Origin of the sequence: Mycobacterium sp. ACS4054 (genome assembly GCF_001667275.1) — a bacterium.
GTDB lineage: Bacteria > Actinomycetota > Actinomycetes > Mycobacteriales > Mycobacteriaceae > Mycobacterium.
Genome location: NZ_LZHV01000077.1, coordinates 1 through 57367, shown reverse-complemented (window position 1 = coordinate 57367; position 57367 = coordinate 1). Strand labels below are relative to the sequence as shown.

The 57367-nt window shown below is 70.0% G+C and carries 52 protein-coding genes and 1 riboswitch (1 of these 53 cut by a window edge); of the genes, 24 read left to right on the top strand and 28 right to left on the bottom strand.

Translation table 11 applies throughout. From position 1 onward, the window contains the following. The 11 genes from secA2 to gcvP all read left to right on the top strand — a co-directional run. A protein-coding gene (gene secA2 / locus A5730_RS23680; RefSeq protein ID WP_067905870.1) for an accessory Sec system translocase SecA2 crosses the window boundary here: on the top strand, window positions 1-617 show its end. 1708 nt of this gene lie to the left of the window's left edge; 617 of the gene's 2325 nt are visible here — the last part of the coding sequence; the start codon falls outside the window, past its left edge; its stop codon occupies window positions 615-617. A 61-nt stretch (window positions 618-678) separates the two neighbouring features. Continuing rightward, window positions 679-1299, top strand: coding sequence for a CDP-alcohol phosphatidyltransferase family protein (locus A5730_RS23675; RefSeq protein WP_067905869.1), 621 nt, complete (start codon window positions 679-681; stop codon window positions 1297-1299). Then, the gene (locus A5730_RS23670) at window positions 1292-2215 is read left to right on the top strand and encodes a DUF881 domain-containing protein (RefSeq protein WP_067905868.1); all 924 of its coding nucleotides are present in this window, start codon (window positions 1292-1294) and stop codon (window positions 2213-2215) included. Before A5730_RS23675 ends, A5730_RS23670 begins: the two co-directional genes overlap by 8 nt. Before the next feature lie 52 nt (window positions 2216-2267). Next, window positions 2268-2600, top strand: coding sequence for a small basic family protein (locus A5730_RS23665; RefSeq protein ID WP_007170008.1), 333 nt, complete (start codon window positions 2268-2270; stop codon window positions 2598-2600). Between the two features lie 2 nt (window positions 2601-2602). After that, a complete protein-coding gene (locus A5730_RS23660; protein WP_067905892.1) occupies window positions 2603-3442 on the top strand; it encodes a DUF881 domain-containing protein in 840 nt (279 codons plus the stop codon). A 29-nt stretch (window positions 3443-3471) separates the two neighbouring features. After that, window positions 3472-3870, top strand: a complete 399-nt coding sequence (gene gcvH / locus A5730_RS23655; protein ID WP_067905866.1) for a glycine cleavage system protein GcvH — start codon at window positions 3472-3474, stop codon at window positions 3868-3870. Between the two features lie 250 nt (window positions 3871-4120). Further along, window positions 4121-4582, top strand: a complete 462-nt coding sequence (garA, locus tag A5730_RS23650) for a glycogen accumulation regulator GarA (RefSeq protein WP_369817909.1) — start codon at window positions 4121-4123, stop codon at window positions 4580-4582. After that, the gene (locus tag A5730_RS23645) at window positions 4582-5343 is read left to right on the top strand and encodes a MerR family transcriptional regulator (protein ID WP_067905864.1); all 762 of its coding nucleotides are present in this window, start codon (window positions 4582-4584) and stop codon (window positions 5341-5343) included. Before garA ends, A5730_RS23645 begins: the two co-directional genes overlap by 1 nt. Window positions 5344-5445: 102 nt before the next feature. Next, complete coding sequence (locus A5730_RS23640) at window positions 5446-5940, top strand: bifunctional nuclease family protein (RefSeq protein ID WP_007170013.1); 495 nt, start codon at window positions 5446-5448, stop codon at window positions 5938-5940. 249 nt (window positions 5941-6189) lie between these two features. Beyond that, a complete protein-coding gene (locus tag A5730_RS23635) occupies window positions 6190-6795 on the top strand; it encodes a MerR family transcriptional regulator (RefSeq protein WP_067821146.1) in 606 nt (201 codons plus the stop codon). A 41-nt stretch (window positions 6796-6836) separates the two neighbouring features. Further along, a riboswitch (glycine riboswitch) is annotated at window positions 6837-6934 on the top strand. Window positions 6935-7095: 161 nt separating this feature from the next. Continuing rightward, window positions 7096-9921, top strand: coding sequence for an aminomethyl-transferring glycine dehydrogenase (gene gcvP / locus A5730_RS23630; RefSeq protein WP_067905862.1), 2826 nt, complete (start codon window positions 7096-7098; stop codon window positions 9919-9921). Between the two features lie 4 nt (window positions 9922-9925). Here gcvP and A5730_RS23625 read toward each other — a convergent pair whose 3' ends face one another. The 5 genes from A5730_RS23625 to A5730_RS23605 form a co-directional block, all read right to left on the bottom strand. Then, on the bottom strand, window positions 9926-10786 hold the full coding sequence (locus tag A5730_RS23625; RefSeq protein ID WP_067905860.1) for a haloalkane dehalogenase: 861 nt from the start codon (window positions 10784-10786) through the stop codon (window positions 9926-9928). Window positions 10787-10804: 18 nt separating this feature from the next. After that, window positions 10805-12850, bottom strand: coding sequence for a substrate-binding domain-containing protein (locus A5730_RS23620; protein ID WP_067905858.1), 2046 nt, complete (start codon window positions 12848-12850; stop codon window positions 10805-10807). A 114-nt stretch (window positions 12851-12964) separates the two neighbouring features. Next, entirely contained in the window at window positions 12965-15166 is a 2202-nt protein-coding gene (locus A5730_RS23615) for a malate synthase G (protein ID WP_067905856.1), read from the bottom strand. Window positions 15167-15447: 281 nt separating this feature from the next. Then, complete coding sequence (locus A5730_RS23610) at window positions 15448-16488, bottom strand: hemolysin family protein (protein WP_067905854.1); 1041 nt, start codon at window positions 16486-16488, stop codon at window positions 15448-15450. Further along, complete coding sequence (locus A5730_RS23605; protein ID WP_067905852.1) at window positions 16485-17855, bottom strand: hemolysin family protein; 1371 nt, start codon at window positions 17853-17855, stop codon at window positions 16485-16487. Before A5730_RS23605 ends, A5730_RS23610 begins: the two co-directional genes overlap by 4 nt. Before the next feature lie 296 nt (window positions 17856-18151). Between A5730_RS23605 and A5730_RS23600 the strand changes: the two genes are divergently transcribed. Beyond that, window positions 18152-18772 carry a GNAT family N-acetyltransferase gene (locus A5730_RS23600; protein WP_067905850.1) on the top strand — a complete coding sequence of 207 codons (621 nt, stop codon included), beginning with the start codon at window positions 18152-18154 and terminating at the stop codon, window positions 18770-18772. Between the two features lie 10 nt (window positions 18773-18782). Here the strand turns inward: A5730_RS23600 and A5730_RS23595 are convergent, their stop codons facing one another. From A5730_RS23595 to A5730_RS23580, 4 genes are all read right to left on the bottom strand, one after another. Beyond that, window positions 18783-20219 carry a GuaB1 family IMP dehydrogenase-related protein gene (locus A5730_RS23595; RefSeq protein ID WP_067905849.1) on the bottom strand — a complete coding sequence of 479 codons (1437 nt, stop codon included), beginning with the start codon at window positions 20217-20219 and terminating at the stop codon, window positions 18783-18785. A gap of 41 nt (window positions 20220-20260) precedes the next feature. After that, window positions 20261-21718: an NADP-dependent phosphogluconate dehydrogenase gene (gndA, locus tag A5730_RS23590; RefSeq protein WP_067905847.1), complete on the bottom strand. Its 1458-nt coding sequence runs from the start codon at window positions 21716-21718 to the stop codon at window positions 20261-20263. 100 nt (window positions 21719-21818) lie between these two features. Then, complete coding sequence (locus A5730_RS23585) at window positions 21819-22769, bottom strand: M56 family metallopeptidase (protein ID WP_067905845.1); 951 nt, start codon at window positions 22767-22769, stop codon at window positions 21819-21821. A 14-nt stretch (window positions 22770-22783) separates the two neighbouring features. Then, on the bottom strand, window positions 22784-23203 hold the full coding sequence (locus A5730_RS23580; RefSeq protein ID WP_055403615.1) for a BlaI/MecI/CopY family transcriptional regulator: 420 nt from the start codon (window positions 23201-23203) through the stop codon (window positions 22784-22786). 274 nt (window positions 23204-23477) lie between these two features. Between A5730_RS23580 and A5730_RS23575 the strand changes: the two genes are divergently transcribed. Then, window positions 23478-23867 carry a PaaI family thioesterase gene (locus tag A5730_RS23575; protein WP_067905843.1) on the top strand — a complete coding sequence of 130 codons (390 nt, stop codon included), beginning with the start codon at window positions 23478-23480 and terminating at the stop codon, window positions 23865-23867. Between the two features lie 13 nt (window positions 23868-23880). On the opposite strand, the gene A5730_RS23570 is transcribed toward A5730_RS23575, so the two are convergent. The 4 genes from A5730_RS23570 to A5730_RS23555 all read right to left on the bottom strand — a co-directional run bounded on the left by A5730_RS23570 (window position 23881) and on the right by A5730_RS23555 (window position 27593). Beyond that, entirely contained in the window at window positions 23881-25269 is a 1389-nt protein-coding gene (locus A5730_RS23570) for an NAD(P)/FAD-dependent oxidoreductase (RefSeq protein ID WP_055403617.1), read from the bottom strand. 180 nt (window positions 25270-25449) lie between these two features. Further along, on the bottom strand, window positions 25450-25830 hold the full coding sequence (locus tag A5730_RS23565) for a DUF4189 domain-containing protein (protein ID WP_055403618.1): 381 nt from the start codon (window positions 25828-25830) through the stop codon (window positions 25450-25452). A 108-nt stretch (window positions 25831-25938) separates the two neighbouring features. Continuing rightward, the gene (locus tag A5730_RS23560) at window positions 25939-26856 is read right to left on the bottom strand and encodes an LLM class F420-dependent oxidoreductase (RefSeq protein WP_067905841.1); all 918 of its coding nucleotides are present in this window, start codon (window positions 26854-26856) and stop codon (window positions 25939-25941) included. A gap of 59 nt (window positions 26857-26915) precedes the next feature. Beyond that, entirely contained in the window at window positions 26916-27593 is a 678-nt protein-coding gene (locus A5730_RS23555) for an SDR family oxidoreductase (RefSeq protein WP_067905891.1), read from the bottom strand. Between the two features lie 254 nt (window positions 27594-27847). Between A5730_RS23555 and modA the strand changes: the two genes are divergently transcribed. Beyond that, window positions 27848-28618 (top strand): molybdate ABC transporter substrate-binding protein, encoded by a 771-nt coding sequence (modA, locus tag A5730_RS23550; protein ID WP_067905839.1) that lies wholly within the window; start codon window positions 27848-27850, stop codon window positions 28616-28618. On the opposite strand, the gene A5730_RS23545 is transcribed toward modA, so the two are convergent. Next, window positions 28619-31288 carry an NB-ARC domain-containing protein gene (locus A5730_RS23545; protein ID WP_231994787.1) on the bottom strand — a complete coding sequence of 890 codons (2670 nt, stop codon included), beginning with the start codon at window positions 31286-31288 and terminating at the stop codon, window positions 28619-28621. Between the two features lie 113 nt (window positions 31289-31401). Here A5730_RS23545 and A5730_RS23540 point away from each other — a divergent pair, with 113 nt between their 5' ends. From A5730_RS23540 to A5730_RS23520, 5 genes are all read left to right on the top strand, one after another. Then, window positions 31402-32199: an ABC transporter permease gene (locus A5730_RS23540; RefSeq protein ID WP_156745910.1), complete on the top strand. Its 798-nt coding sequence runs from the start codon at window positions 31402-31404 to the stop codon at window positions 32197-32199. Then, window positions 32196-33302, top strand: a complete 1107-nt coding sequence (locus A5730_RS23535; RefSeq protein ID WP_067905837.1) for a sulfate/molybdate ABC transporter ATP-binding protein — start codon at window positions 32196-32198, stop codon at window positions 33300-33302. The genes A5730_RS23540 and A5730_RS23535 overlap by 4 nt, the downstream gene beginning before the upstream one ends. 107 nt (window positions 33303-33409) lie before the next feature. Further along, window positions 33410-34459, top strand: a complete 1050-nt coding sequence (locus A5730_RS23530; RefSeq protein WP_067905835.1) for an alanine and proline-rich secreted protein Apa — start codon at window positions 33410-33412, stop codon at window positions 34457-34459. 129 nt (window positions 34460-34588) lie between these two features. After that, complete coding sequence (locus tag A5730_RS23525; protein WP_055403625.1) at window positions 34589-34888, top strand: GlsB/YeaQ/YmgE family stress response membrane protein; 300 nt, start codon at window positions 34589-34591, stop codon at window positions 34886-34888. Window positions 34889-34936: 48 nt separating this feature from the next. Then, on the top strand, window positions 34937-35965 hold the full coding sequence (locus A5730_RS23520; protein WP_067905833.1) for a zinc-binding alcohol dehydrogenase family protein: 1029 nt from the start codon (window positions 34937-34939) through the stop codon (window positions 35963-35965). Window positions 35966-35971: 6 nt separating this feature from the next. On the opposite strand, the gene A5730_RS23515 is transcribed toward A5730_RS23520, so the two are convergent. From A5730_RS23515 to A5730_RS23505, 3 genes are all read right to left on the bottom strand, one after another. Further along, the gene (locus A5730_RS23515) at window positions 35972-36709 is read right to left on the bottom strand and encodes a CPBP family intramembrane glutamic endopeptidase (RefSeq protein ID WP_067905831.1); all 738 of its coding nucleotides are present in this window, start codon (window positions 36707-36709) and stop codon (window positions 35972-35974) included. A gap of 110 nt (window positions 36710-36819) precedes the next feature. After that, on the bottom strand, window positions 36820-39189 hold the full coding sequence (locus A5730_RS23510; RefSeq protein ID WP_067905829.1) for a phosphoketolase: 2370 nt from the start codon (window positions 39187-39189) through the stop codon (window positions 36820-36822). A 76-nt stretch (window positions 39190-39265) separates the two neighbouring features. After that, window positions 39266-40114 carry an SDR family oxidoreductase gene (locus tag A5730_RS23505; RefSeq protein WP_067905827.1) on the bottom strand — a complete coding sequence of 283 codons (849 nt, stop codon included), beginning with the start codon at window positions 40112-40114 and terminating at the stop codon, window positions 39266-39268. A gap of 102 nt (window positions 40115-40216) precedes the next feature. Between A5730_RS23505 and A5730_RS23500 the strand changes: the two genes are divergently transcribed. After that, window positions 40217-40717, top strand: coding sequence for an N-acetyltransferase (locus tag A5730_RS23500; RefSeq protein WP_067905825.1), 501 nt, complete (start codon window positions 40217-40219; stop codon window positions 40715-40717). 7 nt (window positions 40718-40724) lie between these two features. Here the strand turns inward: A5730_RS23500 and A5730_RS23495 are convergent, their stop codons facing one another. Both A5730_RS23495 and A5730_RS23490 read right to left on the bottom strand, forming a co-directional pair. Beyond that, the gene (locus A5730_RS23495) at window positions 40725-41222 is read right to left on the bottom strand and encodes a DUF427 domain-containing protein (RefSeq protein WP_067905822.1); all 498 of its coding nucleotides are present in this window, start codon (window positions 41220-41222) and stop codon (window positions 40725-40727) included. Between the two features lie 116 nt (window positions 41223-41338). After that, entirely contained in the window at window positions 41339-42247 is a 909-nt protein-coding gene (locus tag A5730_RS23490; protein WP_067905820.1) for an undecaprenyl-diphosphate phosphatase, read from the bottom strand. A 121-nt stretch (window positions 42248-42368) separates the two neighbouring features. On the opposite strand from A5730_RS23490, the gene A5730_RS23485 reads away from it, so the two are divergent. From A5730_RS23485 to A5730_RS23475, 3 genes are all read left to right on the top strand, one after another. Further along, complete coding sequence (locus A5730_RS23485) at window positions 42369-44762, top strand: CaiB/BaiF CoA transferase family protein (RefSeq protein WP_369829911.1); 2394 nt, start codon at window positions 42369-42371, stop codon at window positions 44760-44762. 58 nt (window positions 44763-44820) lie between these two features. Continuing rightward, window positions 44821-46305: an acetyl-CoA acetyltransferase gene (locus A5730_RS23480; protein WP_067905816.1), complete on the top strand. Its 1485-nt coding sequence runs from the start codon at window positions 44821-44823 to the stop codon at window positions 46303-46305. Window positions 46306-46414: 109 nt separating this feature from the next. Then, window positions 46415-48526 (top strand): NAD-dependent epimerase/dehydratase family protein, encoded by a 2112-nt coding sequence (locus A5730_RS23475; protein WP_067905814.1) that lies wholly within the window; start codon window positions 46415-46417, stop codon window positions 48524-48526. Here the strand turns inward: A5730_RS23475 and A5730_RS23470 are convergent. The 8 genes from A5730_RS23470 to A5730_RS23435 all read right to left on the bottom strand — a co-directional run bounded on the left by A5730_RS23470 (window position 48523) and on the right by A5730_RS23435 (window position 55671). Next, on the bottom strand, window positions 48523-49248 hold the full coding sequence (locus A5730_RS23470; RefSeq protein ID WP_067905812.1) for a DUF72 domain-containing protein: 726 nt from the start codon (window positions 49246-49248) through the stop codon (window positions 48523-48525). The two genes, A5730_RS23475 and A5730_RS23470, sit on opposite strands and share 4 nt — an antisense overlap. Beyond that, window positions 49245-49880, bottom strand: coding sequence for an endonuclease (locus A5730_RS23465; protein ID WP_067905810.1), 636 nt, complete (start codon window positions 49878-49880; stop codon window positions 49245-49247). Before A5730_RS23465 ends, A5730_RS23470 begins: the two co-directional genes overlap by 4 nt. 43 nt (window positions 49881-49923) lie before the next feature. Next, the gene (locus A5730_RS23460; RefSeq protein WP_067905808.1) at window positions 49924-50256 is read right to left on the bottom strand and encodes a TfoX/Sxy family protein; all 333 of its coding nucleotides are present in this window, start codon (window positions 50254-50256) and stop codon (window positions 49924-49926) included. Between the two features lie 11 nt (window positions 50257-50267). Then, complete coding sequence (locus A5730_RS23455; RefSeq protein ID WP_067821216.1) at window positions 50268-50645, bottom strand: nitroreductase family deazaflavin-dependent oxidoreductase; 378 nt, start codon at window positions 50643-50645, stop codon at window positions 50268-50270. Window positions 50646-50737: 92 nt separating this feature from the next. Continuing rightward, a complete protein-coding gene (locus tag A5730_RS25285) occupies window positions 50738-51223 on the bottom strand; it encodes a hypothetical protein (RefSeq protein ID WP_067905806.1) in 486 nt (161 codons plus the stop codon). 149 nt (window positions 51224-51372) lie between these two features. Then, window positions 51373-51861 carry a hypothetical protein gene (locus tag A5730_RS23445; protein WP_067905804.1) on the bottom strand — a complete coding sequence of 163 codons (489 nt, stop codon included), beginning with the start codon at window positions 51859-51861 and terminating at the stop codon, window positions 51373-51375. 66 nt (window positions 51862-51927) lie between these two features. Beyond that, window positions 51928-54249 carry an endopeptidase La gene (gene lon / locus A5730_RS23440; RefSeq protein WP_067905802.1) on the bottom strand — a complete coding sequence of 774 codons (2322 nt, stop codon included), beginning with the start codon at window positions 54247-54249 and terminating at the stop codon, window positions 51928-51930. Window positions 54250-54426: 177 nt separating this feature from the next. Further along, window positions 54427-55671: an alpha-hydroxy acid oxidase gene (locus tag A5730_RS23435; RefSeq protein ID WP_067905800.1), complete on the bottom strand. Its 1245-nt coding sequence runs from the start codon at window positions 55669-55671 to the stop codon at window positions 54427-54429. 18 nt (window positions 55672-55689) lie between these two features. Here A5730_RS23435 and A5730_RS23430 point away from each other — a divergent pair, with 18 nt between their 5' ends. Beyond that, the gene (locus A5730_RS23430; RefSeq protein WP_067905798.1) at window positions 55690-56127 is read left to right on the top strand and encodes a DUF1810 domain-containing protein; all 438 of its coding nucleotides are present in this window, start codon (window positions 55690-55692) and stop codon (window positions 56125-56127) included. Here A5730_RS23430 and A5730_RS23425 read toward each other — a convergent pair. Further along, complete coding sequence (locus tag A5730_RS23425; protein WP_231994785.1) at window positions 56113-57366, bottom strand: alpha-amylase family glycosyl hydrolase; 1254 nt, start codon at window positions 57364-57366, stop codon at window positions 56113-56115. The genes A5730_RS23430 and A5730_RS23425 overlap by 15 nt on opposite strands. Window position 57367: the final 1 nt, after the last annotated feature.

Sequence of the window (57367 nt, the reverse complement as noted above, 5' to 3'; positions counted from 1 at the left end):
AGCTGCCCATGGAAACCGACGAGGACGGCCGGATCGTCAGCCCCAGGGCGGCCGGGCTGCTCGACCACGCGCAGCGCGTCGCCGAGGGCCGGATGCTCGACGTGCACGCCAACACCTGGCGCTACAACCAGTTGATCGCCCAGCAGCGCGCCATCATCGTCGATCGCCGGAACACGTTGCTGCGCACCGCAACCGCGCGCGAGGAGCTCGCCGAACTGGCGCCCAAGCGGTACAAGCGGCTGGCCAAGGACATCGAAGAGGACCGCCTGGAGAAGATCTGCCGGCAGATCATGCTCTATCACCTCGACCGCGGCTGGGCCGACCACCTGGCCTATCTGGCCGACATCCGCGAAAGCATCCACCTGCGCGCGCTGGGCCGGCAGAACCCGCTCGACGAGTTCCACCGGCTGGCGGTCGACGCGTTCGCGTCGCTGGCCGCCGATGCGATCGAGGCCGCGCAGCAGACGTTCGAGACGGCGAACGTGCTCGAGGAGGAGCAGGGCCTCGACCTGTCCAAGCTCGCCCGCCCGACGTCGACGTGGACGTACATGGTCAACGACAACCCGCTGTCCGACGACACGCTGTCCACGCTGAGCCTGCCCGGGGTCTTCCGCTAAGCCGGGGCCCGGGTCGGTCCGTTTAACGGAACGCAATACGCCCGCGTTAAGGTCACGCCTCATGGAGCCGGAGCTTCCGCCGAACCGGGTGCTGACGGTGCCCAACGCCCTGAGCGTCCTCCGTCTGGTGCTCATCGGGGTGTTCGCCTACGCCCTGCTGGTCGCGCACGCCAACGGCTGGGCGGTCGGGATCCTGATGTTCAGCGGCGCGTCGGATTGGGCCGACGGCAAGATCGCCCGCCTGCTCGACCAGTCGTCGCGGCTCGGCGTTCTGCTCGACCCGGCGGTCGACCGCCTCTACATGATCTGCGTTCCCGTCACGATGGCGCTGAGCGGGATCGTGCCGTGGTGGTTCGTGGCCGTCCTGCTGGCCCGCGACGGGCTGCTGGCCGCGACGCTGCCGCTGCTGTGGAGCCGCGGGCTGTCCGCGCTGCCCGTGACCTACATCGGCAAGGCCGCCACGTTCGCGTTGATGTCCGGCTTCCCGCTGGTCCTGCTGGGGACCTGGAACGCGCTGTGGAGCCGGGTCGTCGGGGCCTGCGGCTGGGCGTTCCTGATCTGGGGCATGTACGCCTACCTGTGGGCGTTCGCACTGTACGTGGTGCAGATGACCCTGGTCATCCGCCGGGTGCCCAGGCTCAAACACGAGCCCTCCCGGCCCCAGAGGACGCGGCATGGCTGACCCGGACCGCCTGCTCGGCGGCTACGACCCCAATGCCGGGCGCAGCGCCCACGTGGCGTCGCGCCCGCAGCTGATCCCGGTGCCCTCGCTGCTGCGCGCCCTGCTGTCCGAGCACCTGGATCCCGGTTACGCCGCGGCCGCCGAAAGGCGTCGCGACGCCGACCCGCCCGCCGCGCGCGCACGCGCCTTCGGCTGGCTGTGGCAGGCGCTGGCGGCGCTGCTCATCGCGACGGTCTTCGCCGCCGCGGTCGCGCAGGCCCGCTCGGTCGCCCCCGGCGTGCGTTCGGCGCAGCAGCTCCTGCTGGGCAACGTGCGGTCGACCGAGAGCACCGCGGCCAGGCTCGCCCAGCGGCGCAGCGAGCTGTCCGCGCGCGTCGACGACGTGCAGCGCCGCGCGCTGGCCGACGACGCCGAGGGGCAGCGGCTGCTGGCGCGTCTGGACGCGCTCGGCCTGGCGGCGGCCAACCGGGCGGTCATCGGCCCCGGCCTGAAGGTGACCGTGACGGATCCCGGTGCCAGCCCCAATCTTTCCGACGTGTCCAAGCAGCGGGTCAGCGGCAGCAGGCAGATCATCCTGGACCGGGACCTGCAGCTCGTCGTCAACTCGTTGTGGGCCAGTGGCGCCGAGGCGATTTCAGTCGGCGGCGTCCGCATCGGACCCAACGCGACCATTCGGCAAGCCGGCGGGGCGATCCTGGTCGACAACAACCCCACCAGCAGCCCGTACACGATCCTCGCGGTGGGGCCGGCCCGCGCGATGCGGGACGCCTTCGACGAGAGCTCCGGCCGGCAGCGCCTCAAACTCCTCGAGGTCTCCTACGGCGTCGTCGTCACCGTGGACGCGGCCGACGGGCTGACACTGCCCGCCGGATCGATCCGCGATATCAAGTTCGCCAAACAGATTGGGCCACAGTGAGAAAAGTCCTCTCCAGACCGCTCACCCGGCGCTCGCGGACGGGAAATCGGGCATGATCGGCATCGCGGCGCTGGCGATCGGCATCGTGCTCGGCCTGGTTTTCCACCCCGCCGTGCCCGAGGTCGTCCAGCCCTACCTGCCCATCGCGGTGGTCGCCGCGCTCGATGCGGTGTTCGGCGGGTTGCGCGCCTACCTGGAACGGATCTTCGACCCCAAAGTCTTCGTGATCTCTTTCGTGTTCAACGTTTTCGTGGCGGCGCTGATCGTCTACGTCGGTGACCAGTTGGGTGTGGGCACGCAATTGTCCACGGCCATCATCGTGGTGTTGGGGATCCGCATCTTCGGCAACGCCGCCGCGCTGCGGCGCCGGCTGTTCGGGGCGTGATGGTGAGCGAAGATCCGCCGGACGGCGCCCCCGAAAGTGCTGACGCGGCAAGCCGTTCGCCCCACGGCCGCCACGAGCTGCCGGCGAACCGCCCCCGCCCGCAGATCGGTGCGGTGCGCCGCACGGGGCTGTCGGGGCTGGTCCGCAGCGGCCGCTCCCGGTTCGCGTTCGGAACGTTGGCGACGCTGTTGTGCCTGCTGCTGGGCGTCGCCATCGTCACGCAGGTCCGCCAGAACGAGTCGGGCGACTCGCTGGAGACGGCGCGCCCGGCGGACCTGTTGGTGTTGCTGGATTCGTTGCGCCAGCGCGAGGCCACCCTGAACGCCGAAGTGACCGAACTGCAGGACACCCTGAATTCGCTGCAGGCGTCCGGCAACAACGACCAGGCCGCCATTGCGGCAGCCCAGGCCAAGCTGGCGGCCCTGTCCATCCTGGCGGGCGCGGTGGGGGCCACTGGGCCGGGGGTCACCGTCACCATCGACGACCCCGGTCCGGGCGTCGCGCCGGAGGTGATGCTCGACGTCATCAACGAACTGCGGGCCGCCGGGGCGGAGGCGATGGAGATCAACGACGCGCACCAGTCGGTGCGGGTGGGTGTCGATACCTGGGTGGCGGGTATGCCTGGCTCGCTGACCATCGACACCAAGACCCTGTCGCCCCCGTATTCGATTCTGGCGATTGGCGATCCACCCACCCTGGCCGCGGCGATGAACATCCCGGGCGGCGCGGAGGACAGCATCAAGCGCGTCGGCGCGCGCATGTCCGTCCGGCAGGCCGACCGGGTGGACGTGACCACCTTGCGACAACCAAAACCGCACCAATACGCTCAGCCCGTCAAGTGAGCACTTCGGTCGACAGAACAGGACTACTCGTGAGCGACATCCCACCCGATCTGCACTACACCGCCGAACACGAGTGGGTTCGCCGAAGCGGGGATGCCACCGTGCGGGTAGGGATCACCGACTTCGCCCAGTCGGCGCTGGGCGATGTCGTCTTCGTTCAGCTGCCCGACGTCGGCGCCGAACTGACCGCGGGCGAATCGTTCGGCGAAGTCGAGTCGACCAAGTCGGTGTCGGACTTGTACGCCCCGGTTTCGGGCAAGGTCGCCGCGGTCAACGCCGACCTGGAGGGCGGCCCGCAGCTGGTCAACTCCGACCCGTACGGCGCGGGCTGGTTGCTGGATGTCGAGGTGTCCGACGTCGCCGCGTTGGAGTCGGCCATCTCGTCGCTGCTTGACGCTGAGGCCTACCGCGCAACACTGACCGAATGAGGGTTGCTAATCTGCCTGCCAGCCGCGAGCGGTGCGGCGGACCGGCGGGGGAAAGGCGGAAAATCGGTCTTCCGATCGTCGGGTGGGGGCCACATTGCAGACCTATGCGCGGTACCGTCGACAGATCGACACTCGAACCCACCAGTCTTAGTAATCGGCAGTACCGGGCGAATAAACCCAGTAAGCAGCCGGCCGAGCGGCCCGGTCAAACAACGCCACAGCGGCCAGTGAGGAGCAGCGCGTGACGGACATGGACAACGACCAGACCTCTGACGAAGTTACGGTGGAGACGACCTCCGTCTTCCGGGCCGACTTCCTCAACGAACTGGACGCGCCCGCCCAGGCGGGCACCGAGACCGCGGTATCCGGGGTCGAAGGCCTCCCGGCGGGCTCGGCGCTGCTGGTCGTCAAACGGGGACCGAACGCCGGGTCGCGCTTCCTGCTCGACCAGCCCATCACGTCCGCCGGCCGGCACCCCGACAGCGACATCTTCCTCGACGACGTGACCGTCAGTCGCCGCCACGCCGAATTCAGGTTGGAAAACAACGAATTCAACGTGGTGGATGTCGGTAGCCTTAATGGCACCTACGTCAACCGGGAGCCCGTCGACTCGGCGGTGCTCGCCAACGGCGACGAGGTGCAGATCGGCAAGTTCCGCTTGGTGTTTCTGACCGGGCCCAAGCAGGGTGAGGATGGAGGATCCGGAGGCTAGTGAGCGCACCCGATAGCCCGGCACTGGCCGGGATGTCGATTGGGGCGGTCCTGGAACTGTTGAGGCCGGACTTTCCCGATGTCACGATCTCCAAGATTCGCTTCCTGGAGGCCGAGGGATTGGTGACGCCCCAGCGGGCCGCGTCGGGCTATCGGAGATTCACCGCGTACGACTGCGCGAGGTTGCGGTTCATCCTGACCGCGCAGCGCGATCACTACCTGCCGCTCAAGGTCATTCGGGCGCAGCTGGACGCCCAGCCCGACGGCGAACTGCCGCCGTTCGGCTCGCCCTACGCCGCGCCGCGCCTGGTCTCGGTGGCGGGAATCGGGGAGGCCGACGACGAGCCGGGCGCCGGGGCCAAATCCGACGCGGCCGCGGTGGCGCCGTCGAGCATTCGGCTCAGTCGCGAGGATCTGCTGGACCGCTCCGGCGTCGACGGCGATCTGTTGACGGCACTGCTCAAGGCGGGGGTGATCACCACCGGCCCCGGCGGCTTCTTCGACGAACACGCCGTCGTCATCCTGCAGTGCGCGCGGGCGCTTTCGGAGTACGGTGTCGAGCCGCGGCACCTGCGTGCGTTCCGCTCGGCGGCCGACCGGCAATCCGACCTGATCGCCCAAATCGCCGGGCCGGTAGTCAAAGCCGGCAAGACCGGCGCCCGCGATCGGGCCGACGACCTCGCGCGTGAGGTGGCCGCGCTGGCCATCACCCTGCACACGTCGTTGATCAAATCGGCCGTTCGCGACGTTCTGGATCGCTGAGGACTAGACTTCGTCGATAGCTTGGTTGTCAGCGGCACAGCGGTAATTCGGCGTCGTCGTTGCGCCAAGAACAACGGCGGTCTATGCGGAGGGCAGACACAAATGGGTGAAGTTCGTGTTGTCGGCATTCGCGTGGAGCAGCCGCAGAACCAGCCCGTGTTATTGCTGCGCGAAACCGACGGCGACCGCTACCTGCCGATCTGGATCGGCCAATCGGAGGCCGCCGCCATCGCGCTCGAGCAGCAGGGCGTCGAGCCGCCCCGCCCGCTGACCCACGATCTGATCAGGGATGTGATTGCCGCGCTTGGTCATTCGCTCAAGGAGGTGCGCATCGTCGACCTGCAAGAGGGCACCTTCTACGCCGACCTGGTTTTCGACCGCAACATAACGGTGTCGGCGCGGCCCTCGGATTCGGTGGCGATTGCGCTGCGCGTCGGCGTCCCGATCTACGTCGAGGAGGCCGTGCTGGCCCAGGCCGGCCTGCTCATCCCGGACGAGAGCGACGAAGAGGGCGGCACCGCCGTCCGCGAGGACGAGGTGGAGAAGTTCAAGGAGTTCCTCGACAGCGTGTCGCCCGACGATTTCAAGGCCACCTAGGCCCCCGCGGGCGTACTACGCTGGACACCGACATCACGGATGCGTCTCAACTGGCATCGGGATGTCGACACGCCTGGCGGATAGCGCCCCCTCTTAGCCCGGCGGCGGCCATACTTTGATCACGACTTAAGGGCGCGGTAGCTATCGAACAGCGTAAGCTCTCTAGCACTCGGGCCTGAGCAAACGTGGCTGCGACCCAGCCACGAGACGCAGCTGGAAACGATAGCGCGATCGGCGAGAGGAAGCACCGTGAGCGAGCAGCCACGCCAAGAACAGCTGGACCTAGCTGACACCGCGACCGCCGCGCCGGAAGCGCCCGTGCAACCCGGGCTGTTTCCCGACGACTCCGTGCCGGACGAGTTGGTGGGCTACCGCGGCCCCAGCGCCTGCCAGATCGCCGGAATCACCTACCGCCAGCTGGACTACTGGGCGCGCACCTCGCTGGTGGTGCCGTCGATCCGCAGCGCGGCGGGCTCGGGCAGTCAGCGGCTGTACTCGTTCAAGGACATCCTGGTCCTCAAGATCGTCAAGCGGCTGCTCGACACCGGGATCTCGCTGCACAACATCCGGGTCGCGGTCGACCACCTGCGCCAGCGCGGCGTGCAGGACCTGGCCAACATCACGTTGTTCTCCGACGGCACCACGGTTTACGAATGCACGTCGGCCGAAGAGGTCGTCGACCTGCTGCAGGGCGGGCAGGGCGTGTTCGGCATCGCCGTCTCCGGCGCCATGCGCGAGCTCACCGGGGTGATCGCCGACTTCCCCGGCGAGCGGGCCGACGGGGGCGAGTCCATCGCCGCCCCGGAAGACGAGCTGGCGTCCCGCCGCAAGCACCGCGACCGCAAGATCGGTTAAGCGCACCCGCGCCGGCCGGCCGGGTAAACTGGCGCACGCATCGCACTCGTGCGGGAGAGTTCCGTGACGGCCAGTCACGGACGCCGAAGGAGCAACACCTCTCCGCTAACCTCTCAGGCACCCGGACCGCGCGGGTTAACGATGCCTCTGGAAAGCGGTGCCGATCCCCGGCACCCGCCGATGGGGAAAGGCGCAGGGGCAGCACCCCGCGCCGAATCTCTCAGGCGCCCGGCGATCGGGTGAAGACAGAGGGAGAGGACCGCACGTCCTCTGCCTTGTCGACGCCGTAGGAGTTCGCCAGTGCCCGACCAATCAACCTTCGCAGCCCGGCACATCGGGCCGGACGGCCAAGCCATCGCGACCATGCTTGCCGTCATCGGCGTCGATTCGCTCGACCAGCTGGCGGCCAAGGCCGTCCCCGCCGGCATCCTCGACGAGCTCACCGGGAGCGGGGCGGCACCCGGCCTGGACGAGCTGCCGCCCGCCGTCACCGAGACCGAGGCGCTGGCCGAGCTGCGGGCGCTGGCCGAGGCCAACACGGTGGCCGTGTCGATGATCGGTCAGGGCTACTACGACACACTCACCCCGCCGGTGCTGCTGCGCAACGTGCTGGAGAACCCGGCCTGGTACACCGCCTACACGCCGTACCAGCCCGAGATCAGCCAGGGCCGGCTGGAGGCGCTGCTGAACTTCCAGACCATGGTGGCCGACCTGACCGGGCTCGAAGTCGCCAACGCCTCGATGCTCGACGAGGGCACCGCGGCCGCCGAGGCCATGACGCTGATGCACCGCGCGACCCGCGGCACGTCGAACCGGCTGGCCGTCGACGCCGACCTGTTCGCCCAGACCGCGGCCGTGCTGGCGACGCGGGCGCGGCCGCTGGGCATCGAGATCGTCACCGCCGACTTGAGCGCGGGCCTGCCCGACGGCGACTTCTTCGGCGTCATCACGCAGCTGCCCGGCGCGAGCGGCCGGATCACCGACTGGGCCGCGCTCGTTCAACAGGCGCACGACCGTGGCGCGCTCATCGCCATCGGCGCCGACCTGCTGGCGTGCACGCTGATCACCCCGCCGGGCGACATCGGCGCCGACGTCGCGTTCGGCACGACCCAACGATTCGGTGTGCCAATGGGATTCGGCGGTCCGCACGCCGGCTACCTGTCCGTGCACTCCAAGCACGCCCGGCAGCTGCCGGGCCGGCTCGTCGGCGTGTCACTGGATGCCGACGGCTCCCCGGCCTACCGGCTGGCGCTGCAGACCCGCGAGCAGCACATCCGCCGGGACAAGGCGACCAGCAACATCTGCACCGCGCAGGTGCTGTTGGCGGTGATGGCCGCGATGTACGCCAGCTACCACGGCGCCGACGGGCTGGCCGCGATCGCCCGCCGGGTGCACGCCCACGCCGAGGCGATCGCCGCGGCGCTCGGCGACGCGCTGGTGCACGCCACCTTCTTCGACACCGTGCTGGCGCGGGTCCCGGGTCGCGCGGACGAGGTGGTGGCCGCGGCCAAGGCGAACGGCGTCAACCTGTGGCGCGTCGACGCCGACCACGTCTCGGTCGCCTGCGACGAGGCCACCACCGACGCCCACGTGGCGGCGGTGCTGGAGGCGTTCGGGGTCGCGGCGGCCGAGCCCGCCACGGTCGACATCGCGACCCGCACGTCGGAGTTCCTGACCCATCCCGCGTTTACGCAGTACCGCACCGAGACGGCGATGATGCGCTACCTGCGCACGCTGGCGGACAAGGATATCGCCTTGGACCGCAGCATGATTCCGCTCGGCTCCTGCACCATGAAACTCAACGCCGCCGCGGAGATGGAGCCGATCACCTGGCCCGAATTCGCCCGCCAGCATCCGTTCGCCCCGGCGTCGGACACGCCCGGGCTGCGCCGGCTGATCAGCGACCTTCAGACCTGGCTGGTGCGGATCACCGGGTACGACGCCGTGTCGCTGCAACCCAACGCCGGCTCGCAGGGCGAGTACGCCGGCCTGCTGGCCATCCACGACTACCACGCCAGCCGGGGCGAACCGCACCGCAGCATCTGCCTGATCCCGTCCAGCGCGCACGGCACCAACGCGGCGTCGGCGGCGCTGGCCGGCATGCGGGTGGTCGTGGTGGCCTGCCACGACAACGGTGACGTCGACCTGGATGACCTGCGCGCCAAGGTGACTCAGCACGGCGACGAGCTGTCCACGCTGATGATCACCTACCCGTCCACCCACGGCGTCTACGAGCACGACATCGCCGAGATCTGCGCGGCCGTGCACGACGCCGGCGGCCAGGTGTACGTCGATGGCGCCAACCTCAACGCGCTGGTCGGCCTGGCCCGGCCGGGGAAGTTCGGCGGCGACGTCAGCCACCTGAACCTGCACAAGACGTTCTGCATCCCGCACGGCGGCGGGGGACCGGGCGTGGGGCCGGTGGCGGTGCGCGAGCACCTGGCCCCGTTCCTGCCCGGGCACCCGCACGCCCCGGAATTGCCGCAGGGTCATCCGGTGTCCTCGGCGCCCTACGGCTCGGCCTCGATCCTGCCGATCAGCTGGGCCTACATCAGGATGATGGGCGCCGACGGCCTGCGGGCGGCTTCGCTGACCGCCATCGCGTCGGCCAACTACATCGCCCGCCGGCTCGACGAGTACTTCCCGGTGCTCTACACCGGGGAGAACGGCATGGTCGCCCACGAATGCATCCTGGACCTGCGGCCGATCACCAAGTCCACCGGCGTGACCGTCGACGACGTCGCAAAGCGGTTGGCGGACTATGGATTTCACGCACCGACGATGAGCTTCCCGGTGGCGGGCACGCTCATGGTGGAGCCCACCGAGAGCGAGACGCTGACCGAGGTCGACGCCTTCTGCGAAGCGATGATCGCCATCCGGGCCGAGATCGACCGGGTGGGTTCGGGGGAGTGGCCGGTCGACGACAACCCGCTGCGGGGCGCGCCGCACACGGCCGAGTGCCTGCTGGTCACCGACTGGGAGCACCCGTACACGCGTGAAGAGGCCGCCTACCCGCTGGGCAAGGCCTTCCGGCCGAAGGTGTGGCCGCCGGTGCGGCGCATCGACGGCGCCTACGGCGACCGCAACCTGGTGTGCTCGTGCCCGCCGGTGGAGGCGTTCGCCTGACCGGCTAGCCGAATCGCTCGACGATCGCCGCGGCGATCTGATCCGGCGCGTCCTCCTGGATGAAGTGCTTGGCGTCGGGCAGTTCGACGACGACGTGGTCGGGGAACGCCGCGCGCATGCGCGGGATGTTGGGACCCGGCCGGAAGGCGAAGTCCTTCATGCCCCAGACGAACAGGGCGGGTTTGGTGCCCAGCTTGTCCGGCACCTCCCGGGCGAGCCGCGCCAGCAGCGGGCCCGCGGCCAGGATCTGCTTGGGCATCTCGGCGACGCCCCTGCGGGCGTCCGGGTCGGGCTGCACCGCGCGGTAGTGCTCCATCACCGCGGCGCTGGGGCGGTGCGCGGTTCCGGCGGGGACCAAACGCTCGACGAAGAAGTTGCGCTGCAGGATCGCGTATTGCAGTGGCGGGCTGGACATCACGCGGCTGAACATCTTCGTGGTGAATTCCGCCGTCGGCCAGAACCAGGTGTTGCCCAGGATGACGCCGCGCACCCGCTCGGCCCGCTGGACAGCGACCGCCATGCTGATGGGCCCACCCCAGTCCTGGCCCATGGTCAGGTAGCCATCCAGGCCGAGATGGTCGACGAACTCGCCGACCACGCGGGCATGCTCCTCGATCGTGTAGCCGAACGCTCCCGGCCGATCCGAAAGCCCGAACCCCAGGTAATCCGGTGCGATGCAGCGGAACCGGTCACGAAGCGCGATGACGATGTTGCGGTAGAGGAAGCTCCACGTCGGGTTGCCGTGATACAGCAGGATCGGCGGCCCGTCGCCCTCGTCGAGGTAGTGCATGCGGCCTTGTGAGCTGTCGAACCAGCGCGACTGGAACGGATACAGCCGGGGGTCGGGGGTGAAGGCGATGCTCATGTCGGGCGGTCGGAGGCCTCAGCCCAGGAAGGCGTTTAGAGCCGCGGCGAGGTCGGGGGACGCCGAGTTGGCCAGATTCTGGTAGCCACCCCCGCTGAGCTGGGCGACCGCCTCCCAGGTGGCGCGGTCCGGATCGCCGCCGAAGTCGATGACGTTCACCGCGATCGGCTTGGCCGGGTCGGCGCTCTTGCGGATGAAGTCCTGCAGGCCGGGGCCGTCGAGGGTCTGGTCGGTGTGCGGGCCTGCCGTGATGACCAGGATCGAGTTGGTCTGGCCGGCGCGGTAGTTGGTCTGCAGGTCCTGGTAGATCATCCGCAGGGTGGTGAACGACACCGCGCCACCGGCCGAGGAGTATTGCTTGTCCAGCGCGGCCGTCAGCGCCGTCGACCTCGGCTGGCCGTTGACCGGGTCTCCGAGCGGGCCGCCGGGCACCTCCGAACGTCCCTCGTGGCCGTCGAACGTCCACAAGCCGACCACGGCGGTCGGCGGCAACGCCCTGATCTTGTCCTGAAGTGCGGCAATCACATTCGCCAGCCGGGACTTGCCGCCTTCCTGGCCGGGCATGGACTGGTCGAGCATGATGGTCGCGGCCAGTCCGCTCGACGGGGCGGCCATGGCCTCGGCCAGCGTCGCGCGCATGGCCTCGTCACCCACCGACAGCGCCGCGGGCAGCGCCGGGAACGAGGTGACCGGGCTGCTTGGCGGGGAGACGCCGTTGACCCGGAAACCGGCCTTGGCCAGCTTGGCGAGTTGATCCGGCTTGTGCATGAAGCGGGCGAACTCGCTGGCCGCCGAGGTCTGGTCCTTGGTCAGCCAGGACCCGCTGAGCAACACGGTGGGATAGTCGGCGACCGGCGCCGGCCCGGACGGCATCCAGGAAGCCAACGCGCCCTTGGCGTTTGGCAGCGACTGGCCGCGCTGGAACAGTTGCTGCTCGGTGGTGATCACGGCGTGCACCGGCGCGGTCGCGGCGTCCCCCGGCTTGAGCAGCGCGTTCATCGCCTCGGTCAGCGAGTTGTCCGCCAGCTTGGGCTGCGCGCTCAGCACCGTGCGCACCGCGCCGGTGCCCTGCGTCGCCGGCCCGCCGGGGGGCGCCGAGGCGGCCGCGATCGCTTCGCCGGCCAGGAACGCGGCGTCGCCGTTGCCGGTCATCGGCACGGCCACCCGCAGCGACCCCCACGCCGGCAAGTTCACGCCGGCCAGCCCGTTCGGGTTGGTCTGCAGCCCGGGCAGGGCCGCCCAGGTCTGGTTGCCGAGCGCCTGCTGCAGCTCGGGCCGCACGGCCAGCACCACCGGCGACGTCACCAGCGAGCGGCTGTCGGTGATCGTTTTCTGCGCCGTGGCCCCGGCGAGCCGGGCGGCCGAGATCGAGCTTGCCGGGATCCACAACGCCGGCTGTCCGCCCAGCTCGGCGGGCCACTTGCCGATGAATCCGTTGAGCACCGCGTCGGAGGCGGCCGGTTTGACGCTGACCGCCACGCAGTGGTCGCCGATCGGGCCGGCGGTGGCGTTGTAGCTTTCCGCGAACTGTTGCACCGCATCGGCGATCGACGGGTCGGCGACCACCGCGACCGTCTCCTTGCCGCCCACGCAGCCCCCGGCGGCCTTATGCGAGCGGTTGGACAGCGCGTCGCCGAAGAAGCTCCACAGGATCACGCTGCCCACCACCACGACGACGGCGACCAGCGCCACGATCACGCCGATGCTGACACCCCGGCGCCCGCCCTCGCTGCGGTGGCCGCCGCGCCAATCGCCGAGCCCGCGATGGCCGCGGGAGAACAGCGAGGGCGACGAGGCCGGCGGCTCCGCGCTCGACGCGCCGGGCTGCCGGGGCGGGAACTCCGGGTAGTCGTCGGCGGTGCCGCCCTCGAACTCGTCGCCGGCGGCATAGGGTTCGTCCTCGGCGGGGAAGTCATCGTCGCCGCGGAAGTCATCGTCGGCGGGATAGTGCCCCTCGTCCGCGTAGTCCTCGGTGACGTCGTCCCGCTGCTGGTCGTCCGCCTCGCCGTCGTCGTACGGCTCGTCGACGGAGTCGTCAGGGTCGGGCAAACTGTGCCTACCCATAGCGGTGTCCGTCGCCTTTCCGTCGTTGAGGCCGAGCTGTTGTCAATCCGCCGCTGATCTTAGTCATCGGCGGCGTCGATGCGCCGCGAGCCCGATGCGGGCACCGGCTCAATCTCACTGCGCCGTGCGGGCCTTGGCTTCGCGCCGGCGGCGATGCAGGATCGGCTCGGTGTAGCCGTTGGGCTGCTGCGTGCCGGTCAGGATCAGATCCTGGGCGGCCAGGAACGCCAGGCTGTCGTCGAAGTTGGGCGCCATCGGCTGGTACGCCGCGTCCTTGGCGTTCTGCTCGTCCACCAGCGGCGCCATCCGCTCCAGGCTGGCGCGCACGTCCTCCTCGGTGATCACGCCGTGCCGCAGCCAGTTGGCCAGCAGCTGGCTCGAAATCCGCAGCGTGGCACGGTCTTCCATGAGCGCCACGTCGTGGATGTCGGGCACCTTCGAGCAGCCCACGCCCTGGGCGACCCAGCGCACCACGTAGCCCAGGATCGACTGGCAGTTGTTGTCGACCTCCTCGCGGATCTCCTCGGGCGCCCAGGCCAGTTCCTTGGCCAGCGGGATGGTCAGCAGCTCGTCGATGTTGGTGCGCTTCTTGCCGGCCAGCTCCTCCTGGACGGCGCCCACGTCGACGTAGTGGTAGTGCATCGCGTGCAGGGTGGCCGCCGTCGGCGAGGGCACCCACGCGGTGGTGGCGCCGGCCTTGGGCTGGCCGATCTTCTGCTCGACCATGTCGGCCATCAGCTCGGTCATCGCCCACATGCCCTTGCCGATCTGGGCCTTGCCCTTGAACCCGGCGGCCAGCCCGATGTCGACGTTGGCGTCCTCGTAGGCCTTGATCCAGGTGCTGTTCTTCATCGCACCCTTGCGGATCATCGGGCCGGCTTCCATCGAGGTGTGGATCTCGTCGCCGGTGCGGTCCAGGAAGCCGGTGTTGATGAACACCACCCGGTCGGCCGCGGCCTTGATGCACGCCTTGAGGTTGACGGTGGTGCGCCGTTCCTCGTCCATGATGCCGACCTTGAGGGTGGCCTGCGGCAGGCCCAGGACGTCCTCGACGCGGCTGAACAGCTCGCAGGTGAACGCGACTTCGTCGGGGCCGTGCATCTTGGGCTTGACGATGTAGATCGAGCCGGTGCGGCTGTTTTGTAGCGGACCGTTCGCCCCGTCGTTCTCGGAACCGGTCTTGAGCCCGTGGATCGCGGTCAGGCCGGTGAACAGCGCGTCCATGATGCCCTCGAAAACCTCGTTGCCCTCGGCGTCCACGATGGCGTCGTTGGTCATCAGGTGGCCCACGTTGCGGACGAACAGCAGGCTGCGGCCGGGCAGGGTCAGCTGGCCCTCGCCGTCGGGCGTGGTGTAGGTGCGGTCCTGGTTGAGCACCCGGGTGAAGGACTTGCCGTCCTTGGCGACCTCCTCGGACAGGTCGCCCTTGTTCAGGCCGAGCCAGTTGCGGTAGCCGAGCACCTTGTCGTCGGCGTCAACGGCGGCCACCGAGTCCTCGAAGTCCATGATCGTGGTGACCGCAGATTCCAGCACCACGTCCTTGATGCCGGCGCGGTCGGTCTTGCCGATCGGCGATTCCGGGTCGACGAGGATCTCGATGTGCAGGCCGTGGTTGACCAGCAGCACCGACCAGTCGGGGGAGCCGAGCTCGCCGGTGTAGCCGGCGAACTTCTCCGGGCTGGCCAGCCCGACGGATCCCTCGCCGGTCGCGACCTTGAGCTGGCCGTCTTCGACGGACAGGCCCGTCGCATCCGCCCAGGAGCCGGACTCCAGCGGGACGGCCTCGTCGAGGAACTTGCGCGCGTAGGCGATGACCTTGTCGCCGCGAACCTTGTTGTAGCCGGTGCCCTTTTCGGCGCCGTCGTCCTCCGAAATTACATCGGTGCCGTACAGGGCGTCGTACAGCGAGCCCCAGCGCGCGTTCGCGGCGTTCAGCGCGAAGCGGGCATTGAGCACCGGCACCACCAGCTGTGGGCCCGCGGTCGTGGTGATCTCGTCGTCGACACCGGAGGTGGTGATGGTGAAGTCTTCGGGTTCGGGCAGCAGGTAACCGATTTCGGTGATGAACTGGCGGTACGCCTCGACGTCGAACGGCTCGATGACGCGTTGGCGGTGCCACTTGTCGATCTGGGCCTGCAGCTCGTCGCGCCGGCGCAGCAGATCCTGGTTCTTGGGCGTGAGGTCGGTGACGACTTTGTCGACTCCGGCCCAGAAGCTGTCCGCGTCGATGTCGGTGCCGGGCAGGGCCTCGTTGTTCACGAAGTCGTAGAGCACTCGGGCGACGCGCAGGTTCCCCGCCGACACGCGATCAGTCATGTTTCTCCTCCATAATGAAGCCTCTTCAAGCCGCCATTGGCTCGGAGCGGCAATGCCTTCAGCGTACCGAGCAGCAGCCTGGTGAGCTTATCCGCCCAACCCGCCACACCAGGTCAGGCCGCGCTGACAGCTCGAAACCAGGCCGCCGCGGCGGGCCAGGGGATCGTTTTCCAGCAACGCATCCGCGCGCGGGGATCCTGCGCCCTCCAGCACTTTCTTGACTGGCAGCCGATGGAAATCATACGGGCTCTTTCGAATCCGCCTCGGCGACGGCCGTCCCCCTACGCCTCGCGCATGGTGCCGACGAGGTCCTCGACCAGGTCTTCCATCGCGACCATCGCCACCACCTCGCCGCCCGCGCCGGTCACCAGCGCCAGATGGCTGTTGCTGCGGCGCATCCGCGACAGCGCGTCGGCCAGCGGCAGCGACTTGGACAACCGCGGCAGGGGCCGGACCATCGCCAGGTCGATGACCGTGCGCGGGTCGTCGCCGAGCGTCAGCATGTCCTTGATGTGCAGGTAGCCGATGAAGTCGCCGGCGGCGTTCGCCACCGGAAACCGCGAGTAGCCGGTCCGGGCCAGGGCCTGCTCGACGGCGCCGATCGTCGGGCCGCTGCCCGGCGCGGCCACCGGCACGGCGTGGACATCGGCGAGCGGGACGGCTACGTCGCCGACCACCCGGGTGCCGATCTGCAGCGCCCGCGTCAGCCGGGTGTGCTCCTCGCGGTCCAGCAGACCCTCGGATTCCGATTCGGCGATCATCTCGCTGAGCTCGACGGGGGAGACGGCGATCTCGAGCTCTTCCTTGGGTTCCACGCCAAGCGCGCGGACCACGACGCTGGCGCACTTGTTGTAGAACACGATCAACGGCCGGACGGCTCGCACATAGGCCAGGTAGGCCGGCACCAGCAGCATCGCCGTGCGCTCGGGACCCGCCAGCGCGATGTTCTTGGGCACCATCTCGCCGAGCAGCACGTGCAGCGTGACGACGATCGCCAGCGCGATGGCGAACGACAGCGTGTGCAGCAGCGTCGGGGGAATGCTGGTCAGGCCCAGCGCCGAGCGCAGCAGGCTGGAGACCGCCGACTCACCGATCCGGCCGAGCAGCAGCGAGGCGGCCGTGACCCCCAGCTGGGCCCCGGCCAGCATGGCCGGGAGCTGCTCGCCGGCACGGATCACGGTGACGGCTCGCGCCTTGCCCTGTTCTGCCAACGCTTCGAGGCGGTCGCGCCGGGCCGAGATCAGCGAGAATTCCGCTCCGACGAAGAAGGCGTTCACGCCGATCAGCAGGATCGCCAGGACCACGCCCACGGGATCGCTCATCGTTGCCCCCCGGCCGCCGCGGTCTCGCCGTCACCGCGAAGCTCGATCAGCTCCAGCAGGTCGATGCGGCGTCCCTCCATCCGGATGACGGTCGCCTGCCAGCGCAGCGCATGGTCCAGCAGCCCGTCGGCGTCCAGGGCCGGCAGCTTGACCGTTTCGCCGGCCACCGGGATGTGACCGAATTCGCGCAGCGCCAGCCCGCCGATGGTCTCGTAGGGCCCCTCCGGGGCGCGGAAGCCGGTGGCGGTGGCCACCTCGTCGATGCGCAGCAGACCCGAGACCCGCCAGCCGCTGCCCGCCGCGACCACGTCCGGGGTGGCGTCGTCGTGTTCGTCGCGGACGTCGTCGCCGATCTCCTCGATCAGGTCTTCGACCGTCACCATGCCCGCGGTGCCGCCGTATTCGTCGACGACCATCGCGGTCTGCAGGCTGTTGGCGCGGATCTCCGCCATGACGGCGTCGCCGTCCAGCGTCGACGGCACCACCGGAACGGGCCGCGCCACCGTCGTCAGCAGCGTGCGCGCCCGGTCGGCCGCCGGGATGGCCAGCACCTGTTTGACGTGCACGATGCCGACGGTTTCGTCGAGGTCGCCGTCGACGATCGGGAAGCGGGAGAAGCCGGACTCGGCGGCCGCGGCCACCAGGTCGGCGACGGTCTCGTCGGTCTGCAGCGCCACGATCTTCGACCTGGGCGTCATCAGCTCCTCGGCGGTCAGGGTGCCGAACTGCAGCGAGCGCCGCACCAGCGCGGCGGTGGCCGCGTCCAGGGAGCCGCTGCGCGCCGAGGAACGCACCAGCGACAACAGCTCCTGCGGCGACCGCGCCGACCGCAGCTCCTCGGCCGGTTCGATGCCCAGCCGGCGCACGATCCAGTTCGCCGCGCCGTTGGTGAGCCGGATCGCCGGGGTGAACAGCAGCGAGAACAGCAGCTGGACACCCACCACGGCCCGGGCGGTGGACAACGGCCGGGCGACGGCGAGGTACTTCGGGACCAGCTCGCCGAACACCATCGACACCGAGGTGACGATCACCAACGCCACGAACGCCATGATCGCGTCGGCAACCTTGTCGGGAACGCCCATCGCGTCGAACCACGGGTGCGGCAGGTCGGCCAGCATCGGGTCGGTCAGGTAACCGGCCGCCAGCGTGGTCGCCGAGATGCCCAATTGGGCGCCGGACAGCTGGAATGACAGCTTGTGGTGGGCTCGCCGGATCGCGCGGTCCCGGCGCCCGCCGCCGCGGGCGTTGGCCTCCACCGCGCTGCGGTCCAGCGTCGTGAGCGAGAACTCGGCCGCCACGAAGATCGCGTTGCCGAAGATGAGCACCGCGATGGCCACGATGCTGAGCGCGGTGACGTTGACGTTCATCGATCACGCCGCCCGCCGGCCGATCGGCTCGCCCGCCTCGCCGGGGAAGGCTCCGCATCGGGCGGCTCGTCCGACGGCTGCCGCCCCCGAAAGCCCATGGCCTGCACGGGTGCCTGCGGCACGTCGATCCTTTCGCTGCGGAGAATCCGGTGCGGACGCGGTCGCCTCCGTCTTTGCTGATTTATGGTAGCCGGATCCGGTCCGCCCCCGGCCGGGACGGTTTCCGCCGGCGCCGCCTCCGGGACCGCGACCCAAGTATGGGTTGCCTAACCTTACTCCGGTAGGCTCTGCGCACTATGGCCTCCGAAGCCCCACCCGAAACCCAACCGGCCCAAGCCCTTCCGCGCGAGCGCACCGACATTCCCGACGAGATCGCGCGCATCGCGCGGCCGCCGCTGCCCGCGCTGGAGGCGCCCTTCGCGCTGCGCGTCGCGCGAGGTGAGGACGCGGGCATGGTGTCGGAGTGGATGAACCGCCCGCACCTAGCGGCGGCCTGGGAATACGACTGGCCCACCCCGCGGTGGGAGCGGCATCTGGGTGCGCAACTGGACGGCACGTATTCGCTGCCGCTGATCGGGGCCGTCCGCAACACGGCGTGCGCGTATCTCGAAGTGTATTGGGGCGCAAAGGATTTGATCTCGCGGTATTACGATGCCCAGCCCTTCGACCTGGGGCTGCACGCCGCGATCGCCGACCCCGCCATGGTGCACCAGGGGCTGGGCGCGACGCTGCTGCCGCGGATCGTCGGCAGCCTGTTCGCCGCCGAGCCCCGGTGCCGGCGCATCATGTTCGACCCCGATCACCGCAACACCTCCGCGCGCCGCGTGTGCGAGTACGTCGGCTGCGCGTTCCTCGGCGAGCACGACACTCCGAACCGGCGCATATCGCTCTACGCGCTGCCCCGTCCGGACGCGTGACCGGGGCCGCTCACCAACCCAGCGGCAGCGGATGCCCTTCGGCGAATCCGGCGGTGGACTGCACCCCGACGACGGCCCGCTCGTACAGCTCGGTCAGGTTGGCGGCGCCGACGTAGGTGCACGTGCTGCGCACGCCCGAGGTGATGTGGTCGAGCAGATCCTCGACGCCGCCGCGATCGGGGTCCAGCTCCATGCGTGAGGTCGAAATGCCTTCCTCGAACAGCGCTTTGCGGGCGCGATCGAACGCGGTGTCGGCGGCGCTGCGGGCCACCACCGCCCGCTTGGAGGCCATGCCGTAGCTCTCCTTGTAGGGCTGGTCCTCGCGGTCGCGCATCAGGTCCCCGGGCGATTCGTAGGTGCCGGCGAACCACGAACCGATCATCACGTTGGACGCCCCGGCCACCAGCGCCAGCGCCACGTCCCGCGGGTGCCGGACGCCGCCGTCGGCCCACACGTGCCTACCCAATTGCCTTGCCGCCGAGGCGCATTCGACCACGGCCGAGAACTGTGGGCGGCCCACGGCGGTCATCATCCGGGTGGTGCACATCGCCCCCGGCCCGACGCCCACCTTGACGATGTTGGCCCCGGCGCCCAGCAGGTCGCGGGTGCCCTCGGCCGAGACGACGTTGCCCGCCACCAGCGGCACGCCGAGTTCCAGCGACGACACCGTGCGGATCGCGTCGAGCGTCTTGACCTGATGCCCGTGCGCGGTATCGATGACGAGCACGTCGACGCCAGCCTCGACCAGGGAGCGCGCCTTGGCCCCCACGTCGCCGTTGATGCCGACGGCCGCGCCCACCCGCAGCCGTCCGGTGCCGTCGACCGCCGGCGTGTAGAGGCCGGTCCGGACGGCCCCGGTGCGGGTCAGCACGCCGGACAGCGTGCCGTCCGCGTTCGTCACCACCGCGACCCCGATGTGGGCGTGCTCGAGCAGGTCGAAGATCTTGCGCGGCTCGGTGCCGGCCGGGGCGGTGACGAAGTCGGTGATCGCGACGTCGCGCACCCGGGTGAAGCGGTCCACGCCCAGGCAGCAGGATTCGCTGACCAAACCGATGGGGCGGCCCTCGAAGGCGACGACGGCGACCCCGTGGGCGCGCTTGTGGATCAGCGCCGTCGCGTCGGACACCGAATCGTCGGGCCCCAGCACCACCGGGGTGTCGAGAACCAGGTCCCGGCTCTTAACGAACTCCACGGTCTGCTGCACCGCGGTGATCGGCAGGTCCTGCGGCAGGATGACCAGGCCGCCCCGCCGCGCGACCGTTTCGGCCATCCGCCGCCCGGCCACCGCGGTCATGTTGGCGACCACCACCGGAATGGTGGTGCCCGAGCCGTCGGCGGTGGACAGGTCGACGTCGAAGCGCGAGGCGACCTCCGACCGGTTCGGCATGATGAAGACGTCGTTGTAGGTCAGGTCGTACCCGGGCCGATGCCCGTCCAGGAATCTCATCGCCGTCGCCTGCCCCCTCGTGTCCTCTCAGTAGTACCCCGCTAGGCGGGCACTTCGCTGCGGTCCCCGCTCCACAGCGTGTGGAAGCGCTTGGCCGGGTCGTCGTCGATGCGGCCGTAGGTGTGTGCCCCGAAGAAGTCCCGCAAGCCCTGGGTCAGCGCGGCCGGCAGCCGCTCGGTGCGCAGGGCGTCGTAGTAGGAGAGCGCGGAGGAGAAGCCCGGGATCGGGATGCCCAGCCGCGTGGCGGTCACCACGACGCGACGCCAGCCGTCGATGGCAGCCTCGATCGCGCTGCGGAAGTAGGGCGCGACGATCAGGGTTGGCAGGTCGGGGTCCTCGTCGAAGGCGTCCTTGATGCGGTTGAGGAACTTCGCGCGGATAATGCAGCCGCCGCGCCAGATGGTGGCTAGGTCACCCGGCGTGATGTCCCAGTCGTATTCGGCGCTGCCGGCCTGGATCTGGTTGAAGCCCTGGGCGTACGCGATGATCTTGGATGCATACAGGGCCTGGCGGACATCCTCCACGAATTGCTCTGCATCGCTGGGCTTTTCGCCCAGCTGGCCGGACGCCAACCCGGTGGTGGCCTTGCGCTGGTTCACCGAACCCGACAGCGCGCGGGCGAACACCGCCTCGGCGATGCCAGTGACCGGGACGCCGAGGTCCAGCGCCGACTTCACCGTCCAACGGCCGGTGCCCTTCTGCTCGGCCTCGTCGAGAATGACGTCGACGAGCGGCTTACCCGTCTTGGCGTCGTTCTGCCGCAACACTTTTGCGGTGATCTCGACGAGGAAGCTGTCCAGGTCGCCTTTGTTCCACTCGTCGAACACGTCGGCGATCTCGCCCGCGGTCTTGCCCAGGCCGTCGCGCAGCAGCTGGTAGGCCTCGCCGATCAACTGCATGTCGGAGTACTCGATGCCGTTGTGCACCATCTTCACGAAGTGGCCGGCGCCGTCGGGCCCGATGTGGGTGCAGCACGGCACCCCGTCGACGTGGGCGGAGATCTCCTCGAGCAACGGCCCCAGTGACTTGTACGACTCGGCGGGGCCGCCCGGCATGATCGAGGGCCCGTTCAGCGCGCCCTCCTCGCCGCCGGAGATGCCGGCGCCGACGAAGTGCAGGCCCCGCTCGCGCATGGCCTTCTCCCGTCGAATCGTGTCGGTGTAGAGGGCGTTGCCGCCGTCGATGATGATGTCGCCTTCCTCCATGGCGTCGGCGAGCTCGTTGATGACGGCGTCGGTGGGGTCGCCGGCCTTGACCATGATGAGCACCCGTCGCGGCTTCTCCAGCGCGTCCAGGAATTCCGCGATGCTCTCCGAGCGCACGAAATTGCCCTCGTCGCCGTGCTCTTCGAGCAGCGCGTCGGTCTTGGCGACCGACCGGTTGTGCAGCGCGACCGTGTAGCCGTGGTGGGCGAAGTTCCGGGCGATGTTCGAACCCATCACCGCCAGCCCGGTGACGCCGATTTGCGCGGTACCCGTGGTCGAATCGGACGAACTCATGTCTTGGCCTCTCACGTCGGTGAACTCTGCCGAAAAGCTTTCCGTCACACTGTGGCACAGCGGGCAGGCGTGCGCCCGGGGTGATCGCTTCGGCGTCGGGTCAGAGGTTGAACAGGCGCCGCAGCTCCGTGAGCCACGGTACGGCCAGCGCGACGGTGGGCACCACGAACACGGCCACCGCGGACAGGTATGCGGCCGCCGACAGCGCCACGCTGTTGCCGTCCCCGCACAGCCGGCGCACGCGGACCACCGTGCTGGGGCCGCCGGCGGCCACCGCGCCCGACGGCGCGCGCCCCGACGCGCAGGCAACCAGCGCGCGGGCCAGGGGAGTGCGACCCGCCGCGCGCACGGCGGCGTCGTCGGCGAGCAGCTCGACGAGGAGCTTGACCGCGCCGAGCGCGTTCGCGCTGCGCACCAGCCGCGGGAAGGCGGCGTGCACGGCGGTGAAGGCCTCCAGCACGAGGTCGTGCCGGGCGCGCAGGTGGGCCCGCTCGTGGCTGAGGATCGCGGCGACCTCGGCATCGGCGAGCGCGCTCAGCGCGCCCTCGCTGACGACCACCCGGCTACGGACGCCGGGCAGGCAGTAGGCGAGGGGCTGCGGAACGTCCAACACCCGGAGGTCGCGGGTGCGGGCGCAGGGCCGGGGGAGCGCCCCGTCGTGCCCGTGGCCGACCAGATCGACCACCATGCGGTGATGGGCCCGCCGGCGCCGGTTGACGATGGCGACCCGGACGACGGCGACCATCAAGCGGGCTCCGACGAGCACCGTCAGGGCGAAGACGCTGATGTAGGCCGCCCACAGCGGCCACCCGAGCCGGCCGGCCGCGCCGACGATGCTGGCCGTGGGCCGCCCGTCGGGACCCGGCATCAACAGCCGAGTGGCGATCGCGATGCCGGCGCTGAACGCCGAGAGGACCGCGGCCAGCGCGATGGCCTGCCACAACACCATCGCGGCGCGCGGAGCGCGCAGCGGCCAGCTCGCGCGTGCCAACAAGGCCGGCACCGGGCCGACCAGCAGCACCGCGAGGATGGTGAAGGCCAGCGCGGACACGCTGCCAGTCTCCCTCAGTCCTCCGTCGACGCGCCAGCGGATGGCGCGTGATCGCGTTGATTGGCCTCGAGCTCGGCCAGTGCCCGCCGCAGGGCGTCCGCCTCGTCGGCGCCCACCCGCTCGACGAAGTGCACCAGCGCGGCCTGCCGGCCGCCGGAGTCTTCCGCCTGGGCGAGGGCGTCCACCATGAGGCCGGCGACCAGTTCGTCGCGGCCGTGCACGGGCGCGTAGCGGTGCGCGCGGTCGTCGCGAATCTGGGAGACCAGATTCTTCTTGGCCAGCCGTTGCAGGACGGTCATGATCGTCGTGTAGGCAAGGTCGCGTCGCGCGGACAACGCGTCATGGACCTGCCGGACCGTTTGAGGCTCGGGCATGGACCACAAGTGATCCATCACCGCGCGTTCCAGATCACCCAGCCGGGTCAGTTTCGCCATAGTGCGTTCTCTCCTGAGCGTCGACATCATCGTACTCCGCGTTACTACCGACGGTCGTACCGAAGCGGCCGCCCGCGCCGCCGAATAGGTGCTTGCGAAATTAGGGCAGCCTTGCCTATGCTAACCGGGTCGAGCGAACTACGACCGCGGCAGAGGTCCTGAGGGCTGCAGTGACCCCCGGTCTACTCGATCGGCGAGCCCCGTGCCCAGCGGCACGGGGCTCAGCCGTTTCTGGGCGATGGTGTAGACACAGAACGTGCCACAGCCGCCGACCATGCCACCGGATTTCACCGCGCCCTTCGATCAGGAGATCGGGCTGCAATTCACCGAACTCAGCCCCGACCGCGCCCGGGCGCAACTCGAGGTCACTCCCAAGCTGTTGCAGCCGATGGGCCTGGTGCACGGCGGTGTCTACTGCTCGATCATCGAAAGCATGGCCAGCGTGGCGGCCTACACCTGGCTCGCCACCCGCGGCGGCGGCAACGTCGTCGGCGTCAACAACAACACCGACTTCCTGCGTTCCATCGGCTCGGGCATGGTCTTCGGCGCCGCCGAGCCGATCCATCGGGGCCGGCGCCAGCAGCTGTGGCTGGTCACCATCACCGACGACGACGGCAAGGTGGTCGCCCGCGGCCAGGTGCGGCTGCAGAACCTCGAGGCGTAACCGAAGCGGCGGGTTAGCTCGCGCGCCTGGTGGTCGCCGGGCGCTTGGCCTCCGCCGCGAGCACCGCCAGTTGTTCGAGCCGGGTGCGGGCGAAGGCCTGCTGCTCGGTGATGGTCAGCTGGCCGCGCCGGGTGCTCAGGAAGGTCACCGTCCACGACAGCAGCGTGCTGACCTTCGTCTTGAACCCGACCAGGTAGACCAGGTGGAGCACGAGCCACATCAGCCAGGCGATGAAGCCGCTGAACTCCAGCGGCCCGACCTTGGCCACGGCGGAGAACCGCGAGACGGTGGCCATGGAGCCCTTGTCGAAGTACTGGAACGGCTCGCGCTCCGCCGGGTCCGCGCCGCCCAGTTCGGCCTTGATGGTGCCGGCGACGTACTTGGCGCCCTGAATGGCGCCCTGGGCCACGCCCGGAACGCCCTCGACGGCGGCCATGTCGCCGATCACGAACACGTTCGGGTGTCCCGGGATCGACAGGTCGGGCAGCACCTTGACCCGGCCCGCCCGGTCGAGTTCGACCGATGACTGCTCGGCCAAGTCCCGGCCCAGCCCGCTGGCCTGCACGCCGGCGGACCACACCTTGCAGGCGGACTCGATGCGCCGGACGGTGCCGTCGGAGTCCTTGACCGTGATGCCGTTGCGGTCGACGTCGGTGACCATCGCCCCCAGCTGGATCTCCACGCCCATCTTCTCCAGCCGGGCCCGCGCCCGCGTGCCCAGCTTCTCGCCGAACGGCGGCAGCACGGCCGGGGCGGCGTCGAGCAAGATCACCCGTGCCCTGGTGGAGTCGATGCCCCGGAAGGAGCCCTTCAGCGTGTGGGCCGCCAATTCCGCGATCTGCCCGGCCATTTCGACGCCGGTGGGGCCGGCGCCGATCACGGTGAACGTCAGCAACTTGGCCCGTCGTTCGGGATCGCTCGACCGTTCGGCCTGTTCGAACGCGCTCAAGATCCGTCCGCGCACCTCGAGCGCGTCGTCGATGGACTTCATGCCGGGCGCGAACTCGGCGAAGTGGTCGTTGCCGAAGTAGGACTGGCCCGCGCCGGCGGCGATAATCAAGCTGTCGTAAGGGGTTTCGTAGGTGTGGCCGAGCAAATCGGAGACGACGAACTTCCCGGCCAGATCGATGTGCGTGACGTCGCCGAGCAGCACCTGAACGTTGCGCTGCCTGCGCAGGACGACGCGGGTGGGCGGGGCGATGTCGCCTTCGGACACGATGCCGGTCGCCACCTGGTACAGCAACGGCTGGAACAGGTGATGGGTGGTGCGGGCGATCAGCTTGATGTCGACGTTCGCGTGCTTGAGTTTCTTTGCCGCGTTGAGGCCACCGAATCCCGAACCGATGATGACCACCTGGTGGCGCCGATCGGTTCCAGCTGTGGTTTCTGGTGGGGGGCTCATGTTTCCGCTGCTCCTGACGGGGGCTTCTGGACACGCGACTGTTGTTAGCCACAACGCTAGTCAGGCGGGTACCCGGAAACCTAGTTGATACCCCTGTGTTGTTTGCAACACTAACGGTGTACGGCGGCGAAGACCCTGGTGGGCAACGGGTGCTGTGGCGCAGTTATCACCGCGCCGCCGTCACTGGCTGGAGCCTTCTCCCGCGCAGTGGTCGTGGCCCTGTGCGATGGTTCCGCCGGGGGCGCGGCCGAGCGCTGCCGCCTCCGCCTCCTCACGCGTCGGACCCCAGCCGCCGAAGTATCGGGTCTTGGCCGCGTTGACCGCGAGCGCCAGGCAGCCACCCTCGCCGCTGGCCAGCAGGCGGCAGTCGCTGATGCTCTTGCGGCAGGTGTCCATCACCGCCTTCTCGGCCGCGCCCTGATTGGCCGCCCCGTCGGCGATCTTGATCTGGCCGGTGGAGTCCGAGATCGCCATGGCGATCCAGTTGTTGTCGGCGTGCGCGATCGGCGGTGCGGCAAACGCCACACCGGCCGCGATCGCCGCCACGGCTCGTCTCTTCATGGCCCGCCCGGCCCTCTTCCTCCGCGCTGCGCCCGGTGGCGCAGGTAAACGCTGCTACACCGAAGTATTACCGCGGCGGGGCCAATTCGCGACCCCAGGGCAGCGGGGCTAGAGGCCGACTGCCGGGCGCAGCGCCTCACCCACCGCGGCGATGACGCCGGGGGTGTAGAAGGGCAGGTTGATGATCACGCCGTCGATGCCGGCGTCGACCACCTTGGTTTTGATCTGGTCGGCCACCGAGTCGGGGCTGCCGACCACCATGCGCTGGGTCATCTCCGCCGGAACCTGATCGGCTTTCGCGTTCTCGTCGACCAGCACCGTCGTCAGCGTGCTGGTCTCCAACGTCGCCGGGTCGCGGCCGATGTCCTCGCAGCGCCGCCGCACGACCTCCAATTTGCCTGGCAGCTCGTCGAATCCGGCGATGACGTTCAGGTGGTCGAAGTGGCGCGCGGCGAGCGGGATCGTCTTCTTCTCACCGCTGCCGCCGATCATGAGCGGAATGTGGTCGCGGAAGCGGGGATTCGCGAGCGCCTCGCGCACTTGGTACCACTTGCCCGAGAAGGTGGGCCGCTCGCCGGAGATCATCGGCAGGATGATCTGCAGCGCCTCCTCGAGCCGGTTGAACCTGTCGGTGAAGGTGCCGAATTCGAATCCCAGTTGGTCGTGTTCGAGTTCGAACCAGCCGGTGCCGATGCCCAGGATCGCGCGACCCTGGCTGACCACGTCGAGGGTGGTGATCGTCTTCGCCAGCAGCGCCGGGTTGCGGTAGGTGTTGCCGGTCACCAAGGTGCCCAACTGAACTCGTTCGGTGGCGGTGGCCAGCGCGCCCAGGGCGGTGTAGGCCTCCAGCATCGGCTGGTCGGGATCGCCGAGCATGGGAAGTTGGTAGAAGTGGTCCATCACGAAGACCGAGTCGAAACCGGCCGCTTCGGCCTCGCGGGCCTGGGCCAGAACGGTGGGGAAGAGCTGCTCCACCCCGGTGCCGTAGGAGAAGTTGGGAATCTGCAGACCGAGTCGAATTGCCACGCGATCTACCGTAGTGCGGCGCCCCGCGCGACGATACGGCTCGAGCCGGGATTACGCCCTCAGCCGAATTGCGCGAGCGCGCCGTGGCTGACGTGCAGCGTCTGGCCGGTGATGTGCCGGGCCGCCGGGGTGGTGAGGAACAGCGCCAGCCGGGCCACCTCGGCGGCGACCGACGGGGGCGTGCGGGACAGGCCGTCGTAACCGGGCTGGGCGCTGCGCCCGCTGGCCACGGCGTTGACCGTGATGCCACGCGTGCCGAAGATGCTCGCCTGCCCGGCAACCCAATTCGACAGCGTCGCTTTGATCGCGGCGTCGACGCTTCCGGCGGGCGGGTTCTCCGGCACCACACTGATGATCGAGCCGCCCGAGCGCAGGTGGTCGCCCACGGTCTGCACCGTCAACACCGCCGACAGCACGGTGGCGTCCAGGGCGTTCCGCCACGCACCGGCGGTGTCGGCGAGCGAGTAGGTGCGCGGGTCGCCGGCGTCCCAGGGGGGCGCCGGCACGTTGACGATGGTGTCCAGGTGGTGCGGGAACAGCGCGCGGGCCTCGGTCAGGCTCGCCGCGTCGGTGGTGTCACAGACGATCGCGTCGACGTCCAGTTCCTTGGCGGCGATCTCCAGGTCGCTGCGCCGCGCCCCCACGAGCGTCACCTTGTGACCGTCATCGCGGAAGCCTTCGGCCACTGTGCGCCCCAGTTCGGTGTCTCCGCCGGTGACCAGTACTTCCACTGCCATGACCTCCTCGTGTTCAACGTTGAACCCAGACCCGGGCAGTTCCGTGTGGCCGACCACCGGACCGCTGAGAGGACCCGCCTGGGATGTCAGCGCGTTATGGCATCAATCTCCCTAGATGTTACTGGACAGTAGCTAGTCGGCGAAATTGTCCGCGCCGCGACGCGCGGATCATTTGCATAACTCTTCGGCCGTCACTTTTCTGCGCCGCTTGGACCCGTTTTTCGTCCGCATTGGCGGCGGGTTAGGGTGCCTCCATGCCTCGAATCGGGTTGCTGGCCGGTTCGGTGTCGACGCTGCTGGCGGCGACCCTGATCGGGTGCGGTTCGAAATCGGCGCCGCCGCCCTCGGCGTCGGGGAAGGTGGTGGTGTTCGCCGCGGCCTCGCTCAAGCCCGCGTTCACCCAGATCAGCGCGCAGTTCAAGGCCCAGAACGCCGGCAGCGAGGTCGACTTCGAATTCGCCGGCTCCTCCGAACTGGCCACCCAGTTGACGCAGGGCGCGACCGCCGACGTCTTCGCCTCGGCGGACACCGCGCAGATGGGCACGGTCGCCAAGGCCGGCTTGCTGGCCGGTGACCCGACGAACTTCGCGTCGAACACCCTGGAGATCGTCACGGCGCCGGGAAACCCCAAAAACGTCGGATCGTTCGCCGACCTCGCCAGGCCAGGCGTGGCCGTGGTCGTGTGCCAACAGCCGGTGCCGTGCGGGTCGGCCACCCGGCGCGTCGAGGACAGCACCGGGGTGCGTCTCAATCCGGTGAGCGAGGAGCTGAGCGTGACGGATGTCCTCAACAAGGTCACCACCGGGCAGGCCGACGCCGGGCTGGTGTACGTCACCGACGCCCGCAGCGCCGGGAACAAGGTCACCGCGGTGGTCTTCCCGGAGGCGGCCGGCGCGGTGAACGTCTATCCGATCGCGGTGTTGAAGAAGGCGCCGCAACCCTCGCTGGCGCAACGGTTCGTGGCCATGGTGACGGGTGACGCCGGCCAGCAGATCCTGGCCCAGTCGGGTTTTGCCAAGCCCTGATCAGCGGGGTGCTTCGAATTCCGTTCGGGCCCGGTCGATTTGGTCGTAGGCGTAGGTCACCATCTCGGCGGTGGTCATCGCCGCACCCTTGCGGGCGATCGATTCGTAGGTTTGGCCGCCGAGGACCTTGCGAAGGTCGGCGATCATTTCTGAGAGTTCGGGCAAGGTCGTTGCTGCCATCGGGCTGATTGCCGCCAAACCGGCGATGGTGGCGGCCGGTTCGTAGTGTCCTAGCCGGCTGAGGAACACGGCGAGGACGGCGAGCGCGTTGTACATCATTCCGATGTTGCCCGACTCGTGGTTGTTGCGGATGGCCACGGCGAGGTGATCCACCGCCGCCCCGAGGTCCCCTTGCTCGGCCATGAGTCCGGCTGCCCAGTACGGGAATTGGGTCTCGTAGAACCGGTTGCCGCTATCCCGCGCGACGAGCAGACTGCGGCGCAGCGCCGCGAGGGCGCGATCCGGATTGGTGGCCCGGACCGCGTACCCATACACGAAGAGCGCGTAGGCAAGCACCCATGGATTCCCGGTGGCCTCGGCGGCATCGATAAGGCCGTCGCCCGTTGCCAACGCCTCGTCAGACGAACCGCAGACGGCCAGGGCGAATACCAGGTTCGCCCTGGCGAACGTGTTGGCGTCCCCACCGCGCCCCACCTGGGCGCGGCACAGCTCGAGATACCGTTCGGGCTGCCCGACGAACAAATACGCGCTGCCGAGAAAGGCCTCGCCGAAGGCCGACACCTTGTCGCTGGCTGCGGCGATAACCGTCTCACCGATTTCGCTGTAGCGCACCGCCTCTTGGTACCGGCCGACCAGAACGGCCAGCGATGCCCCCACACACACGGCTGCCAGCCGCGGGTGGTCAACGGCACGAAGGGGTCCGACCATTTCTTCGGCCCAGGCGATGGGTTCGTAGTTCTCGAGGAACGGACCGAGCAAGCCCGCATACGCGGCGATGGCCGCACCCGCATCCAGGTCGCCGTGTTCGGCGGCCCAGCGAAAGGCGGTGCGCAAGTTGGCCAACTCGACCGTCAGCCAGTCGTATGCCTCGCGCTGGCGCGGGCTGTCCCACAGCGCCATGATGTCGGCCTCACGCCCGGCGAAGTAGTGGGCATGCGCGGCGCGAATCTCCTCCGCGCCGGAGGCGAGGAGCTGTTCCTCGGCGAACTGACGGATCGTCTCCAGCATCGAGAACCGGGTGCGCCCCGAAGACCGGTCGGCGACCAGCAGTGACTTGCGCACCAGAGCGTCGAGCAGGTCCAGGATGGCGTAGTCATCATCGGAACCCATGACGGCACAAGCGCTTTGGAGGTCGAATCCGCCCGCGAAGACCGAACAGCGGTCCAGCACCTCCCGTTCGGTGTCGTCGAGCAGGTCGTAGGACCAGGCCACCGCGTGGCGCAGCGTGTGGTGGCGTTCCAGGCCGCGCCGCGAGCCGACCAGCAGCCGGAAGCGCTGGTCGAGGCGGTCGCGCATTTCGCTGGCCGTCATCGACGCCATCCGCGAGGCGGCCAGTTCGATAGCGAGGGGAATTCCGTCCAGCCGCCGGCATATCTCGGCCACCGCGGCGGCCTCACCGCCGTCGGCCAGCGAGAAGCCCGCCGAGATGCCTTGGGCGCGTTCGGCGAACAGCGTCACCGCGGCCGAGTCCACTCCCGCCGCCACGTCCAGGGAGCGCACCGGGCGCACCTGCTCGTCCGGGATGCCGAGGCCTTCGCGGCTGGTGGCAAGGATTTTTACGGTCACCGATCGCGTGAGGATGGCTTCGATCAGGTCGGCGGCCGCGTCGAGCACGTGCTCGCAGTTGTCGAGCACCAGCAGCCTGACCCGGCCCTCCAACGCGGCGGCCACCGACTCGGTGACGGTGTTGCCGGGCTGTTGGGTGATGCCGAGCACCGCCGCAACGGCGTCGGGCACCGCCGCCGGATCGGTGACCGCGGCCAACTCGAAAAGCCAAGCGCCGTCCGGGAATTCATCGGCCAACCGGGCGGCCACTTCCACCGCCAGGCGGGTCTTGCCGACCCCGCCCACTCCGGTCAGCGTCACCAACCGGTGCGCCTTGACCGCCGCTTCGATGTCGGTGACCGCGGCCTCGCGCCCGATCAGGCTCGTGCCGGCGGGCCGCAGGTTGCCCGGACTCGCATCCAGCGCCCGCAGCGGCGGGAACTCCGTCCGCAGGCCCGCGGCGCGGACCTGGAACACGCCGACCGGCAAGGCGATGTCCCGCAACCGTCGCGGCCCCAGGTCGAGCAGATCCACCCCGTTCAGCAGGCCTGCCGTCGACTCGGCCACCAAAATCTGACCGCCGTGCCCGGCGGCCATCACCCGCGCCGCACGGTTGAGCACGGTGCCGAAGTAGTCGCCGTCGCGCAGCTCGGCCTCGCCGGTGGCCAGCCCCATTCGCACCGGCAAGTCGAGGGTGCGCTGCGCTGCCACCGCGGCATCCACCGCCGCGCGCGGCGAGGCGAACGCCGCGCACACACCGTCACCGGTGTGCTTGAACAACCAACCCCGGTGCGCCTCGATCGCCTTGCGCAAAGCCTCGTCGTGGGCCGCCAGGGCCACCCGCATCGCGTCCGCGTCGGCCTCCCACCGACGCGTCGAACCCTCGACGTCGGTGAACAGGAACGTCACCACCCCCGAAGGAGCAGCCGCCGGCGGAGCGGACACCTCAGCAGAATCTCACAACGGACCCGCTTCGACCTCGCACATCGGCGGAAACCGCGGCGTCGGGCGCTAGGTTGAGGCGGTGTTCATCGCCGGATCATGGTTGGGGTCCAGGCATTAGCGGGCGCCGCGCCGATCTGCCGCGATGGGTATACGTCCCCGCGGCGGTGGGGACCGCGTTCGTGGCGCTGCCGTTGCTGGCCATCGCAATCAAGGTGGACTGGGCGAACTTCTGGGCGCTGATCACGAGCTCGTCGTCCCGGGCGGCCCTGCTGCTCAGCCTCAAGACCGCCGCGGCCAGCACGGTGCTGTGCGTGCTGTTCGGCGTGCCGATGGCGTTGGTGCTGGCCCGCAGCGCGGCGCGCGTGGTGCGGCTGCTGCGGCCGTTGATCCTGCTGCCCTTGGTGCTGCCGCCGGTGGTGGGCGGGATCGCGTTGCTCTATGCGTTCGGCCGGCTCGGGCTGGTCGGCCGGTACCTCGAGGCCGCCGGAATCGGCATCGCGTTCAGCACCACCGCGGTGGTGCTGGCGCAGACCTTCGTGTCGTTGCCGTTCCTGGTGATTTCGTTGGAGGGGGCGGCGCGCACCGCGGGCGCCGATTACGAAGTGGTGGCGGCGACGTTGGGAGCGCGGCCCAGCACCGTCTGGTGGCGGGTCACGCTGCCGTTGCTGTTGCCGGGACTGATCTCCGGGGCGGTGCTGGCGTTCGCCCGCTCGCTCGGGGAGTTCGGCGCAACGCTGACCTTCGCCGGCTCTCGCCAGGGTGTCACCCGCACCCTGCCGCTGGAGATCTACCTGCAGCGCGTGACCGACGCCAACGCGGCGGTCGCGCTGTCGATCCTGCTGGTGGCGGTGGCCGCGGTGGTGGTGCTGGGGCTCGGCGCCCGCCGGCTGACGGGGACCGAGGGCCCATGAGCGGGTTGCGGCTGCGCGCCGTCGTGGCGGATCGCCGCTTGGACGTGGAGTTCTCCGTGTCGGCGGGCGAAGTGCTTGCGGTCCTCGGGCCCAACGGCGCAGGCAAGTCGACGGCGCTGCACGTCGTCGCCGGGCTGATCCGCCCGGATCACGGGCTGGTGCGGCTGGGGGACCGGGTGCTGACCGACACCGCGGCCGGGGTGGACGTGGCCACCCACGACCGCCGCGTCGGCCTGTTGCTGCAGGACCCGTTGTTGTTCCCGCACATGAGCGTTGCCGCCAACGTGGCGTTCGGGCCGCGCTGCCGGCGCGGGTGGCTTCGCCGGGGCCGGGCCGAGGGCAAGGCGACGGCGCTGCGCTGGCTGCGCGAGGTGGACGCCGAGCGGCTCGCCGACCGGAAGGCGCGGCAGCTCTCCGGCGGTCAAGCCCAACGGGTGGCGATCGCGCGGGCGCTGGCCGCCGAGCCCGACGTGTTGCTGCTCGACGAACCGCTGAGCGGCCTGGACGTCGCCGCGGCCGCCGGCGTCCGCGCGGTGCTGCGCGGCGTGGTCGGCCGCACCGGTTGTGCGGTCGTCCTGATCACGCACGACCTGCTCGACGTTTTCACGCTGGCCGACCGGGTGCTGGTGCTGGAGGCCGGAAAGGTCGCCGAGATCGGTCCGGTTCCCGACGTGCTGACGGCGCCGCGCAGTCACTTCGGGGCCCGTATCGCGGGCGTCAACCTGGTCAACGGGACGGTCGCCGGCGACGGGTCGCTGCACGCGCGCTCCGGCGCTCGCTGGCACGCGAAGCCCACGCCGGTCGGGGGCGACGAGCTGACCGCCGGCCGCACCGCGATCGCGGTCTTTCCGCCCACGGCGGTGGCGGTCTATCGGGAGCAACCGCACGGCAGCCCGCGCAACACGGTCGAGGTGACGGTGGCGGAGCTGGACGTCCGCGGGCCGGCGGTGCTGGTGCGCGGCGAGCAGCAGGCCGACGGCGCCCCGGGCCTGGCCGCGGAGATCACCGTCGACGCCGCCTCGGAGCTGCGGCTGGCGCCCGGCGAGACGGTGTGGTTTTCCGTCAAGGCCCACGAGGTGACGTTGTACCCGGCGGCGCACTGAGCGGCGAAATTCGACGCGCGTTGCACATCGGCAACATCGGCAAAACGACGGCGCAATTGTCCGCAAGGCTCCTTGCGTCACAGCGGTAACACGGTAGGTTCGTCGCCATGGAGCAGGTGGAACCCAACTCGACGCGTCGCCAAGGCCTGTGGGCCACGCTGGCGATAGCCGCGGTGACCAGTGCCAGCGCCGTCACCATCGCCTTGCCGGCAACTTCGAACGCCGATCCGGAGGTCCCGACCCCGGTCCCGCCGACGACCACGACGGCCCCCGCGCCGGCGGCCGGTCCGGCGGCTCCCGCAACCACCCCGCCGCCGGCGGCGCCCGCGCCCGGCGCGCCCCCGACACCCGTCGACCCGAACGCGCCCGCGCCTCCGCCGCCCCCGCCGGTCGACCCGAACGCACCGCCGCCGCCGCCCGTCGACCCCAACGCCGGGCGGGTCGCCAACGCGGTGGGTGGCTTCAGCTACGTGTTGCCCCCCGGCTGGGTGGAGTCGGACGCATCGCACCTCGACTACGGCTCGGCGCTGCTGAGCAAGACCACGGGCCAGCCGCCGCTGCCGGACCAGCCGCCACCTGTCGCCAACGACACCCGCATCGTGATGGGCCGGCTGGACCAAAAGCTTTACGCCAGTGCCGAAGCCAACAACGCCAAGGCCGCGGTGCGGCTCGGCTCGGACATGGGTGAGTTCTTCCTGCCGTACCCCGGCACCCGGATCAACCAGGAAAGCACCACGCTCACCGGGGCCAACGGCGTCACCGGCAGCGCCTCCTATTACGAGGTCAAGTTCAGCGACGCGTCCAAGCCGAACGGCCAGATCTGGACGGGCGTGGTCGGACTGCCGGCGACCAGCACGGCCGGACCGCCGCAACGCTGGTTCGTGGTGTGGCTCGGCACGGCGAACGACCCGGTGGACAAGGGCGCGGCCAAGGCGCTGGCGGAGTCGATCCAGCCTTGGGCTGGTCCGCCCGCGCCGGCGGCCGGCACCCCGCCGGCTCCGGGCACCCAACCGGCACCGGGCACCCAACCGGCACCGGGGGCGCCGGCCCCTGCCCCGGCTCCGGGAGCCCCGGCGGCTCCCTCGCCGGCCCCCGCGCCGGCGGGCGAGGTCAGCCCCACCCCGTCGCCGTTGCCGCAGCGCACGCAGTCGGCCTGACGCGGCCGGGCGCGGAACATGCGCCCAATCGTCGTTGAATGCGAACCTTTTTCGTTACGCAGAGCGGGTATACCGAAATGACGGCCCAGCGACGCGCTGGGCTTTGCCAGCGAATGCAAGGAGATCCGCATGGACGTCATGGCAGCTACCGAATACCTGGCCCGCTCAACGACATTCACTAGCGTCGGCCTCATCGGTTACATCATCATCGGCGGTTTGGCGGGTGCGCTCGCCAGCAAAATCATCCGGGGCAGCGGCGCCGGCATCCTGATGGACATCGTCATCGGCATCATCGGCGCGCTGATCGGCGGCTTCATCCTGAGCTTCTTCGTCAACACCGCGGGTGGCGGCCTCATCTTCACCTTCTTCACCGCGCTGCTGGGGTCGCTGATCCTGTTGTGGATCGTCGGCATGGTGCGACGCACCTGATTGCGGTTACCGCGTTGCGGCCGCGGTGGTTGACGGCATGATTGACGGATGGTGTCACCGCTAACCACCGCGACCATGCGCGCGTGGCGGGTGCGTCGGCCCGGCCCGATGGATACCGACCCGCTCGAGCCGGTCACCAGCGAAGTGCCGCGCCCCGGGCCGTCGGAGTTGCTGGTCGCCGTCCGGGCCTGCGGCGTGTGCCGCACCGACCTGCACGTCACCGAGGGCGACCTGCCCGTGCACCGCGAGCGGGTCACGCCCGGCCACGAGGTGGTGGGGGAGGTCGTCGAGGTCGGCACCGAGGCCGGCGGGGAGTTCCGGGTCGGCGACCGGGTGGGCATCGCCTGGCTGCGCCACACCTGCGGCGTGTGCCAGTACTGCCGCCGCGGCGACGAGAATCTCTGCCCCCAGTCCCGCTACACCGGCTGGGACGCCGACGGCGGCTACGCCGAGTTCGCCACGGTCCCGGCCGCTTTCGCGCACCCCCTGCCGGACGGTTACACCGACAGCGAGCTGGCGCCGCTGCTGTGCGCCGGGATCATCGGTTACCGCTCCCTGCTGCGGGCCGAGCTGCCGCCGGGCGGCCGGCTCGGGCTCTACGGCTTTGGTGGCAGCGCGCACATCACGGCGCAGGTCGCGCTGGCGCAGGGCGCCGAGGTGCACGTGATGACCCGGGGCGCCGAGGCGCGGGAGCTGGCGATGCAGCTCGGCGCGGCGTCGGCGCAGGGCGCGGCCGACCCGCCGCCGGTGCCGCTGGACGCGGCGATCCTGTTCGCCCCCGTCGGCGACCTGGTGCTGCCCGCGCTGGAGGCGTTGGACCGCGGCGGCACCCTGGCGATCGCCGGCATCCACCTGTCCGACATTCCGGTGCTCAACTACCAGCGCCACCTGTTCCAGGAACGCCAGGTCCGCTCGGTCACGTCGAACACCCGGGCCGACGCGCGCGCGTTCCTGGACTTCGCCGGCACGCACCACATCGAGGTGACCACCCCGGAATACCCGCTGGCCCAGGCGGATCGGGCGTTGGCGGATCTCAGCGCCGGACGCATCGCCGGGGCTGCGGTGCTGCTGGTCTGACCGGCCCTAAGTCAGGTGCCACACCAGCGCGGCGGCCAGCGCCCCGAGCCCGTTCAGCGACCAGTGCAGCGCGATCGGCGCGATCAGGCTGCCGCTGCGGCGGCGTAGCCAGCTGAAGACGAAGCCGGCGGCGCCGGTGGCGAACACCGCGCCCACCACGCCGGCGACCATCCCGAGGAACCCGCCGCCCAGCAGCCGGGTGAAGCCGACGTTGCTACTGGTCAGCCCCAGCGACGTGGCGACGTGCCACAGGCCGAACAGCAGCGAGCCGGCCAGCGCGACCCCGCGAAAGCCCCAGGCCCGGTGCAGCGCGCCGTGCAACACCCCGCGGAAGGCCAGCTCCTCGGGAATCACGGTCTGCAGCGGGATGACGACCATCGAGGCGATCAACGCGCCGGAGACCGTGGCGTAGCGGTGGTTCATGAACATCGGGCGCGTCATGGGCAGCAGCACCCCGACGGCGATCACCGCCGCCACGACCGCGACGGCGGCCAGCGCGTAACCGAACCCGGACTTCCAGTGGGCGCGTCCGAGGCCGAGGTCGGCCCAGTCCAGGCCCCGGGCCCGCATCAACATCGCGAGCCCGACGGCGGCCACGGGCACGGTGGCGACGCTGGCCCACGGCGTGGTGAAGTGCGCGATCAGGTTCGTGAGCACCAGCACGGCCACGACGACGGCGATGTCCAGATGGATCCGGAGCCGGTGCGCCGCCGGGGGCTGAGGGGCAGCGGTCGCGTCGGGCATTGGGCCAGTTTACCCGGGCGCCGGGCGCACCCCCGGGTTCAGCGAGATTGCCGCCACGGTCGTGGTTCGCGCGGCAACCGCAGCCACCACGGCAATCTCGGCGTCAAGCGTCAAGCCTCCCAGGTCCAGCCGGCGATCTGCGGGTCGTCCTCGCCGTGCTCGCGGGTGTAGACCCGTGCGGCGAGCCGGGCGTCGACCATGCGCTGGCGCAGCACCGCGGCCCGGCTGGCCAGCCCGTCGACCCGGTCGATGACATCCATCACCAGATGGAAGCGGTCCAAATCGTTGAGCATCACCATGTCGAACGGCGTGGTCGTCGTCCCGCGCTCCTTGAACCCGCGCACGTGGATGTGCGGGTGATTTGTGCGGCGGTAGGTGAGCCGGTGGATCAGCCACGGGTAGCCGTGATAGGCGAAAATGACCGGCTTGTCGCGGGTGAACAGCGCGTCGAACTCCCGGTCGGGCAGGCCGTGCGGATGCTCGGACTCCGGCTGCAGCCGCATCAAATCGACGACGTTGACCACCCGGACCGCCAGCTCCGGCAGTTCGCGCCGCAGGATGTCCGCGGCGGCCAGGGTCTCCAGCGTCGGGACGTCCCCGGCGCACGCCAGCACCACGTCGGGTTCGGCGGTGGCGGTGCTCGCCCACGCCCAGATGCCCAGGCCGCGGGCGCAGTGTGCGATGGCCTGCTCCATGTCCAGATAGGCCAGCGCGGGCTGCTTGCCGGCCACGATGACGTTGATGTAGTCGCGGCTGCGCAGGCAGTGGTCGGCCACCGACAGCAGCGTGTTGCCGTCCGGCGGCAGGTACACCCGGGTGATCTCCGCCCGCTTGTTGGCGACCAGGTCGATGAAGCCGGGGTCCTGGTGCGACGCGCCGTTGTGGTCCTGGCGCCACACGTGCGAGGACAGCAGGTAGTTCAGCGACGCGATCGGCCGCCGCCACGGCAGGTCCCGGCTGGTGGCCAGCCACTTGGCGTGCTGGTTGAGCATCGAGTCGACGATGTGCACGAACGCCTCGTAGCAGTTGAACAGGCCGTGCCGCCCGGTCAGGAGGTAGCCCTCGAGCCAGCCCTGGCACAGGTGCTCCGAGAGCACCTCCATCACCCGGCCGTCGGCGGCGAGGTTTTCGTCGTCGGGACTCAGCTCCGAGAGCCACACCTTGGCCGTCGACCCGTAGACGGCGTCCAGCCGGTTGGAGGCGGTCTCGTCGGGGCCCATCAGGCGGAACCGATCCCTGTTGCGGCCGATGACATCTCGCAGGAAGGTGCCCAGCACCCGCGTCGCCTCGTGCGTCTGGGCGGCGGGCCGCGTCACCTCGACCGCGTAGTCGCGGAAGTCCGGCAGGTCGAGGTCGTGCAGCAGCAGGCCGCCGTTGGCGTGCGGGTTGGCGCTCATCCGGCGGTCACCGCGCGGCGCCAGCGCGCGCAGCTCGGGGCGCAGCGCCCCGTCACCGTCGAAAAGCTCCTGGGGCGCATAGCTGCGCAGCCACTCCTCGAGCTGCGCGCGGTGCTGGGGATTGTCGTGCGTCTCGGCGAGCGGAACCTGATGCGCTCGCCAGGTGCCCTCGACCTTCTTGCCGTCCACCACCTTTGGACCGGTCCAGCCCTTGGGGGTGCGCAGCACGATCATCGGCCACACGGGCCGCTGCGTAGCGTTGCCGCTGCGGGCGGCGCGCTGGATCGCCGCGATCTCGTCGAAGGCGTCGTCGAACGCGGCGGCCAGCTGCTGGTGCACATTCGCCGGATCGTCACCGGCGACCGTGATGGGCCGGTAGCCATAGCCGCGCAGCAGCGCCTCGAGTTCGTCGTGCGGGATGCGCGCCAGCACGGTCGGGTTGGCGATCTTGTAGCCGTTGAGCTGCAGGATCGGCAGCACCGCGCCGTCGGTGGCCGGGTTGAGGAACTTGTTGGAGTGCCAGCTGGTCGCCAGCGGCCCGGTTTCGGCCTCGCCGTCGCCGACCACGCACGCCACCACCAGCTCCGGGTTGTCGAAGGCCGCGCCGTACGCATGCACCAGCGCGTAGCCCAGTTCGCCGCCCTCGTGAATCGAGCCGGGGGTCTGGGCGGCGACGTGGCTGGGGATGCCGCCGGGAAAGGAGAACTGCCGGAACAGCTTTCGCAGGCCTTCGGCGTCCTCCTCGATGCCGGTGTAGACCTCGCTGTAGGTGCCCTCGAGATAGGCGTTGGCCACCAGCGCGGGGCCGCCGTGGCCGGGCCCGGTGACGTAGATGACGTTGGCGTCGCGGTCGCGGATGATGCGGTTGAGATGCGCGTAGATCAGGTTCAGCGCCGGGGTGGTGCCCCAGTGTCCCAGCAGCCGCGGTTTGACGTGCTCGGGCGACAGCGGTTCGGTCAGCAGCGGGTTGTCCAGCAGGTAGATCTGCCCGACCGACACATAGTTGGCGGCGCGCCAGTAGGCGTTGATCAGGTCGAGTTCGTCGTCGGCAAGGGGAGCGGTTGTCTGGGTATCTAGGCTCACCCGCCCGATTGTCCGCGCCGACGGTGAACGGCGCTCGACGCGGTGGTGCTTCGCCCGGCCCCGCCGCGATCGCCGACTACTCTTCGCCCCGCGCCCGCGCCTCGTAGGCCCGGCGCTTCTCGGCATCCACGTCATCGGTGAAGACGTGCTCGCCGCCCAGCGCCCGATTCAGGCCCTCGGACACGGCGCGCGGCATGAACTTCTGCGACGCGATGATCGCGCCGGCCGTCTTCGTGACCCGCACGCGCGGCCGGGGGTGCGCCACCAGTTTGACGATCGCGTCGGCGATGTCGGACGGCTCGGCGTTGCGGATCCCCTTGGCGCCCGAGGTGCCCGCGATGAGTTCGGTGTTGACGAAGGTCGGCATGACGACCGAGAACTTCACTCCCGCCCGGCGGTATTCGATCCGGGCGGAGTCGGTGAACCCGATCACCGCGTGCTTGCTGGCGCAGTAGGTGGCCGCCCCGGGGATGTACGTCTCCCCGGCCAGCGAGGCGATGTTGATGACGTGGCCGGACCCGCGGGCGACCATCCGCTGGGCGGCCAGCTTGCTGCCCAGGATGACGCCGTAGACATTGATGTCGAGGACGCGCCGGGTGACGGCGTCCGGCTCGTCGACGATCCGCCCGAGCGGCATGATGCCGGCATTGTTGACCAGGACGTCGATCGGACCGAGCTGGCGCTCGACGTCGTCCAGGAACTCCGAGAACGAGTGCGGGTCGGTGACGTCGAGTTTGCCGTACACATCCAGGTCCAGCCCGGCGCCCGATTCCTTCACCGTTACCTCGTCGACGTCACCGATCGCCACCTTGGCGCCCAGCTTGTGCAGGGCGGTCGCGGTGGCCAGACCGATTCCGCGGGCGCCCCCGGTGATCACCACGACCTTGCCGCGGACCTTCAGCCCAACGGACGCCGTATCAGCCATTCCTGCCCTCCGGATTCTTGACGGGTGTCAACCACGCGATCCGGTAAGCACAACACTCGGCGTGGGGCTGCGCAATAACCGGGGTGGCCGAATACTGCAACGATGACCGAGGTGCGGGTGGCGGTCCCGGCGGACGCCTACGCGGTGGCCCGCCTGCACGCGCGGGCGTGGCGGTCGGCGTACCGCGGGCTCATCGACCAGGACTACCTGGACGGGCTCACCCCCGAGGCGTTGGTCGACCAATACACCTTCGGTCGGGTGGGGTTGCGGATGCCGTCGACGTTGGTCGCCCTCGACGGTCCCGCGGTGCGCGGCTTCGCCACCACGGGCCTCAGTGACCTGCCGAACCTCGGCGAGCTGATGGCGCTGTACGTCGACCCGGCATGCGTGGGCTCGGGCGTGGGCAGCTCACTCATGAGGGCCGCCCGGGGCCGGTTGCGGGCGGTTGGCGTGACGGATGCCGTGCTGTGGGTGCTGGACGCGAACGCAAGCGCACGGCGCTTCTACGAGCGCGACGGCTGGCGACCCGACGGGGCCTGCCGCACAACGGCTTTCGGCAAGGGGACGGCGCGACTGGTGCGTTACCGGCTAGCGCACGTGTAGCGGCACCTCACCACCCCGTCGAGCCGGGCACGCCTTTGAACGGACCGGTCACCCAGCTGGTGATCCAGCCGCCGTAGAAGCCGTCGGGTTGGGGAACGACGACCTCGCCGTTCACCGTGCAGCGGTCGACTTCGGCGGCCATCACCGCGACCGCACCGGTGATAACTTCGAAACCCGGCGTGGGCCGCAGATAGCTCCAGGCGGATTTCGGGGCGACGACGCCGCCCGCGAGCAGGTCGTAATAGGTTGCCCGGCCTTTCCATTCGCACCAGGAGCTGCCCGACGTCTGACGCAGGGCCCCTTCGGCAAACGCTTCGCGGGGGAGGTAATAGGTCGGCGGATGACTCGTCTCGAGCACCCGCCAGGCCCGAGGGGTGCAAGCGACGACTGCACCCCCCAACTCGACGGTGATGCGCCCGGTGAACGGCTCGACACTGGGTGGGCGCGGATAGTCCCACACCGACTCCTGTTTCGGTTCGACGCGTTCAGATTTGGAGCCGCTCATGTGCGTTGCCTCGACTCATCGGGTTATCTGCTGCCTTGGGCCAGGCTACGGTGTCGCGACCCGGTGCGCCGAAGCCATCCAAATAGCCTTGGCGCACAGCCCGAATTGGGTAGGGGTCAGCTGATGGCGAGCCACACCAGGCTCGCGCCGCCCGCCAGCGCACAGTAGACGGCGAACGGGGTCAGCGTGCGGGTCTGGAAGTACCGCGTCAGGAACCGCACGGCCAGGTAGGCGCACACGAACGAGGCGATGCTGCCGGCGAGCACCTGACCGCCGATCCCGGCGGCGTGCGGCCCGAACAGTTCGGGGATCTTGTACACCCCGGCGGCCAGGATGATCGGCGTCGCCAACAGGAAGGAGAACCGGGCGGCGTCCTCGTGGGACAAGCCGCGCCACAGCCCGGCCACCATGGTGATGCCCGAGCGGCTGATCCCGGGGAACAGCGCCAGGATCTGCGCGGCGCCGATCAGCACACCACGGCGCAGGGGCAGCTGGGCCAGCCGATTGTCGACGGCCTCACCGGTGTGCTCGGGGTGTTCGGCGACCGGCGCGTCGTCGGGGGAGACGCGCCGACGCAGCACCTCTCCCGCGTACAGGACGATGCCGTTGAGCAGCAGGAAAACCGCCGCCGGGATGGGCTTGCCGAGCGTGGTCCGGAAGGTGCGTTCCAGCAGCAGCCCGGCCAGTCCCACCGGGATGGTGCCCCCCACGATGAGCCAGGCCAGCCGCTCGTCGAGCGTCTGGATGCGGCGATACCGCAGCGACGACGCGAACCCGGCCACGATGCGCAGCCAGTCCCGCCAGAAGAAGACCAGCAATGCGGCCGCGGTGGCCACGTGCAGGCCGACGATGAACGCGAGGTAGGGCGAGTCGGGGGCGGAGACGTTCAGGTCCTGGGCCCAGCGCCCGCCGACGACCGCGGGCACCAACACCGCGTGGCCGAGGCTGGAAACGGGGAAGAGCTCGGTGACGCCCTGGAAAGCGCCGACCACCACGGCCTCGATGTAGGTCAAGTGCGCGCTCATGTCGGGTGCCGACGATAGCCGACGGCCGGCTCGGCCACCCAATCAGCTTGCCCAGTTGGCTTTTTGGCCGGCGTCCAACAGTCGACCGGCCGGGCCCCGCACCTGCGGGTACGGTGTGCTGATGGCTGACGGGTTGCTCGACGCCGTGCGCGTCCTCGACCTGTCGAGCGGCAACGGCGACGCGGTGACGCGCCTGTTCGCCGACCTGGGCGCCGACGTGCTCAAGGTCGAACCCCCGACCGGCAGCCCGGCCCGCGATGCCCCGCCCACGATCGCCGGCGCCAGCATCCCGTTCGCCGTCCACAACGCGAACAAGCGCAGCGTGGTGCTGGACCCGTTCGACGAGGACGACTGCGACGTGTTCCTCGACCTCGCGGCGCAGGCCGACATCGTGGTGGACGACGGCTTCTACGGGGAGGCCCCCACGTTCGGGACCTCGGTCGAGGAGCTGGCCGCCCAGCACCCCCACCTCGTGGTGCTGTCGATCACCGATTTCGGCGCGACGGGGCCGCGCTCGCTGTGGCGGGCCACCGATCCGGTGCTGTACGCGATGGGTGGCTCGCTGTCGCGGTCGGGTCCCACCACCGGGACGCCGGTGCTGCCGCCGGACGGGATCGCGTCGGCCACGGCCGCCGTCCAGGCGGCCTGGGCAACCCTGGTCGCCTACTACAACCGATTGCGTTGCGGCACCGGCGAATACATCGACTTCTCGCGATTCGACGCCGTGGTCATGGCGCTCGACCCGGCGTTCGGCGCCCACGGACAGGTCGCCGCCGGCATTCGCCGCACCGGCCAGTGGCGGGGCCGCCCGAAGAACCAGGACGCCTACCCCATCTATGCGTGTCAGGACGGTTACGTCCGGCTGTGCGTGATGGCGCCTCGTCAGTGGCGGGGACTGCGGCGCTGGCTGGGCGAGCCGGAGGATTTCCAGGACCCGAAATACGACGTGATCGGCGCGCGCTTCGCCGCGTGGCCACAGATCAGCGAGTTGGTCCAGGCGCTGTTTGCCGGGCAGACCATGAAGGATCTGGTCACCGCGGGGCAGGCCCACGGCGTTCCCATCGCCGCGGTGCTCACGCCGTCGTGGGCGATGAGCTCCGAGCACTTCGCGGCCGTCGGCGCCATCACCGACGCCGAACTCGTCCCGGGCGTCCGGGTCAGCGTGCCGACCGGATATTTCGTCGTCGACGGGCGACACGCGGGCTTCGGCAGCCCGGCCCCGGCCGCCGGGCGGGACGGGCCGGGCTGGCGCGGGAACCCGGCGGTGGTGTCCTCACCCTCCGGCCGGGTCGGCGAGTATCCCTTTGCGGGCCTTCGCATCCTGGATCTGGGCATCATCGTCGCCGGCGGCGAGTTGAGCCGGCTGTTCGGCGACCTGGGCGCCGAGGTGATCAAGATCGAGAGCGCGCAGTACCCCGACGGGCTTCGGCAGGCCCGCGTCGGCGAGGCGATGAGCGAGTCGTTTGCCTGGACACACCGCAACCACCTGGCGATGGGCCTGGACCTGCGCAGCCCGGCCGGCAAGGACATCTTCGCCCGGCTGGCCGCCGAGTCCGACGCCGTCTTCGCCAACTTCAAGCCGGGAACGCTTGCCGCGCTTGGCTTTTCCTACGACACACTGCGCGGCCTGAACCCGCGGATCGTGCTGGCCGAGAGCAGCGCCTACGGCGAGGCGGGCCCGTGGAGCACCCGCCTGGGATACGGTCCGCTGGTCCGCGCGGCGACCGGCGTCACCCGGCTGTGGACGACCGACGATCCGGACAACCACGATGGGGCTGCGCGGCACGTCTTCTACGACGCGACGACGATCTTTCCCGACCACGTGGTCGGGCGGATCACCGCCATCGCGGCGTTGGCCGCGCTGATCCACCGGCACCGGACGGGCGGCGGGTCGCACGTGCACATCTCGCAGGCCGAGGCCGTGGTCAACCAGCTCGACACCCTGTACGTCACCCAGGCCGCGCAGGCCGCGGGCGTCCCGAGGATCGCCGACGACACCAGCCTGCACGCCGTCTATCCGTGTGCCGGCGACGACGAATGGTGCGTCATCTCGATCGGCTCGGACGAGGAATGGCGGTGCGCGGCAAGCGTTTTCCACCACCCCGAGTGGGCCGACGACCCGCGCTTCGGCACCGGCGAGGCGCGGCTGGCGAACCGGCGCGAGCTGGTGGAGCTGGTGTCGGCCTGGACCCGGACCCGCACCCCGGAACGGGCCGCCCAACTGCTGCAGTCCTCCGGGGTCGCGGCCGGACCGATGAACCGCCCGCCCGACATCCTGGAGGACCCGCAGCTGGTCGAGCGGAAGCTGTATGCCCAGATGACGCATCCGCTCGTCGAACGCACGCTGCCGGCGGAGACGGGCCCGGCGCCCTTCCAGCACATCCCGCGCGCGCCGCAGCGCCCGGCACCCGTGCCGGGCCAGGACACCGGCGAGATCTGCCGAAGGCTGCTCGGCATGGGCCCGCAGGAAATCGACCGGCTCGTCGGCGAGGGCGTGCTGTTCGGGCCGCCCTGACCCGCGCCCGATCCGGCCCGCGGTAGCCGGGACCGATAGCCACGCTAAGTTCGTTCGTATGACGGTGGACCCCAGGACACCGGTGCTGATCGGGTATGGCCAGGTCAACCACCGCGATGAGATCGACCCCGGGCAGCGGTCCGTCGAACCGGTGGATCTGATGGTGGCCGCGGCCCGGCAGGCCGCCGATGCGCGGGTGATCGAGGCCGTGGACTCCATCCGTGTGGTGAATATCCTGTCGGCGCACTACCGCGATCCGGGGCTGCTGCTCGGCCAGCGGATCGGCGCCACCGACTTCAGCACGCTGTACAGCCCCGTCGGCGGCAACGTGCCGCAGTCGCTGGTCAACCAGGCATGCCTGGACATCCAGCGGGGCCGGGCGCAGGTGGTGCTGCTCGCCGGCGCCGAGACCTGGCGCACCCGCCGGGGCCTGCGGGCCAAGGGCGCCAAACTCGAGTGGACCGTCCAGGACGACTCCGTCCCCATGGCCGAGGTGAGCGGCGACGACGTGCCGATGGCCGGGGATGCGGAGATCAGGATCCGGCTGGACCGGCCGGCCTACGTCTACCCGCTGTTCGAGCAGGCGCTGCGGATCGCCGGCGGCGAGTCGGTCGACGACCACCGGCGGCGCATCGGCGAACTGTGGGCCCGTTTCAACGCCGTCGCGGTCGACAACCCGTACGCGTGGATCCGCAAGCCGGTGACCGCCGAGGAAATCTGCGAGCCCGGGCCGCAGAACCGGATGATCAGCTGGCCGTATACCAAGCTGATGAATTCCAACAACATGGTCGACCAGGGCGCCGCGCTGGTCCTGGCGTCGGTGGAACAGGCTCGGCGCCTGGGGATTCCGGCCGACCGCTGGGTCTACCCCCACGCGGGCACCGACGCGCACGACACCTCGGCCATCGCGGAGCGCGACGAGTTGCACCGTTCGCCGGCGATCCGGATCGCCGGCCGCCGGGCGCTGGAACTCGCCGGCCTGGGCATCGACGAGATCGACCACGTCGACCTCTACTCGTGCTTTCCATCGGCCGTTCAGGTGGCCGCCGCCGAACTGGGCCTGCCGGCCGACGATCCGGCCCGCCCGCTCACGGTCACCGGGGGGCTGACGTTCGCAGGCGGCCCCTGGAGCAACTACGTGATGCACTCCATCGCCACCATGGCGGAGTTGCTGGCCGCCCACCCCGGGCGCCGCGGCCTGATCACGGCCAACGGCGGCTACCTGACCAAGCACAGCTTCGGCGTGTACGGCACGGAGCCGCCCGCCGAATTCCGTTGGGAAGACGTGCAACCGGCGGTGGACCGCGAGCCCACCCGGGACGGCTTGGTGGACTGGGAGGGCGTCGGCACGGTGGAAGCCTGGACCACTCCGTTCGACCGCGACGGCCGACCCGAGAAGGCGTATCTGGCCGTGCGCACGCCGGACGGGTCGCGCACCCTCGCCGTGATCAGCGACGCCGCGCAGGCGCAGGCCACCGTGCGCGAAGACATCGGCGGCGCCAAGGTTGCCGTCGCCGACGACGGCAGCGCCACGCTGCAGTAACCCGGCCGCAGCGATCCCGCCTGCTCGGGGCGCCGTTTGCCCGATAACGGTCGCTAGGTCATGCCGTCTTGCCTATTGTTTAGCTTGAGGTCGGGGGAGGTGAGCCCAGGTGCAGATCCTGGTTACCGACGCCACCGGCGCGCTCGGGCGGCTGGTCGCACGGCAGCTGATCGCTGCCGGGCACACGGTGACCGGCATTGCTGAGCGTCCCCACCCGTTCCTGGACGGCAACGTCGAGTTTGTTTGCGCACCGCTGCGGCACCCGGTCTTGCGGGAGCTGGCCGAGGAAGCCGACGCGGTCATCCACCTGGCCCCGATCGACACCACCGCACCCGGCAGCGCCGACATCGACCTGCTCGCCCATGTCACCGATGTGGCCGCCCGGGCCGGCGACCGGCTGCTGTTCGTGTCCCAGGCCGCCGGGCAGCCCGAGCTGTACCGGCCCGCCGAGGAGCTCGTGTCCACCAGTTGGGGGCCCAGCTTGGTCGTCCGCATCGCCCCGGCGGTCGGGCGCCAGCTCGACTGGATGGTGTGCCGCACCGTGGCCACGCTGCTGCGCACGAAGGTGTCGGCGCAACCGATGCGCGTGCTGCACATCGACGATTTGGTGCGCTTCCTGGTCTCGTCGCTGGACTCCGACCGCACCGGTGTGGTCGACCTCGCCTCCCCGGACACGGTCAACATGATCACCGCGTGGCGGATGCTGCGGTCCGCCGATCCACGGTCCCGGCTGAATCGGGTGCGCAGCTGGGCACGGCTCATTCCGGACATGGATATCGCTGCGGCGCAAGAGGATTGGTCGTTCGAGTTCGGCTGGCAGGCACTCGAGGCCGTGGCCGACACCGCTCGCGGCCTGGTCGGCCGACAGATCGGCCCCGCGGGCGCCACCGGCCACGGGCGCCAACTGGCGATCCCGGTCGAGATCGCCCCCCGTTTGCCACCTTCGGCGGAGGAGCACAGCGCGGCACCCGAGGGCGTCGAGGGCGAATTCGACGACCGGATCGATCCGCGCTTTCCCATTTTCAGCGCGGCCAACCTCGCCGAGGCGCTGCCCGGGCCGCTGACCCCCATCACGCTGGACGTGCAGTTGAGCGGATTGCGCGCGGCGAATGGGGTGCTGAGCCACGTGCTGGCCCTGGGCGGCGTGACGGGCGACGAGTGGGGCAACAGGGCCATCGCGGTGTTCGGTCACCGGGCCTACGTCGGAGTGTCGGTCAACATGGTCGCCGCGGCTCAGCTGCCCGGCTGGGACCAGGAGGCGGTCGCCCGTAACGCGCTGGTGGGCCGGCCGCACGTCGGAGACCCCCTGCCGTTCGGTGAGCCCGCGCTGGCGGGCGGCGCCCTCGGGTACATCGCCAAGGCCGTCGTCGCGGGGCGATCGCTGGCGCTGCTGCGCCACCTGAAGTCCGACACGGGGGCCTACAGCGCCGCCGCCGACGCCGAACAGCTCGACGCCACACAGCTTGCGTCGCTGCCCGACGCCGGCCTGGAAGTCCGAATTCGCCTGCTGCGGGACCGGATTCATCAAGGCTGGATCCTCACCGCGCTGTGGCTGATCGACACCGGCGTCACCGCGGCGGCGCTGGAGCGCAGCAAGGAGGCGCGCGGTGTTCCCGGGGTGGACATGATCATGGAAAGCACGCGCGTCCCGGCCGAGACCGACCAGCTGGCGGCGGTGCTGCGGGCCGACCCGCCGCTGTGCGCGCTGGCCCAGGAGGGCAACCTCGACAGCATCCGCGCGCTGTCTCCGGCCACCGCCGCGGCGGTGGACGCCGCCGTCGCCCGGCTGGCGCATCGCGGGCCCGGGGAAGCCGAGCTGGCCAGCCGCACCTACGCCGACGACCCGGCGCTGCTGTTGACGGCCGCGGGGGCCGCCGCGGTGTCCGCCGCCGCATCGACCGAACCGCCGTCGGCGACGCTGGCCCGGCGGCTGACCACCAATGCCCGCGACTCGCGCGAACTCGCCCACGACACCACGCTGCGGTTCACTCATCAACTGCGGATGACGTTGCGGGAGCTGGGATCCCGCCGAGTGGCCGCCGACCTGATCGACGTGGTGGAGGACGTCTACTACCTGACCTGTGACGAGCTGGTCACCATGCCGACGGACGCCCGGCTGCGGATCAAACGCCGCCGCGCCGAACGGGAACGGTTGCAGGTGCAGCGCCCGCCCGACGTCATCGACGGGACGTGGGCTCCCGTCGAGCAGGCCCCCGATTAACCGAGGAGTTCGCGTAGGTACAGCGCGTTGCGCACCGCGTGGCCGCCCAGGTCGTTGTTGAAATACATCCACACGTCTTTGCCGTCGTCACTCCAGGCGGCGATCCGGTCGGCCCAGCGCCGCAGCTCGTCGTTCGAATAGGAGCCGGCGTAGATCGCGTCCTGATCCGGGCCGTGCATGCGGACGTACACCAGGTCGGTGGTGGCCCGCGGCACGCACGCCAACCCGGCGCCGCTCATCACCACGTACGCGGCGCGCCGGCGTTCCAGCAACTCGAAGACGCCCGCGTCGTTCCAGGACGGGTGACGCAGCTCCATGGCCACCCGGATCGACTCCGGCACGCCGGCCAGAAAAACGTCCAGGCGCGCGTCGTCGCGCTGCTGCTCGGGATGCAGCTGCACCAGCAGCACCCCGCGGCGATCACCCAGCAAGTCCCAACAGCGCACGAAGCGCTCGATCCACGGCTCGGGCGAGGCCAGACGGCGGTAGTGAGTCAGCCCTCGATGGGCCTTGACCGACATCTTGAAGCCGTCCGGGAGTCGGTCGCGCCAGCCCGCGAACGTCGAATCCTTCGGCCAGCGATAGAAACTCGCGTTCAGCTCGACGGTGTCGAATACCTCCACGTAGCGGGCCAACCGGCGCGCCACGGGCAGGCCGGGCGGGTAAAGGACGTCCGCCCAGTGGTTGTAGGACCATCCCGAGGTACCGATCCGTACGGTCAACCGGTCACCTGCCGGCGCACGTCGTCGTCCAGCGAGACCCTGATCAGCGCCGCAGCCAGTCGCGCATTGGCCTGCGGCGCAAGGGCTCCCAGCTTTGCCGGTTGCGCGGGCAAACCCAATTGCCTGGCCGCCGCGGTGGCCCGGTCGTCGAAGTACGGCCGCACCCAGGTCCACACGTCCTGCACCTCGCGCAGGTAGATGTCGGCGCCGGTGTCGCCAATTCCCTTGAAGCCCTTGAGCAAACGCTTCGCGGCGGCGACGTCGTGCCGGCTGCGATCGGCGAGTTGCCGCAAATCGCCGCCGTATTCGTCGCGCACCCGTTCGGCCATGTCGGTGAGCCGGGTGGCCGAGCTTTCGTCGTAGCGCACGTAGTGGGCGCGTCCGAAGGCGTCGATCATCCTCCGCCGGTCCGAGCCCAGCACCGCCCGGGGTGTGCGCAGGCCCGCCTTGAAGAGTTCCCCGCCGGCGGCCATGGCGATGCCCGCATCGATCTGCCTGCTGGCCAGCATGCAAACGACCAGCAGCTGAAACAGCGGCATCGGCTTGTCGCCGAGCCTGATTCGCGCCTCGGCGGAATAGGTGGTTCCGGCAACCTCGAGCAGCCGTCGCACCAGTCGCGCACGTTCGGGCATACCCGATGACGTACCCGCGCCAGGCCCCAGCAAACGGCGCCGGTCACTTGGGCGGCAGGCTGCGCGCGTAGCCGACCCCGCGCGACACCCAGCCCTGCAGCTGCCGTTTGGTCCGCACCCCGGCGGGCTCCACCCGCACCCAGCCACGGACGTCGCGGCCCGCCATCACCATCGGGCTGACGTGGGCGCGCTGCACCACTTTGTCGAAATCGTCCCGCGGCACCCGGACCAGCAGGCCGCCCTGGCCGCTGACGGCCACGGACATGTTGCCGTTGATCAGGAAGGCGAGGCCGCCGAACATGCGTTTCTCTTCGATGCCGCGTTCGGCGGCGACAAGCTCGCGGATTTCCTCCGCCAGGCTTTCGTCGTAGGCCATGGGCGGGCGCGTCAGTCCAGGTCCACCCGGATGGTCAGCAGGTCGCTGCCCATCAGGCGCACCACCGCGCTGTTGAGCCGCGGCAGGTTACCGAGCCGCTGCAGCGGGTCGTCGTCGGGCAGCAGATGCGCAGTGCCGCTGCGCCATTGGCCACCGATGCGCACCCGGACGGCGGGATTGGCCTTGATGTTGCGGACGTAGTCGGAGTGTTCACCATGCTCGGAGACCATCCAGAACTGATTGCCGACCAGCCGCCCGCCGACGGCGGTGCGCCGCGGCTTGCCGCTCTTGCGGCCGGTGGTTTCCAGGCTGATTCCGGGCATCTGCCGGCCCACCGGATTGACGAGCAGCCGCTGCACGCGGTGGACCACTTGGCGTTTGAGTGTCACGGGTCCATTCAACGCCGCGCCCGCGGGCCGTGTCACCGTGCAAATGAAACAGCCGCCCCCGCAAGGGGGCGGCTGCCTCGTTGTGCCGTTCTCTAGGTCCCGGGGTTGATCCCGCCGCTGACGCCGCCGCCGGCGTTCGCCCCGCCGACGGGGGTGTACGCCTGGAATCCGGTAGACGTCTGGACGCCCCACTGGCCCAGATCCGGGTTGAACACGACCGGAAGCTGGGTTCCGTCCGGGTCACCCACCGGCGGCACCCACGTGGCCGGCAGGCCGTAGCGACCCGGGTCGTTGTAGTGCCCCGGCGGCGGGAAGCCGTCGTGTCCCGGCGGAAGCGGGCTGCCCGGCGCGTTGCAGTTGACGCCCGGCGCACCCGGGTTACAGATCGGCTGACCCGGCACGTGCTGGCCAGGCAGGTCGTCCCGGTCGCCTCCCGGCACGTTCGGACCCGGGATGTTCGGGTTCGGCACGTTCGGGCCGTTCGGGCTGGCCTGCGCGATACCGGCGCCGATTCCGAACGCCGCGGACGTGATGGTTCCGGCCATGAGTGTGCCGGCTGCGATTTTGCTCAGATTCATCAGTGAACCCCCTTGTCGAGCAGTTTGGGCTGCTTGGTGCAGCTCAAGCGGTTGACTTGGCGATTCGCTCACCCCACCGCCCTCATCGGGCAGTCGAACCTCCAACCCCCAGATACCCGAGCAATGGATGCCGGAAACCTTCTTCCGGCCTACGCAGGCCGCGGGGCCGGCACGCCGACGGCACGCAACACCCATTCGCGCGGGACCGAGAACGCCAGTGACCTGCGCGGAATGGTGGTCAGCACGGGTTCCGGTATCGCCGTCTTGTAGTGCAGTGCCAGGCGTCCGGAGAACGCGGGATCGATGTGGCCGACGTCGGCGGTGAGCACAAGCCCGGTCGGCGACAGCTCGGCTTGCACGGGGCCCTCCTGCGGCGCATCCCAGCGCTGGTCGATGGCCCGTCCCGCGAGCTTGGGCACCGTCGAGAGCGTGCCGAGCACCCGCTGGGACGTGAGCACCAGGGAGCCGACATAGCTGCGGATGTTTCCCTTGGCGACGAATCCCGGCACCGAGCCGCTGAACCGGAAAGTGGCGGGGACGTACTCGGCGAGCAGGATGATGCCCTCCGGTTCCACCTCCGCCCGGATGTCGGCGGGAAGCTTGCCAATGCGGAGCAATCTGCGCAGGATCACGGCCATCCACGGACCTTAACGCGCTCGGCCGGGATGCGAGCGAGTTTGCTGCGCACCCCGGCCAGGCTCACGTCAGGCAGCGACCGTGGCGGTTTCGACCACCGGTTCGAGAGCCTGCGCGACGATGTCGGCGACGTCGGTCATCGGCTTGACGTCCAGCGCGTCGAACACCTCGGCGGGCACATCATCCAGGTCGGGCTCGTTGCGCGCCGGGATGAAAACCGTTGACAGGCCAGCTCTTTGCGCGGCGAGCAGTTTCTGCTTGACGCCGCCGATCGGCAACACCCGACCGTTCAGCGTGACCTCGCCGGTCATGCCGACGTCGGAGCGCACCTGGCGTCCGGTGGCCATCGACACCAGGGCGGTCACCATGGTGACACCGGCCGACGGGCCGTCCTTGGGCACCGCGCCGGCGGGCACGTGGACGTGGATGCGCCGGTCGAGGGCCTTCGGATCGACACCCAACTCCGCGGCGTGGGAGCGCACGTAGGACAGCGCGATCTGCGCCGACTCCTTCATGACGTCACCCAGCTGACCGGTCAGCTGCAGACCGGGTTCGCCCTCGGTTGAGCCGGCCTCGATGTAGAGGACGTCGCCGCCCAGGCCGGTGACGGCCAGGCCGGTGGCCACGCCCGGCACCGCCGTGCGTTCGGCCGATTCCGGCGTGAACCGCGGGCGGCCAAGGTACTCAACCAGATCCGGCTCGTCGATGGTGATCGGCTCGGAATCGTCCGCCAACTTGGTGGTGACCTTGCGCAGCGCCTTGGCCAGCAACCGCTCGAACTGGCGCACACCGGGTTCCCGGGTGTAGTCGGCGGCGATCTTGCGCAGCGCGGCGTCGGTCAGCGTGACCTCGTCCTCGGTCAGCGCCGCCCGCTCCCGCTGCCGGGGCAGCAGGTAGTCCCGCGCGATCGCAACCTTGTCGTCCTCGGTGTAGCCGTCGATAGCCACCAGCTCCATGCGGTCCAGCAGTGCCGACGGGATGTTCTCGATCACGTTGGCGGTGGCCAGGAACACCACGTCCGACAGGTCCAGGTCCAAGTCCAGGTAGTGATCGCGGAACGTGTGGTTCTGCGCCGGGTCGAGGACCTCCAGCAGCGCGGCGCTCGGGTCGCCCCGGTAGTCAGAACCGACCTTGTCGATTTCGTCCAGCAGCACAACGGGATTCATCGTTCCCGCCTCACCGATGGCGCGCACGATCCGGCCGGGCAACGCGCCCACATAGGTGCGCCGGTGCCCGCGGATCTCGGCCTCGTCGCGCACACCGCCCAGGGCGACGCGCACGAACTTGCGGCCCAGCGCCCGGGCGACGCTCTCACCGAGCGACGTCTTGCCGACGCCGGGGGGACCGGCCAGCACCATCACCGCGCCCGAACCGCGGCCGCCGACCACCTCCAGCCCCCGCTGGGCGCGGCGGGCCCGCACGGCCAGGTATTCGACGATGCGGTCCTTGACGTCGTCCAGCCCGTGGTGGTCGGCGTCCAGGACGCCGCGCGCGGCCTTCAGGTCCGTCGAGTCCTCGGTCCGAACGTTCCAGGGCAGGTCGAGGACGGTGTCCAGCCAGGTGCGGATCCAGCCGCTTTCCGGGCTCTGGTCGCTGGAGCGTTCCAGCTTGCCGACCTCGCGCAGCGCGGCCTCGCGCACCTTCTCGGGCAGGTCGGCGGCCTCCACGCGGGCCCGGTATTCGTCGGATCCGTCGGGCTCGCCCTCGCCGAGTTCCTTCCGAATGGCGGCCAGTTGTTGGCGCAGCAGGAACTCCTTCTGCGTCTTCTCCATGCCCTCGCGCACGTCCTCGGCGATCTTGTCGTTGACCTCGACCTCGGCGAGGTGCGAACTGGTCCAGTCGATCAGCACGCGCAACCGTTCGGCGACGTCGACGGTCTCGACCAGCTGCCGCTTCTGCTCGCTGGATAGGTACGACGCATACCCCGAGGTGTCGGCCAGGGCCGACGGGTCGGTCAGCCTGTTGACGTAGTCGACGATTTCCCAGGCCTCGCGCCGTTGCAGCATGGCCAGCAGCAGCTTCCTGTACTCGGCGGTCAGCGCCTTGACCTCGTCGGTCGTTTCGACGTCGGGGACCTCGGTCACCTCGACCCACAGCGCCGCACCGGGCCCGGAGGCTCCCGTCCCGATCTGCGCCCGGCGCTCACCGCGCACGACGGCCGCGGTGCCGCCGCCGGCGATGCGTCCGACCTGCAAGATCTTGGCGATCACGCCGTGCGAAGGGTAGCGGTCGTCGAGCCGGGGCGCGATCAGCAGCTGCCCCGACTCGCTCGCCTGGGCGGCGTCGATCGCCGCCCGAGCGGCGTCGTCGAGAGCGATCGGAACGACCATTCCGGGCAACACGATGGTGTCGGTGACAAACAGCACCGGCACCGATTTGGCTTCAGCCATCAATCCTCCAAAAACTGAGTCTGATGCGCTCAACCCAGCCCGGCGCCGGTTTGTTCCCGGGACGCTTCCTCCCGCCGAGCGTGCGGCCAGCCGCACAGTCGAGGGCGAATGTGCGGCGAGCCGCACACTCGGCGTGGACGGCCACCGCCACACTCCATCGCCAGCGTGCGGCCCGCCTCACACTGGCGGCGAAGCCGGCCCCAGCCGCCGCAGCTGCGTCACGTGGCTGGGCGAAAGCTCTTCGAGGCAGGTGACGCCCAGCAGCCGCATTGTCCGGATCACGCCGTCGGCCAGGATCTCGATGGCGCGGGTGACGCCGGGCTGGCCGCCGGCCATCAGCCCGTACAGGTAGGCCCGCCCGACGAGCGTGCACCGCGCGCCAAGGGCGATCGCCGCCACGATGTCGGCGCCGGACATGATGCCGGTGTCCACCAGGATCTCGGTGTCCTTGCCCAGCTCGCGGGCGACCACGGGCAACAGGTGGAAGGGCACCGGGGCGCGATCCAGTTGCCGTCCGCCGTGATTCGACAACACGACGCCGTCGACGCCGCGCTCGACGACCGCGCGGGCGTCCTCGAGCGTCTGGATGCCCTTGACCACCAACTTGCCCGGCCACTGGGCCTTGATCCACTCCAGGTCGTCGAAGGTGAGGCTCGGGTCGAACATGGTGGACAGATACTCCGAGACGGTCCCGGGCCAGCGGTCCAGCGACGCGAACGCCAACGGCTCGGTGGTCAACAGGTCGAACCACCACTTCGGGTGCGGCACGGCATCCAGGACGGTGCGCAGCGTCAGCGTCGGCGGGATCGTCATCCCGTTGCGGTTGTCCCGCAGCCGGGCCCCGGACACCGGGACGTCGACGGTGGCCAGCAGGGTGTCGAAACCCGCGTCGGCCGCGCGGCGCACCAGCGCCATCGAGCGTTCCCGGTCGCGCCACATGTAGAGCTGAAACCACTTCCTGCCCTGGGGAACAGCGGTGGCCAGGTCCTCGATCGAGCAGGTGCCGAGCGTGGACAGCGAGAACGGGATGCCGGCCCGGGCCGCCGCCCCCGCGCCGGCGATCTCGCCCTCGGTGTGCATCAACCGGGTGAAGCCGGTGGGCGCGATCGCGAACGGCAGGACGACGGGTTGACCCAGCACGTTCCAGCCGGCGGTGACGTTGGTGACGTCACGCAGGATCGTCGGGTGAAACTCGATGTCGCGGAAGGCTTGTCGAGCGCGCGAGAGGGAGATCTCGTCCTCGGCCGCGCCGTCGGTGTAGTCGAACGCCGCCTTGGGAGTGCGCCGTTTGGCGATCCGCCGCAGGTCTTCGATCGTGTACGCGGCGTCGAGGCGGCGCCTGGTGGCGTCGAACTGCGGTCGCTTGAACTGGATCAGCGGCGCCAGATCGCGCACCCTGGGCACTCGTCGTCGGACCGGCATATGTGCAACCGTAGTCACATGGAGGCGCGCAGCGACCCCTTCGACCTGGAGCGCTTCGTCGACGCGCAGGCCCCGGTGTACCGCACCGTGGTGGACGAGCTGCGCGCCGGCCGAAAACGCAGCCACTGGATGTGGTTCGTCTTCCCGCAATTGCGCGGCCTGGGCGGCAGCCCGACCGCGGTGCACTACGGCATCTCGTCGCTCGACGAGGCGCGGGCCTACCTGGCCCACGAGTTGCTCGGGCCGCGATTGCGCGAGTGCGCCCGACTGGTCAACCAGGTGCGCGGCCGCTCGGCCGGCGAGATCTTCGGCTCGCCGGACGACCTCAAGCTGCGTTCGTCGATGACGCTGTTCGCCCTGGCGACCGACGAGAACGAGGAGTTCGTCGCGCTGCTCGAGAAGTATTACGGCGGGCAGCAGGATGAGCTGACGCTGGCGCGGCTAGGCCGGGCCTAGAATCCGCCAGCCGTGCGGCTCGACCACCACCGCGTCGAGGACCTCCTGCGGTGGGGCGGCGGACCCGCCGATGACCCGCCGGTGTCCCGCGCCCAGCTCCGGCAGCGCCAACCGCATCGGCTCATCGCCGATGTTGAGCGCGACCAGCAGCGCGTCGTCGCCGTTGCGGGTCTCGTAGACGTAGTGCCGGTTTTCCAGCCGCAGCGCGCTCGTCGTCGCCCGGTGCAACCACGGGTGGCGGCGACGTAATCCGACGAGGAATTGGTGCAGGGCCCACATTTGGGCCCCGAAGTCATCTAATTGCAATGGGGGAGAGGCGAATTCGGGCCGCACCGCGTCGTCGCCGCCGTAGCGCTCCTCCTTGACCCCGCGGAATCCCAACTCGTCGCCCGCGTACACGCTGGGCACGCCACCGACGGTCAGCAGGATCACCAGCGCGTGCGCCACGTGCTCGGGGCGTTCGAGCCGGCTGGCGATGCGGGTGACGTCGTGGTTGCCGATGAAGGTGAGGGGCGCGAAGCCGGTGAGAAACTCGGCGTGCCGCTGCAGCGCCCAGTCCAGCTCGAAGAAGTTGCCGTCGTTGAGGCTGCTCCAGATCGCCTTCCACAGCTCGTACTGGGTGGCCGAGTCGAACGTGGCGGCGCGCACCACCGCGGCGTAGTCGCCGTGAATGAGCTCGCCGACGAACCAGGAGTCCGGGAACCGCTCCCGCACCCGCGGCAGCGTGGACGCCCAAAAGCGTTCGGGCACCGTGTAAGCCGCGTCCAGGCGCCAGCCGTCGGCGCCGCGGCCCAGCCAGTGCGCCATTACCTCCACGGTGTAGTCGGCGACCTCGGGGTTGTCGTGGTTGAGCGTGATCAGCTCGGAGTGGCCCTCGAACGTCCCGCCGCTGAACCAACCCGGGGCCTCGTCGCGGTAGCGGGGGAAGTCCACCCCGACGTGGTTGAACACGCCGTCGAGCAGGATGCGCAGGCCGCGGCGGTGAGCCTCGGCGACGAGGTGGTCGAAATCGGCGTCGTCACCGAGCCGGGGGTCGATGCGGTAGTGGTCGGTGGTGTCGTAACCATGTGTGCGCGAGGCGAATATCGGCCCCAGCGCAATGCCCGAAGCGCCCAGCGCGATCGCGTGGTCGAACCAGTCGAGGGGCCCCCCCCCCCCCGCGGGGGGCCCCGGGGGGGGGGCGGGGCGCCCGCGGGCGGGGGGGCGCCACCCCCCCCCCGCGACAGCGCCCCCCCCCACC

Excerpts from the sequence above, each read along its gene's own strand:
- A5730_RS23595 (WP_067905849.1), bottom strand. The coding sequence starts at position 20,219 with ATGAGATTCCTGGACGGGCATCGGCCCGGGTACGACCTGACCTACAAC.
- A5730_RS23435 (WP_067905800.1), bottom strand. The coding sequence starts at position 55,671 with ATGCCGGTCCGACGACGAGTGCCCAGGGTGCGCGATCTGGCGCCGCTG.
- A5730_RS23565 (WP_055403618.1), bottom strand. The coding sequence starts at position 25,830 with ATGAAGAGACGAGCCGTGGCGGCGATCGCGGCCGGTGTGGCGTTTGCC.
- A5730_RS23665 (WP_007170008.1), top strand. The coding sequence starts at position 2,268 with ATGATCGGCATCGCGGCGCTGGCGATCGGCATCGTGCTCGGCCTGGTT.
- A5730_RS23490 (WP_067905820.1), bottom strand. The coding sequence starts at position 42,247 with ATGAGCGCGCACTTGACCTACATCGAGGCCGTGGTGGTCGGCGCTTTC.
- A5730_RS23515 (WP_067905831.1), bottom strand. The coding sequence starts at position 36,709 with ATGCCCGACGCGACCGCTGCCCCTCAGCCCCCGGCGGCGCACCGGCTC.
- A5730_RS23445 (WP_067905804.1), bottom strand. The coding sequence starts at position 51,861 with ATGGCCGTGATCCTGCGCAGATTGCTCCGCATTGGCAAGCTTCCCGCC.
- A5730_RS23520 (WP_067905833.1), top strand. The coding sequence starts at position 34,937 with ATGGTGTCACCGCTAACCACCGCGACCATGCGCGCGTGGCGGGTGCGT.
- A5730_RS23625 (WP_067905860.1), bottom strand. The coding sequence starts at position 10,786 with ATGAGCATCGCCTTCACCCCCGACCCCCGGCTGTATCCGTTCCAGTCG.
- A5730_RS23570 (WP_055403617.1), bottom strand. The coding sequence starts at position 25,269 with ATGAGCCCCCCACCAGAAACCACAGCTGGAACCGATCGGCGCCACCAG.
- A5730_RS23465 (WP_067905810.1), bottom strand. The coding sequence starts at position 49,880 with ATGCCCGAACGTGCGCGACTGGTGCGACGGCTGCTCGAGGTTGCCGGA.
- A5730_RS23600 (WP_067905850.1), top strand. The coding sequence starts at position 18,152 with ATGGCCTCCGAAGCCCCACCCGAAACCCAACCGGCCCAAGCCCTTCCG.
- A5730_RS23605 (WP_067905852.1), bottom strand. The coding sequence starts at position 17,855 with ATGAACGTCAACGTCACCGCGCTCAGCATCGTGGCCATCGCGGTGCTC.
- A5730_RS23480 (WP_067905816.1), top strand. The coding sequence starts at position 44,821 with ATGACGGTGGACCCCAGGACACCGGTGCTGATCGGGTATGGCCAGGTC.
- A5730_RS23620 (WP_067905858.1), bottom strand. The coding sequence starts at position 12,850 with ATGGGTAGGCACAGTTTGCCCGACCCTGACGACTCCGTCGACGAGCCG.
- garA (WP_369817909.1), top strand. The coding sequence starts at position 4,121 with ATGGACAACGACCAGACCTCTGACGAAGTTACGGTGGAGACGACCTCC.
- lon (WP_067905802.1), bottom strand. The coding sequence starts at position 54,249 with ATGGCTGAAGCCAAATCGGTGCCGGTGCTGTTTGTCACCGACACCATC.
- A5730_RS23460 (WP_067905808.1), bottom strand. The coding sequence starts at position 50,256 with ATGGCCTACGACGAAAGCCTGGCGGAGGAAATCCGCGAGCTTGTCGCC.
- A5730_RS23530 (WP_067905835.1), top strand. The coding sequence starts at position 33,410 with ATGGAGCAGGTGGAACCCAACTCGACGCGTCGCCAAGGCCTGTGGGCC.
- A5730_RS23495 (WP_067905822.1), bottom strand. The coding sequence starts at position 41,222 with ATGAGCGGCTCCAAATCTGAACGCGTCGAACCGAAACAGGAGTCGGTG.
- A5730_RS23675 (WP_067905869.1), top strand. The coding sequence starts at position 679 with ATGGAGCCGGAGCTTCCGCCGAACCGGGTGCTGACGGTGCCCAACGCC.
- A5730_RS23535 (WP_067905837.1), top strand. The coding sequence starts at position 32,196 with ATGAGCGGGTTGCGGCTGCGCGCCGTCGTGGCGGATCGCCGCTTGGAC.
- A5730_RS23430 (WP_067905798.1), top strand. The coding sequence starts at position 55,690 with ATGGAGGCGCGCAGCGACCCCTTCGACCTGGAGCGCTTCGTCGACGCG.
- A5730_RS23575 (WP_067905843.1), top strand. The coding sequence starts at position 23,478 with ATGCCACCGGATTTCACCGCGCCCTTCGATCAGGAGATCGGGCTGCAA.
- A5730_RS23500 (WP_067905825.1), top strand. The coding sequence starts at position 40,217 with ATGACCGAGGTGCGGGTGGCGGTCCCGGCGGACGCCTACGCGGTGGCC.
- A5730_RS23555 (WP_067905891.1), bottom strand. The coding sequence starts at position 27,593 with ATGGCAGTGGAAGTACTGGTCACCGGCGGAGACACCGAACTGGGGCGC.
- A5730_RS23670 (WP_067905868.1), top strand. The coding sequence starts at position 1,292 with ATGGCTGACCCGGACCGCCTGCTCGGCGGCTACGACCCCAATGCCGGG.
- A5730_RS23615 (WP_067905856.1), bottom strand. The coding sequence starts at position 15,166 with ATGACTGATCGCGTGTCGGCGGGGAACCTGCGCGTCGCCCGAGTGCTC.
- A5730_RS25285 (WP_067905806.1), bottom strand. The coding sequence starts at position 51,223 with ATGAATCTGAGCAAAATCGCAGCCGGCACACTCATGGCCGGAACCATC.
- A5730_RS23610 (WP_067905854.1), bottom strand. The coding sequence starts at position 16,488 with ATGAGCGATCCCGTGGGCGTGGTCCTGGCGATCCTGCTGATCGGCGTG.
- A5730_RS23525 (WP_055403625.1), top strand. The coding sequence starts at position 34,589 with ATGGACGTCATGGCAGCTACCGAATACCTGGCCCGCTCAACGACATTC.
- gndA (WP_067905847.1), bottom strand. The coding sequence starts at position 21,718 with ATGAGTTCGTCCGATTCGACCACGGGTACCGCGCAAATCGGCGTCACC.
- A5730_RS23505 (WP_067905827.1), bottom strand. The coding sequence starts at position 40,114 with ATGGCTGATACGGCGTCCGTTGGGCTGAAGGTCCGCGGCAAGGTCGTG.
- modA (WP_067905839.1), top strand. The coding sequence starts at position 27,848 with ATGCCTCGAATCGGGTTGCTGGCCGGTTCGGTGTCGACGCTGCTGGCG.
- A5730_RS23580 (WP_055403615.1), bottom strand. The coding sequence starts at position 23,203 with ATGGCGAAACTGACCCGGCTGGGTGATCTGGAACGCGCGGTGATGGAT.
- A5730_RS23485 (WP_369829911.1), top strand. The coding sequence starts at position 42,369 with ATGGCTGACGGGTTGCTCGACGCCGTGCGCGTCCTCGACCTGTCGAGC.
- A5730_RS23640 (WP_007170013.1), top strand. The coding sequence starts at position 5,446 with ATGGGTGAAGTTCGTGTTGTCGGCATTCGCGTGGAGCAGCCGCAGAAC.